This window comes from Actinoplanes sp. NPDC026670, from assembly GCF_040638175.1.
In the GTDB taxonomy this organism is placed as follows: domain Bacteria; phylum Actinomycetota; class Actinomycetes; order Mycobacteriales; family Micromonosporaceae; genus Actinoplanes.
This window is the reverse complement of the sequence record NZ_JBEZXU010000009.1, coordinates 174,703-231,866: the sequence shown is the minus strand read 5'-3', so window position 1 is coordinate 231,866 and position 57,164 is coordinate 174,703. Positions and strand designations below refer to the sequence as shown.

At 71.4% G+C, this 57,164-nt stretch carries 52 protein-coding genes and 1 pseudogene (1 of these 53 running past the window's edge); 34 read left to right on the top strand and 19 right to left on the bottom strand.

What is annotated here, in order from left to right; translation table 11 throughout:
- The 4 genes in view from AB0E94_RS12210 to AB0E94_RS12195 are tightly spaced (at most 30 nt apart) and all read left to right on the top strand, a layout consistent with a single transcriptional unit that may run on beyond the window.
- On the top strand, positions 1-249 hold the end of the coding sequence (locus tag AB0E94_RS12210) for a protease inhibitor I9 family protein (RefSeq protein WP_360325501.1). The gene continues 930 nt to the left of window position 1, outside the view; only the last 249 of its 1,179 coding nucleotides appear in the window; its start codon lies off the left edge, out of view; its stop codon occupies positions 247-249.
- A gap of 23 nt (positions 250-272) precedes the next feature.
- Entirely contained in the window at positions 273-695 is a 423-nt protein-coding gene (locus AB0E94_RS12205; RefSeq protein ID WP_360325500.1) for a GNAT family N-acetyltransferase, read from the top strand.
- A gap of 15 nt (positions 696-710) precedes the next feature.
- Positions 711-1,517 (top strand): class I SAM-dependent methyltransferase, encoded by an 807-nt coding sequence (locus AB0E94_RS12200; RefSeq protein ID WP_360325498.1) that lies wholly within the window; start codon positions 711-713, stop codon positions 1,515-1,517.
- Positions 1,518-1,547: 30 nt separating this feature from the next.
- The gene (locus AB0E94_RS12195) at positions 1,548-2,291 is read left to right on the top strand and encodes an alpha/beta hydrolase family protein (protein WP_360325497.1); all 744 of its coding nucleotides are present in this window, start codon (positions 1,548-1,550) and stop codon (positions 2,289-2,291) included.
- A gap of 3 nt (positions 2,292-2,294) precedes the next feature.
- Here the strand turns inward: AB0E94_RS12195 and AB0E94_RS12190 are convergent, their stop codons facing one another.
- A complete protein-coding gene (locus tag AB0E94_RS12190) occupies positions 2,295-3,200 on the bottom strand; it encodes a PAC2 family protein (protein ID WP_360325496.1) in 906 nt (301 codons plus the stop codon).
- 220 nt (positions 3,201-3,420) lie between these two features.
- Here AB0E94_RS12190 and AB0E94_RS12185 point away from each other — a divergent pair, with 220 nt between their 5' ends.
- From AB0E94_RS12185 to AB0E94_RS12165, 5 genes are read left to right on the top strand one after another with little or no spacing between them, the layout of a single operon-like run.
- Positions 3,421-4,026 carry an EcsC family protein gene (locus AB0E94_RS12185; protein WP_360325513.1) on the top strand — a complete coding sequence of 202 codons (606 nt, stop codon included), beginning with the start codon at positions 3,421-3,423 and terminating at the stop codon, positions 4,024-4,026.
- 31 nt (positions 4,027-4,057) lie between these two features.
- Positions 4,058-4,660: a fibronectin type III domain-containing protein gene (locus tag AB0E94_RS12180; RefSeq protein WP_360325494.1), complete on the top strand. Its 603-nt coding sequence runs from the start codon at positions 4,058-4,060 to the stop codon at positions 4,658-4,660.
- 34 nt (positions 4,661-4,694) lie between these two features.
- The gene (locus AB0E94_RS12175; protein WP_360325492.1) at positions 4,695-6,269 is read left to right on the top strand and encodes a Na+/H+ antiporter; all 1,575 of its coding nucleotides are present in this window, start codon (positions 4,695-4,697) and stop codon (positions 6,267-6,269) included.
- Complete coding sequence (locus AB0E94_RS12170; protein WP_360325490.1) at positions 6,266-6,529, top strand: UBP-type zinc finger domain-containing protein; 264 nt, start codon at positions 6,266-6,268, stop codon at positions 6,527-6,529. The genes AB0E94_RS12175 and AB0E94_RS12170 overlap by 4 nt, the downstream gene beginning before the upstream one ends.
- Complete coding sequence (locus AB0E94_RS12165) at positions 6,526-7,536, top strand: ketopantoate reductase family protein (protein ID WP_360325488.1); 1,011 nt, start codon at positions 6,526-6,528, stop codon at positions 7,534-7,536. Before AB0E94_RS12170 ends, AB0E94_RS12165 begins: the two co-directional genes overlap by 4 nt.
- Positions 7,537-7,717: 181 nt before the next feature.
- Here the strand turns inward: AB0E94_RS12165 and AB0E94_RS12160 are convergent, their stop codons facing one another.
- Positions 7,718-9,004, bottom strand: coding sequence for a glycosyltransferase family 4 protein (locus tag AB0E94_RS12160; protein ID WP_360325487.1), 1,287 nt, complete (start codon positions 9,002-9,004; stop codon positions 7,718-7,720).
- A gap of 55 nt (positions 9,005-9,059) precedes the next feature.
- On the bottom strand, positions 9,060-10,931 hold the full coding sequence (locus tag AB0E94_RS12155) for an amylo-alpha-1,6-glucosidase (protein WP_360325485.1): 1,872 nt from the start codon (positions 10,929-10,931) through the stop codon (positions 9,060-9,062).
- A 211-nt stretch (positions 10,932-11,142) separates the two neighbouring features.
- Between AB0E94_RS12155 and glgX the strand changes: the two genes are divergently transcribed.
- The 8 genes from glgX (at position 11,143) to AB0E94_RS12115 (ending at position 23,313) form a co-directional block, all read left to right on the top strand.
- Complete coding sequence (gene glgX / locus AB0E94_RS12150) at positions 11,143-13,254, top strand: glycogen debranching protein GlgX (protein WP_360325484.1); 2,112 nt, start codon at positions 11,143-11,145, stop codon at positions 13,252-13,254.
- Positions 13,254-15,521: a malto-oligosyltrehalose synthase gene (treY, locus tag AB0E94_RS12145; RefSeq protein ID WP_360325482.1), complete on the top strand. Its 2,268-nt coding sequence runs from the start codon at positions 13,254-13,256 to the stop codon at positions 15,519-15,521. The genes glgX and treY overlap by 1 nt, the downstream gene beginning before the upstream one ends.
- Positions 15,518-17,248: a malto-oligosyltrehalose trehalohydrolase gene (treZ, locus tag AB0E94_RS12140; protein WP_360325480.1), complete on the top strand. Its 1,731-nt coding sequence runs from the start codon at positions 15,518-15,520 to the stop codon at positions 17,246-17,248. The genes treY and treZ overlap by 4 nt, the downstream gene beginning before the upstream one ends.
- A 27-nt stretch (positions 17,249-17,275) precedes the next feature.
- On the top strand, positions 17,276-17,650 hold the full coding sequence (gene yidD, locus AB0E94_RS12135; RefSeq protein WP_360325478.1) for a membrane protein insertion efficiency factor YidD: 375 nt from the start codon (positions 17,276-17,278) through the stop codon (positions 17,648-17,650).
- Positions 17,651-17,695: 45 nt separating this feature from the next.
- The gene (locus AB0E94_RS12130; RefSeq protein ID WP_360325476.1) at positions 17,696-18,904 is read left to right on the top strand and encodes a transporter substrate-binding domain-containing protein; all 1,209 of its coding nucleotides are present in this window, start codon (positions 17,696-17,698) and stop codon (positions 18,902-18,904) included.
- The gene (locus tag AB0E94_RS12125; protein WP_360325474.1) at positions 18,901-19,950 is read left to right on the top strand and encodes a hypothetical protein; all 1,050 of its coding nucleotides are present in this window, start codon (positions 18,901-18,903) and stop codon (positions 19,948-19,950) included. Before AB0E94_RS12130 ends, AB0E94_RS12125 begins: the two co-directional genes overlap by 4 nt.
- An 81-nt stretch (positions 19,951-20,031) precedes the next feature.
- Positions 20,032-20,754: a protein phosphatase 2C domain-containing protein gene (locus AB0E94_RS12120; RefSeq protein WP_360325472.1), complete on the top strand. Its 723-nt coding sequence runs from the start codon at positions 20,032-20,034 to the stop codon at positions 20,752-20,754.
- A 45-nt stretch (positions 20,755-20,799) separates the two neighbouring features.
- On the top strand, positions 20,800-23,313 hold the full coding sequence (locus tag AB0E94_RS12115; protein ID WP_360325471.1) for an EAL domain-containing protein: 2,514 nt from the start codon (positions 20,800-20,802) through the stop codon (positions 23,311-23,313).
- Between the two features lie 12 nt (positions 23,314-23,325).
- On the opposite strand, the gene hrpB is transcribed toward AB0E94_RS12115, so the two are convergent.
- Positions 23,326-25,833, bottom strand: a complete 2,508-nt coding sequence (gene hrpB / locus AB0E94_RS12110; RefSeq protein WP_360325469.1) for an ATP-dependent helicase HrpB — start codon at positions 25,831-25,833, stop codon at positions 23,326-23,328.
- 300 nt (positions 25,834-26,133) lie between these two features.
- Between hrpB and uraD the strand changes: the two genes are divergently transcribed.
- From uraD to AB0E94_RS12075, 7 genes are all read left to right on the top strand, one after another.
- Positions 26,134-26,640: a 2-oxo-4-hydroxy-4-carboxy-5-ureidoimidazoline decarboxylase gene (gene uraD / locus AB0E94_RS12105; RefSeq protein WP_360325468.1), complete on the top strand. Its 507-nt coding sequence runs from the start codon at positions 26,134-26,136 to the stop codon at positions 26,638-26,640.
- The gene (uraH, locus tag AB0E94_RS12100) at positions 26,630-26,989 is read left to right on the top strand and encodes a hydroxyisourate hydrolase (protein WP_360325467.1); all 360 of its coding nucleotides are present in this window, start codon (positions 26,630-26,632) and stop codon (positions 26,987-26,989) included. The genes uraD and uraH overlap by 11 nt, the downstream gene beginning before the upstream one ends.
- 5 nt (positions 26,990-26,994) lie before the next feature.
- Complete coding sequence (pucL, locus tag AB0E94_RS12095) at positions 26,995-27,855, top strand: factor-independent urate hydroxylase (protein ID WP_360325465.1); 861 nt, start codon at positions 26,995-26,997, stop codon at positions 27,853-27,855.
- Positions 27,852-29,195 carry an 8-oxoguanine deaminase gene (locus AB0E94_RS12090; protein ID WP_360325463.1) on the top strand — a complete coding sequence of 448 codons (1,344 nt, stop codon included), beginning with the start codon at positions 27,852-27,854 and terminating at the stop codon, positions 29,193-29,195. Before pucL ends, AB0E94_RS12090 begins: the two co-directional genes overlap by 4 nt.
- A 76-nt stretch (positions 29,196-29,271) precedes the next feature.
- Positions 29,272-30,819: a malate synthase A gene (aceB, locus tag AB0E94_RS12085; RefSeq protein ID WP_360325462.1), complete on the top strand. Its 1,548-nt coding sequence runs from the start codon at positions 29,272-29,274 to the stop codon at positions 30,817-30,819.
- Between the two features lie 64 nt (positions 30,820-30,883).
- Positions 30,884-32,020: an aldolase/citrate lyase family protein gene (locus AB0E94_RS12080; RefSeq protein WP_360325460.1), complete on the top strand. Its 1,137-nt coding sequence runs from the start codon at positions 30,884-30,886 to the stop codon at positions 32,018-32,020.
- Positions 32,021-32,266: 246 nt separating this feature from the next.
- Positions 32,267-32,716 (top strand): hypothetical protein, encoded by a 450-nt coding sequence (locus tag AB0E94_RS12075; protein ID WP_360325458.1) that lies wholly within the window; start codon positions 32,267-32,269, stop codon positions 32,714-32,716.
- Positions 32,717-32,729: 13 nt separating this feature from the next.
- Here AB0E94_RS12075 and AB0E94_RS12070 read toward each other — a convergent pair whose 3' ends face one another.
- On the bottom strand, positions 32,730-33,044 hold the full coding sequence (locus tag AB0E94_RS12070) for a hypothetical protein (protein ID WP_360325457.1): 315 nt from the start codon (positions 33,042-33,044) through the stop codon (positions 32,730-32,732).
- A gap of 242 nt (positions 33,045-33,286) precedes the next feature.
- Between AB0E94_RS12070 and AB0E94_RS12065 the strand changes: the two genes are divergently transcribed.
- Positions 33,287-33,439: a hypothetical protein gene (locus AB0E94_RS12065; RefSeq protein ID WP_360325455.1), complete on the top strand. Its 153-nt coding sequence runs from the start codon at positions 33,287-33,289 to the stop codon at positions 33,437-33,439.
- A 24-nt stretch (positions 33,440-33,463) separates the two neighbouring features.
- Here AB0E94_RS12065 and AB0E94_RS12060 read toward each other — a convergent pair whose 3' ends face one another.
- Positions 33,464-33,898: a glutaredoxin domain-containing protein gene (locus AB0E94_RS12060; RefSeq protein WP_360325453.1), complete on the bottom strand. Its 435-nt coding sequence runs from the start codon at positions 33,896-33,898 to the stop codon at positions 33,464-33,466.
- Positions 33,899-34,069: 171 nt separating this feature from the next.
- On the opposite strand from AB0E94_RS12060, the gene allB reads away from it, so the two are divergent.
- Genes allB through AB0E94_RS12045 form a run of 3 tightly spaced genes read left to right on the top strand, consistent with a single transcriptional unit; the run spans position 34,070 to position 37,475 of the window.
- Positions 34,070-35,380, top strand: a complete 1,311-nt coding sequence (gene allB, locus AB0E94_RS12055; protein WP_360325451.1) for an allantoinase AllB — start codon at positions 34,070-34,072, stop codon at positions 35,378-35,380.
- A complete protein-coding gene (gene alc / locus AB0E94_RS12050; protein WP_360325449.1) occupies positions 35,380-36,351 on the top strand; it encodes an allantoicase in 972 nt (323 codons plus the stop codon). Before allB ends, alc begins: the two co-directional genes overlap by 1 nt.
- Positions 36,348-37,475: an aminoglycoside phosphotransferase family protein gene (locus AB0E94_RS12045; protein ID WP_360325448.1), complete on the top strand. Its 1,128-nt coding sequence runs from the start codon at positions 36,348-36,350 to the stop codon at positions 37,473-37,475. Before alc ends, AB0E94_RS12045 begins: the two co-directional genes overlap by 4 nt.
- On the opposite strand, the gene AB0E94_RS12040 is transcribed toward AB0E94_RS12045, so the two are convergent.
- On the bottom strand, positions 37,461-38,282 hold the full coding sequence (locus AB0E94_RS12040; RefSeq protein ID WP_360325446.1) for a transglutaminase family protein: 822 nt from the start codon (positions 38,280-38,282) through the stop codon (positions 37,461-37,463). The genes AB0E94_RS12045 and AB0E94_RS12040 overlap by 15 nt on opposite strands.
- 42 nt (positions 38,283-38,324) lie before the next feature.
- On the opposite strand from AB0E94_RS12040, the gene AB0E94_RS12035 reads away from it, so the two are divergent.
- A complete protein-coding gene (locus AB0E94_RS12035; protein ID WP_360325445.1) occupies positions 38,325-39,416 on the top strand; it encodes a methyltransferase domain-containing protein in 1,092 nt (363 codons plus the stop codon).
- A gap of 1,175 nt (positions 39,417-40,591) precedes the next feature.
- Here AB0E94_RS12035 and AB0E94_RS12030 read toward each other — a convergent pair.
- Complete coding sequence (locus tag AB0E94_RS12030; RefSeq protein ID WP_360325443.1) at positions 40,592-41,233, bottom strand: response regulator transcription factor; 642 nt, start codon at positions 41,231-41,233, stop codon at positions 40,592-40,594.
- A 96-nt stretch (positions 41,234-41,329) separates the two neighbouring features.
- Positions 41,330-42,583, bottom strand: coding sequence for a sensor histidine kinase (locus AB0E94_RS12025; protein WP_360325441.1), 1,254 nt, complete (start codon positions 42,581-42,583; stop codon positions 41,330-41,332).
- Between the two features lie 84 nt (positions 42,584-42,667).
- Here AB0E94_RS12025 and AB0E94_RS12020 point away from each other — a divergent pair, with 84 nt between their 5' ends.
- Positions 42,668-43,363, top strand: coding sequence for a class I SAM-dependent methyltransferase (locus tag AB0E94_RS12020; RefSeq protein ID WP_360325439.1), 696 nt, complete (start codon positions 42,668-42,670; stop codon positions 43,361-43,363).
- Here the strand turns inward: AB0E94_RS12020 and AB0E94_RS12015 are convergent.
- Entirely contained in the window at positions 43,319-43,444 is a 126-nt protein-coding gene (locus AB0E94_RS12015; protein ID WP_360325438.1) for a hypothetical protein, read from the bottom strand. The genes AB0E94_RS12020 and AB0E94_RS12015 overlap by 45 nt on opposite strands.
- Positions 43,445-43,543: 99 nt before the next feature.
- Between AB0E94_RS12015 and AB0E94_RS12010 the strand changes: the two genes are divergently transcribed.
- Positions 43,544-45,127, top strand: a complete 1,584-nt coding sequence (locus tag AB0E94_RS12010; protein ID WP_360325437.1) for a phospholipase D-like domain-containing protein — start codon at positions 43,544-43,546, stop codon at positions 45,125-45,127.
- Between the two features lie 4 nt (positions 45,128-45,131).
- Here AB0E94_RS12010 and AB0E94_RS12005 read toward each other — a convergent pair whose 3' ends face one another.
- Genes AB0E94_RS12005 through AB0E94_RS11995 form a run of 3 tightly spaced genes read right to left on the bottom strand, consistent with a single transcriptional unit; the run spans position 45,132 to position 47,739 of the window.
- Positions 45,132-46,328 (bottom strand): aminopeptidase, encoded by a 1,197-nt coding sequence (locus tag AB0E94_RS12005; RefSeq protein WP_360325435.1) that lies wholly within the window; start codon positions 46,326-46,328, stop codon positions 45,132-45,134.
- Between the two features lie 14 nt (positions 46,329-46,342).
- The gene (locus tag AB0E94_RS12000) at positions 46,343-47,293 is read right to left on the bottom strand and encodes a pirin family protein (protein ID WP_360325434.1); all 951 of its coding nucleotides are present in this window, start codon (positions 47,291-47,293) and stop codon (positions 46,343-46,345) included.
- 5 nt (positions 47,294-47,298) lie between these two features.
- Positions 47,299-47,739, bottom strand: a complete 441-nt coding sequence (locus tag AB0E94_RS11995) for a MarR family transcriptional regulator (RefSeq protein WP_360325432.1) — start codon at positions 47,737-47,739, stop codon at positions 47,299-47,301.
- Positions 47,740-47,807: 68 nt separating this feature from the next.
- Between AB0E94_RS11995 and AB0E94_RS11990 the strand changes: the two genes are divergently transcribed.
- Entirely contained in the window at positions 47,808-48,266 is a 459-nt protein-coding gene (locus AB0E94_RS11990; RefSeq protein WP_360325511.1) for a GNAT family N-acetyltransferase, read from the top strand.
- Between the two features lie 121 nt (positions 48,267-48,387).
- Here the strand turns inward: AB0E94_RS11990 and AB0E94_RS11985 are convergent, their stop codons facing one another.
- From AB0E94_RS11985 to AB0E94_RS11960, 6 genes and pseudogenes are all read right to left on the bottom strand, one after another.
- Complete coding sequence (locus tag AB0E94_RS11985; protein WP_360325510.1) at positions 48,388-48,774, bottom strand: Clp protease N-terminal domain-containing protein; 387 nt, start codon at positions 48,772-48,774, stop codon at positions 48,388-48,390.
- 72 nt (positions 48,775-48,846) lie between these two features.
- Positions 48,847-49,005 (bottom strand): annotated as a pseudogene (locus tag AB0E94_RS11980) (Clp protease N-terminal domain-containing protein); the annotation flags it as partial.
- Position 49,006: 1 nt separating this feature from the next.
- Positions 49,007-49,243: a helix-turn-helix domain-containing protein gene (locus tag AB0E94_RS11975; protein WP_109589537.1), complete on the bottom strand. Its 237-nt coding sequence runs from the start codon at positions 49,241-49,243 to the stop codon at positions 49,007-49,009.
- Positions 49,244-49,880: 637 nt separating this feature from the next.
- Positions 49,881-50,636, bottom strand: coding sequence for a VOC family protein (locus AB0E94_RS11970; RefSeq protein WP_360325431.1), 756 nt, complete (start codon positions 50,634-50,636; stop codon positions 49,881-49,883).
- 105 nt (positions 50,637-50,741) lie between these two features.
- Positions 50,742-52,001: a cation:proton antiporter gene (locus AB0E94_RS11965; protein WP_360325429.1), complete on the bottom strand. Its 1,260-nt coding sequence runs from the start codon at positions 51,999-52,001 to the stop codon at positions 50,742-50,744.
- A complete protein-coding gene (locus tag AB0E94_RS11960) occupies positions 51,998-54,157 on the bottom strand; it encodes a SpoIIE family protein phosphatase (RefSeq protein ID WP_360325427.1) in 2,160 nt (719 codons plus the stop codon). Before AB0E94_RS11960 ends, AB0E94_RS11965 begins: the two co-directional genes overlap by 4 nt.
- A 329-nt stretch (positions 54,158-54,486) precedes the next feature.
- Between AB0E94_RS11960 and AB0E94_RS11955 the strand changes: the two genes are divergently transcribed.
- Complete coding sequence (locus tag AB0E94_RS11955; RefSeq protein WP_360325426.1) at positions 54,487-54,777, top strand: hypothetical protein; 291 nt, start codon at positions 54,487-54,489, stop codon at positions 54,775-54,777.
- A gap of 125 nt (positions 54,778-54,902) precedes the next feature.
- Complete coding sequence (locus AB0E94_RS11950; protein ID WP_360325425.1) at positions 54,903-56,969, top strand: hypothetical protein; 2,067 nt, start codon at positions 54,903-54,905, stop codon at positions 56,967-56,969.
- Positions 56,970-57,164 lie beyond the last annotated feature (195 nt).

Here is a 57,164-nt window from a genome sequence, read left to right as displayed (position 1 = left end):
GTCCGGGTACCGCGCGCCGAGCCCGCGCCGTACCACAACGCCGACCAGCCCGGCTCGGAGTATTCGCTGGTGCAGGTGCTCGACGTGTGCCCGCCGCGGGTCCTGGCCGACCGGCACGGCATCGAACCCGACTTCTTCACCGAGTGGGGCCTCTTCTCCGCCGTGCTCACCGAGGAGCAGATCGAGGCCGTGCGCAACGATCCCGACGTCGACTACATCGAGAAGGACATCTTCATCGAGCTTCACTGACCGCGGCACCTAGACTTCGCCGGATGATCGTGCGGATGGCCGGCCCGGCGGACGTGACGGCGCTCGCGGAGTTCCGCGAGATAGGTCAGAGCGACCTTCCGGCGTACGCCGAATGGGTCGCCACCCACCAGGAGACCCACCTGCCGTTCGTCGCCGAGGCCGGCGGGCGGGTGATCGGCTCGGCCTGGCTGCACGTCGCGGAGCGGGTGCCCGGCAACGGCGCGATGGACAGGTGGTACGGCGACGTCCAGTCGGTCATGGTCCGCGAGGAGCACCGCAACCAGGGCGTCGGCGCCGCGCTGATGGCCGCGATCCTGGCCGAGGCCGCCGCCCGGGGGTTGCTGCACGTGACGGTCCACTCCGGTCGGCGCGCGGTCGGCTTCTATCTGCGCAACGGGTTCGAACACCATCGGCAGCTGTTGCTGTGGGAACCAGACGCTGAATGACGGCATGCTGAAGGCATGAAGACGATCGATCTGGTACGCGAGACGCGCCGGCGACTGAACGAGGACGGCCCGGAGTGGACGCGGGGGCCGGAGCTGGACTTCGCCACCGTGACCCTGCCGGAACGCGACTGTGATCTGCTGCGTGACCTGCTGATCGCCGAACGCGCCGGCACGGTCGTCGAGGTGGGCCTCGCCTACGGCAGTTCAGCGCTGGCGATCGGCGAGGCGCTGGTCGCCGGTGAAGCGCCGGTTACCGGTGAGCCGCTGATTGCCGGTGAGACGTCGGTCGCCGGTGGGAGCGGGGACGTCTTCGTGACAGGTGGTGCGCCTCGACACCTCATCATCGACCCGTTTCAGGCGGAGGCGTACCAGAACGTGGGTTGGAATCTCCTGACCCGCGCGGGCCTGGACCGGATCGCCGAGCTGATCCCGCAGCCGTCGTCCGAGGCTCTGCCGAGGCTGCTGGCCGAAGGCCTGGTGGCCGATGCCGCGTTCGTCGACGGCAGCCACCGGTTCCACGAGGTCTTCGTCGATCTGTACTACCTTCGCAAGATCGTCAAGCCGGGCGGCCTGATCATCCTCGACGACGACTGGGCGCCCTCGATCCGGACCGCCGTCCGCTACTTCGAGCGCAACCTGGGCTGGACGGTGCTGCCCGGCGCGTTCGACGGCGGCACGAAGGTGGCCGCCGGCGCGGTGACCGGCGAGCAGATGGTGCGCGGCTCGGGAACCGTCGCCGGGAATCCGCGCTGCCGTGCCATCCGCCTGCCGGACGAGCGGTTCGAGCCGGCCTTCGACGACTTCCGGCAGTTCGTCGAGTGATCTCCGGCGGTCGCGGCGGAGAATGGGCCGATGGCACTGATCCGCTGTGATTTCTGGTCCGAGGCGCTGGAGATGGGCACCGCGATGACGGTGATCCTGCCGGGTGGGGACGCGGTGGATCCACCGCCTGTGGTGTATCTGCTGCACGGGCTGACCGACGACCACACCGCGTGGAGCCGGTACAGCTCGGTCGAGCGCTACGCCGAGGAACTGGGCGTGGCGGTGGTGATGCCGTCGGTGGACCGGAGTTTCTACGCCAACGAGGCGTACGGGATGAGGTTCTGGGACTTCCTGTCGGCCGAGCTGCCGGAGCGGGTCGGGCAGTTCTTCCGGGTGTCGGCGCACCGCGAGGACACCTTCGTGGCCGGGTTGTCGATGGGCGGCTACGGCGCGATGAAGTGGGCGCTGCTCGAACCGGAGCGGTTCGCCGCCGCGGCCACGCTGTCCGGGGCGCTCGATCTCGCATACATCCAGGAACACGATCGTCGCCCGCACATCCGGGCCCTGGTCGCCCGGGTCTTCGCCGACCGGATCGTCGCCGGCGGCGACGAGGACCTGATGCATCTGGTACGGGTATCGGCCCCGTCGTCGCTGCCGCGGCTGATGCTGCGCTGCGGCAACGACGACCACCTGGTGGCGCAGAACCGCCGGTTCGTGGCGGCGTGCGCGACCGCCGGCGTCGAGCTGGACGCCGGGTTCGAACCGGGCGAACACACCTGGGAGTTCTGGGACCGGCAGCTGCCGGGGGTGCTGGCCTGGCTGCTCAAGCGGTGACGCTCAGTTGTCGTCGCGGCTCTGCTCGGCCAGGAACCGTTCCAGCTCGGCGCCGAGCTCCTCGGCGGTGGGCAGCGGGGTGTCCGAGTCGGCGAGCAGGTTGCCCTGGCGGCCGCGCAGGAACGCGTCGTACTGCGCCTCCAGCGAGGTGACCAGCCGGCCGGCCTGCTCGTCGTCGGCGACCTGCTTGTCGACCTCGTCCCGGACCGCCTTGGCCGCGTCGCGCAGGCCACCCGTCGGCAGGGCCAGGCCGGTGCTCTCCGACACCGAGTCGAGCAGCACCTCGGCCGCCGCCGGGTAACCGGTCTGGGCCAGGTAGTGCGGGACGTGCGCCGCGTAACCCAGCGCGTCCCGCCCGGACTGGCCGAGCCGGAACTCGAGCAGGTTGCCGACGCTGGCCGGCACCTGGACCCGCTGCAGCCACGACTCGTGCTCGCCGAGCAGGCGTTTGTCGGTGGCGTGCGCGGTCACCCCGACCGGGCGGGTGTGCGGCACGGCCATCGGGATCGCGTTGAGGCCGACCGTGACGCTGACGCCGAGACGGTCGATCAGGCCGGTCACCGCGGCGATGAAACGCTCCCACTGGAGGTCCGGCTCGGGGCCGGCGAGCAGCAGGAACGGGGTGCCCAGCTGGTCCTTGACCAGGTGCAGGGCCAGGCTCGGCTCCTCGTAGCTCTCGAAATGGTCGGCCACGAAGATCATCGGAGGGCGCCGGGAACGGTAGTCGAGCAGCTGGTCCAGGTCGAACGTGGCGACGATCTCGGTCTCCAGGTGTTCCAGCAGATTTTCCCTGGCCAGCTGGATCGCGGTGCCCGCGTCGACGAAACCGGTGAGCGCCTGGATGAGCACCGGGCCGTCCAGAGCCGGCAGTTCGCCGGTCACCTCGTAGAGCCCGTGGGGGTCGAGCACGCTGTGAACCTCCGTGAGAGCGGCGCCCGCTGACGCGGGCCTGTTCCGGCGGTAACAGCCGGCCGCCGGCGTTCATTCCGGCACGCTCCCATCATTACGCACCCGAGCGCCCCGGCGGCGACGTGCACGCACCGCGCACAATGGGATGACCTGGAGGTGCTTTTTGAATCAACAGCAGTCCGCCGAGTCCCTCGCCCCGTCCAGCACGCTGTGGGCCCGCATGAAGGCCGACCCGCAGTATGCCCCCGAGCATCTCGCCCTCGACGCGGTGCGCCGGCTCGGCCCGGAAGCCGCCGCCTGGCATGCCCGGATCAGCCAGGAACGCCCAGACCTCGACGCCGACGGCCTCGCCAACCTCGCGATCAAGCACTTCACCACGCTGGCCCGGGTCTCCGGGGCGGTCTCCGGCGCCGCCGGTCTGCCCGGCGCGGTCCTGGACGTCGGCGTCCTCGCGTGGACCCAGGCCCGGCTCGTGCTGCACGTGGCCGCCGCGTACGGTGTCGACCCGACCGCTGCCGAGCGGGCCACCGACCTGCTCATCCTGCAGAAGGTGCACAAGGTGGCCGAGACCGCACGGACCGCGCTCGGCGTCGCGGCCGGGCGGGAACGCGCCAGCCGGATCTTCACCGGCGACTCCGGGCGCCCGCTGGCCGCGGTGCTGGTGAAACTCGGCGTGAAACTGGCCCAGATGGCCGGGGTGCGGGCCGCGAAACGCCTGTTCGCCAAGATGGTCCCGGGCGCCGGCATCATCCTCGGCACCTGGGTGAACTCGGCGGCCACCAAGGATCTGGCGAAACGTGCCCGGGAGCATTACCGCAACGCCTAAGGTTCCGCTGCTCCGACCCGAAGCACCTGACGTGCTGGGATATCGGAAGTCCGCCGTCGCCCTGACCGCCGTCGTGCTGCCGCTGCTGCTCCTGGGCTGCTCCTCGTCCTCGTCGTCGACCCGGCCGGGCGACGAGGAGACGGCCGCCGCCGGCCGCAACTGGATCGTGGTCGACGGCGGCACGCCCACACCGTCGCCCACCGACCCGGTCGGCAAGGCGTCACCGACCCCGTCGACGACCCTGCCGCCGCTGCCCACCATCAGCCCCTGGCCGAGCGGGACACCGAGCAGCACCTGCACGCCCATCCAGCGGATCAAGAAGATCGACGGGCTGGCAGTGACACCGGCCAGCACCAGCGCGGTGGTCACCTGGTATCACCCGGGCGGGGCGAACATCGTCGACTACCGGGTGACCGCGATCAACCAGAACCTGATCACCGGCGCGCAGAAGGAGGTCGGCTGGACCCGCAGCGCGCCGGCCACGTGCGGGGACGTCAGCGCCACGGTGACCGGGCTGGACCCGCAGACGCCGTACACCTTCGTCGTCGACGTGGTCCTGAAGCGGGACAACTTCAGCCTGGAGGGCGTCTACACCCAGACGATCGCCCGGTCGGGGGTAATCAGCACCACGTAGGGACTTGTCACAGGGACTCTCTAAGCTTCCCGGCATGGAGACGATCGTCGACACTGTCGTACTGGTGGCGATCGCCGTCGTCGGCGCGGCCCTCGCCCGCCGGCTGGGATTCGTCGCACCCCTGGTGCTGCTCGTCGCCGGGCTCGGGCTGTCCTTCGTGCCCGGGTTCCCGGAGGCGCACCTCGATCACGAGCTGGTGCTGATCGGGATCCTTCCGCCGCTGCTCTACGTGGCGGCGCTGCAGACCTCGGTGCCCGCGTTCCGCCTCGCGTTGCGACCCATCCTGCTGCTCGCGGTCGGGCTCGTGGTGCTCACCGCGATGGTGGTGGGCTTTCTCGTGCATCTGCTGCTCCCGGCCGTGCCGCTGGCCGCGTGCGTCGCGCTCGGCGCGATCGTCGCCCCGCCGGACGCCGTCTCCGCGACCGCCATCGCCCGCCGGGTCGGCCTGCCCCGCCGGGTGGTGACCATCCTCGAGGGCGAGAGCCTGCTCAACGACGCGACCGCGCTGGTCATGGTGCGGGTCGCGATCGGCGCGCTGGCCGGGGCGGCGGTCGGTTTCTGGGAGATCGCCGGCGACGTGGCGCTCACCGCCGGCGGCGGCCTGCTGATCGGCCTGGCGTTCGCGGTCGGGGTGGCCTGGCTGCACCGCAAGATCGAGGATCCGCTGCTCGACGACGCGGTGGCGCTGCTCACCCCGTTCGTCGTGGTGATCATCGCGGAGAAACTGCACACCTCCAGCGTGGTCGCCGTGGTGATCGCCGGCCTCTACCTCGGCCACCGCATCCCCTACCTGCTGTCGCCCACCTCCCGCCTCCAGATGGACGCGGTCTGGCGCCTGATCAACTTCCTGCTGGAGGGCGTCGTCTTCCTGCTGGTCGGCCTCCAGCTCCGGCAGGTGATCAGCACCATCGAGACCAGCGTCACCACCACCGTGCAGGTCACCGCCGTGGTGTTCGGCGCGCTGCTGCTGATCCGGTTCCTCTGGATGTATCCGGCGACCTACCTGGCCCGGCTCGTCCCACGGATCCGCAACCGCGAGCCACGACCACCCGTCACCGTGCCGACCGTGATCGCCTGGGCCGGCATGCGTGGCGTGGTGACGCTGGCGGCCGCGCAGACCCTGCCGCCACCCGGCGCCGACGGCGTGCCCGACTACCCCCGCGAGCTGCTGATCTTCGTGGCGTTCGCGGTGATCGTGCTCACCCTGATGGTGCAGGGCACCACCCTGCCGTGGCTGGCCCGCCGGCTCGGCGTCCGCGAGGACAACAGCGCCCAGGACGCGCTGGCCGAGGCCGGGGTGCAGCACGCGGCCGGGCGGGCCGCCCTCGAAGCGCTGGAGGAGCATGCCGACGGCGCGCCGCCCACCGTCGTCGACAGGCTGCGCGGGCTGGTCGAGAGCCGCGGCAACAACGCCTGGGAACGGCTCGGCAGTCAGGACCGGGAAACCCCGTCGGCTGCGTACGGCCGCCTGCGCCGCGAGATGATCAGAGCGGAACGGCACGTCTTCAAGATCGCCCGGAACGAAGGGCGGATCCCCGAGGAGGTGCTGGTCCGCGCCCAGCGTGAGCTAGACCTGGAAGAGTCCCAGCTGCAACGGAGTGACGATTGACCTGTCAGCATCTCAAGGAGACGACCGAGCCGACCCCGCTCACCGCCTACGCGGACGGGTGCCCGCAGTGCCTGGCCATCGGCAACCACAACTGGGTGCACCTGCGCCTGTGCCTGACGTGCGGTCTGGTGGCCTGCTGCGACTCGTCGCCGGGCCGGCACATGTCCGAGCACCACGCCACCGCCGGGCACCCGGTGATGCGTTCGTTCGAGCCCGGTGAGTCGTGGCGCTGGTGCTACGAGGACGAGCAGCTCGGATGAGGATCCTCGTGGTCGGCGCCGGCGCGACCGGCGGATACTTCGGCGGCCGCCTCGCCCAGGCCGGGCGGGACGTGACCTTCCTGGTCCGGCCCGCCCGGGCGGCCCGGCTCGCCGAGCGCGGCCTGCGGATCAAGAGCCCCGACGGCGAGACTCAGCTCCGGCCACGCACGATCACCGAGGCCGACGGGCACTACGACCTGGTGCTCGTCGCGGTCAAGAGCTACTCGCTGGAGACGGCCCTCACCGACCTGACTCCGGCGGTCGGCCCGCGAACCGTGGTGATCCCGCTGCTCAACGGCATCCGGCACATCGAGTCTCTGGTCCGCCGTTTCGGCGCGGACCGGGCCTGGGGCGGCGTCTGCATGATCCACGCGACGCTCGACGGGGACGGCGACGTGCACCAGATGAGCGCCCTGCACCGGTTGTCCTTCGGCCCGCTCACCGCCGCCCTGCCTTCCGCCGGCTCCGCCTCGCCTTCGGTCGACTCTGTGCCGCTTTCGGCCGCTTCCGTCCCGCTCTCGGTCGGTTCCGTGCCGCCTGCCGCCGGTGATGACGTTGATGAGCGTCTCTCCGATGTCGCCGAGACGCTGTCCGGCGCCGGTTTCGACGCGCGGGCCTCGGCCACGATCGTTCAGGAACTCTGGGACAAATGGGTCCTTCTGGCCACCCTCGGCGCGGCGACCACCCTGCTCCGTGGCTCGATCGGCGCGATCAACAAGGCGCCCGGCGGCAGCGAGTTCCTGCATGCGCTGGCCGCCGAGACGTCCGCGGTCGCCGCCGCGGCCGGCCACCCGATCCGCGGCAAGGCGGCGGCGATGCTCGAAGCCACCATCGTGACCACCGAGCCGACGACCTCATCGATGTACCGCGACCTCACCCAGGGCCTCCCGGTCGAAGCCGGCGCGATCCTCGGCGACATGGTCTCCGAGGCGACAAAACACGAGGTCAGCGTGCCGTTGCTGGCCGCGGCCCACACCGGGTTGGCGGTCTATTCGGCAAACCTCTGATCTTGTACGGCTACCCGAACCCATTCGTGCCGACCCGCGAGCCAGACGGGACACCGGGCCGAAGCGCGACCGCCGGGCTGGCGCGCGGGCCCACGAATCGCACCGCCGACATCCACGCACAGTGGTGGGCGGGGTGCGTGGTGAGTTGTGGCTGGGGGTTGGGCGGGTTGAGGCGGCGGGGTCAGGGGTGGCTGCTTTTGATCTTTGTGGTCTCGGGTTGGTCGGGTGGCGCTGTGGCGGCCTCGGGGAGCTGGGCCAGTAGGTGTTCGGCTTCGCGGGCCACCCGGTCGGCGTCGGTGGCCTGGGCCTGGGCGTAGACGGCGGCGGTCCGGTCGGCGATGGCGGGCCAGTTGAAGTCGGCGCGGACACGTTCCCGGGCTCGCAGGGCCAGGGAACGCGCGTAATCGCGGTCGCCCAGCACCCAACCGGTCGCCTCGGCCAGGGCGGACGGGTCGCCGGAGGGGAACTTCACGCCTGTCACGCCGTGTTCGATGATCTCCTCGAGGCCACCGGTGCCGGCCGCCGCCACCGGGGTTCCGGCCGCGGCCGCCTCCAGGGCGACCATCCCGAACGGCTCGTAGATGCTCGGCACCACGTAACAGTCCGAGGCCCCCATCAGGGCGGTCAGCTCGTGACCGCCGAGGAAGCCGGTGAAGCTCACCTCGGGCGTACCCATGGCGAGGTTTTCCAGCTCTGACCGGTAAGGCCCGTCGCCGGCGACGACCACGCGGAGGCCGGGGAAACGGGAACGCAGGGCGGGCACGGCGTCGATCAGGTGCTGCACGCCCTTCTCGTAGACCAGCCGGCCGGCGTAGCTGACCAGCGGGCCGTCTCCGGCGTAGCGGGCACGGGCGGCGGCGACCGCGCGGGGGCGGGCCCGCCAGCGCAGGGCGTCCACCCCGTTGTGGACCACGTCGACACGGTCGGCCGGCACCTCGAACAGGCGGCCGATCTCACGTTTCATGTAGGCCGAGCAGACGATCACCCGTACCGCCTCGGTGGCCAGCCATCGTTCGATGTCGTCGATCGTGCGGTTGTGGGGGTTCGGGAGGTAGCCCTGATGGCGGCCGGATTCGGTGGCGTGGATGGTGGCGACCAGCGGCACGTCGAGGTGTTCGCGCAGGGTGACCGCGGTGTGGGCGACCAGCCAGTCGTGGGCGTGCACCACGTCGAAACCGCCGGTGCGGGCTGCATGCAGGGCGGCTCGGGTGAGCGTGTGGTTGAAGGCGACCGCCCAGGCCAGCAGGTTGCCGCCGGTGACGTCGAAGTTCGGCGGATCGTCCGGGGCGCGGACCACCCGGACACCCTCGGTGTACTCCTCCAGCAGCGCGCCCGGGGCGTGCCGGGTGACGACGGTGACCTCATGGCCGGCCCGGACCAGGGTGGTGGCGAGCGCGTGCACGTGCCGGCCGAGCCCACCGACCAGCAGCGGCGGGTACTCCCACGACAGCATCAGGATCCGGCTCATGCCCCGGCCGCCGGGAAGAGGAGGGCGGCGGGCGCCGGGACGGGACGGGGGGCGGTCATGGCTGGTACCTCTGTTTGATTCGTAGGGCCTCGGCGACCGAGCGGGCGGAGAACGGGACGCCGGACGCACGGTGTGGGGCGTCACCGTCGGCGGTCTCGCCGAGCGACCCGAGACCGGCTTCGGCCAGGTGGGCGTCGAGGGCGTCGAGCAGGCCGTCGACCGGGCGGCCGGTGGCGGCGCACGCGTCGGCGTACGGGCCGATCAGCCACGTCCACACCGGGCCCTGGTGGTGGGCCATGTCCGGGTCGGCGGGTCGGCGGGGCTGGTAGCCGTACTCGCCGGGGGCCAGGGTTCGCGGGCCGAGCGGGGTGAGCAGGGACTCGCCGACGGCGCGGACGGCGTTCGACTGGCGGCCACGCATCGGGGCGTGCGGCAGCGACCAGGCGAGCAGTTGATGCGGGCGCAGCGACGGGTCGTCGTGATGCGCCCCGGCACCGAGCGGATAGGCCGCCGCAGGTCCTTCGACGACGTCGTACAGCCAGCCCTCGGGCGCCGGGAACCGGGCGGCGAACGACTCCTGCGCCCGGGCGTGCCGGGCCCGCGGCTCGCCGTCGTCGTGGCCGCCCTCGCCGAGCAGGTCGCACATGGCGGCCAGCGCGTTCACCCAGAGCGCGTTCAGGTCGACCGGCTTGCCGACCCGGGGGGTGTCCGGGCCGGGGGAGGCCAGCCGGACCAGGCCGTCGGCCGGGTCGATGCTGAGCGGCCCGGACCCGCCGAGATGATGGCGCAGCACCCGGCCGAGCGGCGCCGCCAGTTTGGCGGCCAGCGCGCTGTCACCGGTCCGGGTGACATGCCGGTCGACCGCGTGGACCAGCCACAACGGGCCGTCGAGGGAGTCGTGCCGCAGCCACGGCGCATCCGGGGTACGCAGTTCGCCGGCGGCCGCGCGGGTCCGGGCGATCAGCAGCTCACGGCCTTCGTCGACGCGGCCGGTGTCCAGGAACAGCCCCTCGTAGGCGGTCATCGTGTCGCCCAGCCAGCGGTCCTGTCCCGGGTATCCGGCGATCACGTCCGGCCCGTCCGGGGACCTGACGATGAACCTGTCGGCGGCCAGTACGAGCGTTTCCGCGTACCCCTCGGCCTTGGACAGGGTGACCAGCCGGTGAGCGCGCTCGCGCTCCGCCGCGATGACCGCAGGCGGTGGTGGCGGGGTTTCGCCGAGCGGGCCGGCCCAGGCCGAGATCTCGCATGCGCCGCCCGGACCGGCCTGCCGGAAGAAGGTCCCGGCGTGCCAGAGGTCCTCGACCGCGTCCTCCGATGGGCCGGTGCGCACCCCGAGGTGCCAGGATCCGGCGGGCTGCCAGCCGGGCCCGTGCAGCCGGTACGCGCGGTCGAGGATCACACCGCCGGCGACGGGTTCGACGACGAGGCCGGGCCCGTCGGCGCGGCGGCTGGTGTTCGCGGTCCGCCAGGTGCACATCGCGGCGACAGCGAGGCCGACCGGGCCGGGCGCGCTGAGCACCCGGTGCACGACGGCGACCGACGGGTGGCCGTGGCGCATGGCGAGTTCCCGTTCGATGACGACGTCGCCGATCCGCCACCGCCAGCGCGGCAGGCCCTGGTCCAGGGTGAACGTCTCCAGGTGCCGGTGGCCGGACGGCTCGACCGGCCCGGACGCCCAGGTGTGCGTGTACAGCGGGATCTTGGCGCCGGACGGCAGGGTGACGGTGAGGTCGAGCGAGGCGAGCGCGACGTGACCGGAGACGGTCAGCAGGGCGTGTTCGCGACGGGTGCGCAGGCCGCTCACCGTGCCGGAGGCGTATCCGCCGAGGCCGTCGGTGACCAGCCACTCGCGGCCGGTGCCCGCCTCTGCGGAGAGGGAGCCGCACACGTGCGGCCCGAACGTGAACTGATCATTCCGCGGCACGGTCCCTCAAATGCTCAACTCGATACGCGCGCCACAAACCCCCGGACGGGGAGATATCAGTGGCTAACCGGACAGTCGGGCCGACGTTAGCAGTGAAGTCCGCGAGAATGGCCGCAGACGCGGCCGCGCAGGGTTAGCCGGTCCCACGGACGGGCATAGCAGTTCCCCGCCGGCCCCGATGAGTCCGACGGCCGAGGGTAGGAGCACGGATATGCAGGTCTGGCCTGGTCATCGGTACCCGCTGGGTGCCACCTACGACGGGACGGGCACGAATTTCGCGATCTTCTCCGAGGTGGCCGAGGCGGTCGAGCTGTGCCTGTTCGACCCGTCCGGCAACGAGCGGAAGGTGCTGCTGCACGAACAGGACGCGTTCGTCTGGCACGCCTATCTGCCGGGGGTGGAGCCGGGGCAGCGGTACGGATACCGCGTCTACGGCCCGTACGAGCCACACCGGGGACTGCGGTGCAATCCGCACAAGCTGCTGCTCGACCCGTACGCGCGGGCGGTCGACTCGGACATCGACTGGCACCCGTCGCTGTACGCCTACGACTTCGAGAACCCGGATCAGATGTCCGAGCTGGACTCGGGGCCGTACATGCCCAAGGGCGTGGTGGTGAACCCGTACTTCGACTGGGGCAACGACCGCCGCCCGGACATCCCGTACCACCACTCGGTGATCTACGAGACGCACGTCAAGGGCCTGACCCAGCGGCACCCGGAGATCCCGCGGGACATGCGTGGCACCTACTCGGCGATCGGCCACCCGGCGATCATCGAGCACCTGAAGAGCCTCGGCGTGACCGCTGTCGAGCTGATGCCGGTGCACCAGTTCGTGCACGACAACCGGCTGCACGACCTGGGCCTGAACAACTACTGGGGCTACAACACGCTCGGCTTCTTCGCGCCGTACCACGGCTATTCGGCGATGGGCTCGCTCGGCCAGCAGACCCAGGAGTTCCGGGGCATGGTCAAGGCGCTGCACGCAGCCGGCATGGAGGTCATCCTCGACGTCGTCTACAACCACACGGCCGAGGGCAACCATCTGGGGCCGACGCTGTCGCTGAAGGGCATCGACAACCGGACCTACTACCGGCTGGTGGACGATCAGCCGCAGTTCTACATGGATTACACCGGCACGGGTAACAGCCTGAACGTGCGCAGCCCGCAGAGCCTCCAGCTGATCATGGACTCGCTGCGGTACTGGGTGACCGAGATGCACGTCGACGGTTTCCGGTTCGACCTGGCGTCCACGCTGGCCCGGGAGTTCTACGACGTGGACCGGCTGTCCACGTTCTTCGAGGTGGTGCAGCAGGACCCGATCGTCGGCCAGGTGAAGCTGATCGCCGAGCCGTGGGACGTCGGGCCGGGCGGCTACCAGGTCGGCAACTTCCCGCCGAACTGGACCGAGTGGAACGGCAAGTACCGGGACACGGTCCGGGACTTCTGGCGCGGCGAGCCGGCGACGCTGGCCGAGTTCGCGTCCCGGATCACCGGGTCGGCCGACCTGTACCAGGACGACGGCCGCAAGCCCTTCCACTCGATCAACTTCGTGACGGCGCACGACGGGTTCACGCTCAACGACCTGGTGTCGTACAACGACAAGCACAACGACGCCAACGGCGAGGAGAACCGGGACGGCGAAAGCCACAACCGGTCCTGGAACTGCGGCATCGAGGGGCCCGCCACCGACCCGGGGGTGCTCGCGCTGCGGGCCCGGCAGCGGCGCAACTTCCTGGCCACGCTGATGCTCAGCCAGGGCGTGCCGATGATCTCGCACGGTGACGAGCTGGGCCGCACCCAGCAGGGCAACAACAACGCCTACTGCCAGGACAACGAGCTGGCCTGGATCGACTGGGAGAACGCCGACGAGCGGCTGCTGCAGTTCGCCCGCAAGCTGACCGCGTTCCGGCACCGGCACCAGGTGTTCCAGCGCCGCCGGTTCTTCACCGGGCTGCCGGTGACCGCGCGTGGTGGCGGTGACCCGCTGCCGGACCTGGAGTGGTTCACCCCGGACGGCCGGCAGATGGCCGGTGACGACTGGGGCAACGACTTCGGCCGGGCGGTCGCGCTCTTCGTCAACGGCGAGGGCATCCGGGAGCGCGGCCAGTACGGCCAGCGCCACGTGGACAGCTCGTTCCTGCTGTTCTTCAACGCGCACGACGCGCCACTCGAGTTCACCACGCCTCCCGCCGAGTATGGGGAGAAGTGGGAGAAGGTAATCGAAACCGCCGAACCGACCCCGGATCGCCCGTCCGTCGTGGAGGCCGGACACAAGATCTGGGTGCCGGACCGGTCCCTCATCGTGCTCGACAGGACGGTCTGATGAGCCCCAGCAGCACCTACCGAGTCCAGGTCCGCCCGGATTTCCCGCTCACCAGCGCCGCCGAGACAGCCGACTACCTGGCTGATCTAGGGGTGAGTCACCTCTACTCGGCACCGCTGCTCACCGCCGCGCCGGATTCGCAGCACGGTTACGACGTGGTGGACCATTCGCAGGTCAGCCCGGCGCTGGGTGGGCCGGAGGGGCTGGCCGCGCTCGCCGGAGCGCTCAAGGCCGCCAACCTCGGGCTGGTCGTGGACATCGTGCCCAACCACGCCGGGGTCGGGGTCGCGCACACCAACCCGACCTGGTGGGACGTCCTGAAAAAGGGTCAGGAGTCGGACTTCTCCGGCTACTACGACATCGACTGGTCGCGGGGGAAGATCCTCCTGCCGGTCCTGGCCAACAAAACGGATGCTCTCGACGACCTGCGGATCGAGGACGGCGAGCTCCGCTACTTCGACAAGCGTTACCCGATCGCCGACGGCACCGGCGACGGCACGCCCCGCGAGGTGCACGACCGCCAGCACTACGAGCTGGCCGACTGGACCCGCGGCGACCGGGAGATCAACTACCGGCGGTTCTTCGCCATCACCGACCTGGCCGGGCTGCGCGTCGAGGACCCGGACGTCTTCGCCGCCACCCACGCCGAGATCCTGCGCTGGTACAACGAGGGCCTGGCCCAGGGCATCCGGGTCGATCACCCGGACGGCCTGCGCAACCCCGCCGAGTACTTCAACCGGCTCCGCGACGCCGCCCCGGACGCCTGGATCGTGGTCGAGAAGATCCTCGAACCGGGCGAGCGGCTGCCCGCCTGGCCGGTCGCCGGCACCACCGGGTACGACGCGATGGCCGAGGTCAACGGCGTCTTCGTGGACCCGGCCACGGAGGCCTTCTTCGACACCCTCGACCACCACCTGACCGGCGCCACGGTCTCCTGGCAGGACCTGGTGCACGACGCCAAACTGCACGTGGCCACGAACGTGCTGGCCGCCGAGCTGGCCCGGCTCGCGTCGCTCGTACCCGAGATCGAGGCCGCGCCCAAGGCCCTCGCCGAACTCGCTGCGTGTTTCCCGGTGTATCGCTCCTACCTGCCGGCCGGCAGCCGTGACCTGGCGACCGCCCGGTCCGAGGCGGGCCGCCGCCGCCCGCAGATGATCGGCGTGCTCGACCAGCTGACCGCCCGGCTGCGCAATCCGGCCGACGAGCTGGCCATCCGGTTCCAGCAGTTCACCGGCGCGGTGATGGCCAAGGGCGTGGAGGACAACGCGTTCTACCGGTGGACCCGGTTCGTGGCCCGCAACGAGGTCGGCAACGACCCGGCGAAGTTCGGCGTCACCATCGACGAGTTCCACCACTACGCCGAGCAGCGGCACGCCGACTGGCCGGACACCATGACGTCGCTGGCCACCCACGACACCAAACGCGGCGAGGACGTCCGCGCGCGGCTCGCGGTCCTCTCCGAGGTGCCCGGCGACTGGACCGAGGTGGTGCGCCGATGGGTCCGGTTCGCTCCGCTCCCGGACCCGGCGCTGGCCCATCTCCTCTGGCAGGTCACGGTCGGCGCGTGGCCGATCTCCCGGGAGCGACTTCAGGCGTACGCCGTGAAAGCCGCCCGGGAAGCCGGAACCGGAACGAACTGGCTCAGCCCCGACGAGGGTTTCGAGACCATCCTGCGGCAGATGGTCGACCGGATCTTCGACGATCCGGCGCTGCACCGGGAGGTCGCCGACTTCGCCACGTCGATCGCCCCGCCCGGCTGGTCGAACTCGCTCGGCCAGAAGCTGGCGCAGCTCACCATGCCCGGCGTCCCGGACGTCTACCAGGGCACCGAACTGTGGGACCACTCGCTCGTCGACCCGGACAACAGGCGCCCGGTCGACTTCGCCGCCCGCCGGGAGCTGCTCGGCCGGATCGACGACGGCTGGCTGCCACCGGTCGACGAGACGGGCGCGGCGAAACTGCTGATCACCAGCCGGATCCTGCGGCTGCGCCGGCAGCGGCCCGAGCTGTTCACCGGTTACCGCCCGGTCTTCGCCGACGGGCGGGTCCCGGAGCACGTGCTGGCCTTCGACCGGGGCGGTGTGGTGGCGGTCGCCACCCGGCTCCCGGTCGGATTGTCACGGCACGGCGGCTGGGGGGACACCACGCTGTCACTGGACGGACATAGTTGGACGGAAGTGTTCACGAACACCGGCTACGGTGGCAATCGCCTCGCCGTGGCCGAGTTGCTGCACACCTATCCCGTCGCTCTTCTGGTGAAAGAATGACTCTCTTCTCGGTGTGGGCGCCGGAAAAGCCCGTTCGTCTTCGCGTCGCCGGGGAGGACCGCGAGATGGAATCCGGCGAGGACGGCTGGTGGCACCTCGACGTGCCAGGCGCCGGGCCCGGCAGCGACTACGCCTTCCTGCTGCCGGGTGCCGACAATCCGCTGCCCGATCCGCGGTCGGCGTGGCAGCCGGCCGGAGTGCACGGCCCGAGCCGGGTCTACGACCACTCGGCCTTCGCCTGGACCGACCACGGCTGGACCGGCCGGCAGCTGCCCGGCTCGGTCCTCTACGAGATGCACGTCGGCACGTTCACCCCGCAGGGCACCTTCGACGCCGCGATCGAACGGCTCGACCACCTCGTCGACCTCGGTGTCGACCTGGTCGAGCTGCTGCCGGTCAACGCGTTCAACGGCACCTGCAACTGGGGGTACGACGGGGTCTGCTGGTTCGCGCCGCACGAGGCGTACGGCGGGCCGGACGGCCTCAAACGGTTCGTCGACGCGGCCCACGCCAAGGGCCTCGGCGTGGTGCTCGACGTGGTCTACAACCACTTCGGGCCGTCCGGGGCGTACGCGCCGATGTTCGCCCCGTACCTCAGCAACAAGAGCAACGCCTGGGGCGACTCGATCAACCTGGACGGACCCGGCTCGGACGGGGTGCGCCGCTACATCGTCGACAGTGTGCTGATGTGGCTGCGTGACTACCACGTCGACGGGCTGCGGCTGGACGCCGTGCACGCGCTGCACGACGAGGGCGCCGTCCACCTGCTCGAACAGATGGCCGTCGAGGTGGAGACGCTCTCCACCGAGGTGCGCCGCCCGTTGTCGCTGATCGCCGAGAGCGACCTCAACGACGCAAAACTGATCACCCCCAGAGAGGCCGGGGGGTACGGGCTGCACGCCCAGTGGGACGACGACGTCCACCACGCCCTGCACACCCTGCTCACCGGGGAACGCCAGGGCTACTACGGCGACTTCGGGTCGCTGGACTGCCTGCGTACCGTCCTGGAGGGCGCGTTCTTCCACGCCGGCACCTGGTCGTCGTTCCGTGGCCGCCGGCACGGCCGCCCGGTCGACCGGCAGCGCACCCCGGGCCACCGGTTTGTCGCGTTCCTGCAGAACCACGACCAGATCGGCAACCGGGCGGTCGGCGACCGGCTCACCGCCACCCTCTCGCCGGGCCTGCTCAAAGTGGCCGCCACCCTGCTGCTGACCTCGCCGTTCACGCCGATGCTGTTCATGGGCGAGGAGTGGGCGGCCAGCAGCCCCTGGCAGTACTTCACCTCGCATCCCGAGCCCGACCTGGCCGCCGCCGTGCAGAAGGGGCGCCGCCGCGAGTTCGCCAGCCACGGCTGGGCCGAGAGCGACGTGCCCGACCCGCAGGACCCGGCCACCTTCGAGCGTTCCAAGCTCGACTGGTCCGAGCTGGGCAAACCCGGTCACGCCGAGATCCTCGACCTGTACCGCAGGCTGATCGCGCTGCGCCGGAGCACACCCGGGCTCACCGACCCGTGGCTGCACCAGGTCGAGGTGTGGCACGGCGACCAGCACGTGGTCGTCCGGCGCGGGCCCAGCGTGGTCGCCGCCAACCTGGCCGCCGTCCCGCAGACGGTCAGCGTACGGGCGCTGCCCCGGTCGGTGCTGCTGGCCACCGCGCCCGGTGTCGTCGTCGAACGGGACCGGCTGGTGCTGCCGCCGGAGAGCGCGGCGGTCGTCTCGGTCCGCTGAGGTGCACGCTTCCGCCATCATGTGATCGTGACTGTGGGGAAATCACGCAAGAAGAGAAAAGACAAGGCGCATCACTGGTCCGACGCGTGCACACCGAACTGCGACTGTGACATTCCCGGGTGCGACTGTTTCTCGCTGAGCATGATGTTGCGGTTGTTCGCGGCGCTCAGCCGTACCCCAGGAGGCTCCCGTGCCGAACGGGCGGTGACCGGTGCGATCCGCGGCTACCGGAAGGTCTCGCCGAGGTTGCCCACCCGGTGCCGATACCAGCCCACATGCAGCGCGTATGCGCTGCTCGCGATCGAGCGGCACGGCCTCCGGGCCGGGCTGCGGCTGACCGCCGCGCGTCTCGCCCGATGCCGTCCGGGTGTCCCGTTCGGTACCGGGGATCCCGTTCCCTGAGGATGTCGGGCACGATGACTCGTCTGGGGACGAAGGGACGGGTCGATGGCTGACACCGACAACGGCGGCGCGCCGGAGCCACCGCCACGGCAACCGCCGGACGAGGGCTGGCTTCTGCGGACGCTGCAACAGCTTCCGCCGAAGCAACTGGCCGCGCTGCGCCGGTTCGTGACCGCCGCCGCCCCGCCGGAACCGCCGCCACCCGTCCCGGTCGAGGAGATGACGGTCGAGGAGGTCGCCTCCCAGGAGATCGCCACGCAGGCGGCGATGGAGCAGGCCCGGGCCGAGGCGGAGCACGCCGCGATCACCCGGCGCGACAACCAGTTCAAGGTGTGGCGGCTGGCCGGGCTCGGGGTGCTCGTGGTCCTGACCCTGCTGGTCGCCCTGGGCCGGCTGCTGGTCGGCGGGCCGCAGTCGGTCGCCGAGCTGCGCGCCGAATCAGGTGTCGACACCTGGACGACGCTCGCCATCGGCGTCAAGGACGACCAGTACGGAACCGCCTACTACGACGGGAAGACCTGGTCCGGGTTCGACATCGACATCGCGTACATGATCGCCGAGGATCTCGGTTTCCGTCGCGACGACGTGCGCTTCTACGGTCTGGAGAGCGAGGACCGGGCCCGGATGCAGGCCACCGACCCGGCCGACGGCAAACGCGTGCCGGTGCAGCTGGTGATCGCCAGTTACAGCATCACCGAGGAACGCAAGAGGGCCGGCGTGCACTTCTCCGAGCCCTACCTCTACACCGAGCAGTCGGTGATCACCCTCACCGGCCATCCGTCGGTGGTCGCGCTCGCAGACCTCGAAGGCCAGCGCGTCTGCACGCTCTCCACGTCGACGAGTGAGAGCGCGCTGACCAAGGCTATGGCGATCGTGACCCAGAAGAACCGGGTCAAGGAGTGCTTCGACGCACTGAACGCCGGCCAGGTCGAGGCGATCAGCACCGACGCCGCCATCCTGGCCGGCTGGAAGCACCGGTTCCCCGACAAGTACGAGCACTGGGACCTGGGCCTGGAGTCCAACGAGCGGTGGGGCGTCAACGTGGGGGAGAACCCGGCCCTGGAGAAACTGGTCAACCTCACGCTCTACCGCTCGTACACCGACCCGGAGGACGACAGGTGGGAGAAGGCTTTCGAGCAGAACCTCCAGCTCCAGATCGACCCGGTCAAGGACACGCCGGTCGCGGTCGGCCAGCAGCCCCCGGCGCAACGGCCGGAGATCGGCTGGCTGCCGTGGGAGGATCCGCTGGGATGAGCCCCGACATCAGAACCGGCCGGGTCGTCAAGAGACGCGCCCCGGCCCGCCCCGGCTACCGGGCCGAGCTGAACTGGCTGCTCGCCGTGCTGCCCGGCTTTCCGCTGCTGCTGCTCGTGCTGCGGCTGTGGTACCTGAGCCGGCAGGACCTGCCCACGATGCTGCTGCTGGTGCAGTACATCAACCCGCTCGGCATGATCGGGGCGCTGTTCATCACGCTCAGCTGGACGGTGCCCGCGGCCATCCTGCTGGTCCGGGTGCTCGGCGGCATCTCGCTGGTCAGCTCACCGCGGCAGACCGCGACGTCGTTCCTGGCGGTGGCCGCGTTCCGGATGCCCGGCTGGGTCGTCGTGATCGCCGTCGTGATCGCCGCCTTCACCTGGCAGCTGCGCATGCTGCCACTGCTGATGATGCTGGTCGTGGCGATCCTCGGGCTGACCGCGGTGCAGGGGGAGCACGGTGAGCCGTGGCTGATGCGGTGGCTCACCCTGGGCGTGCCGGTGCTCGTCGCGATCATCGTGTGGATCTTCGTCTGGCCGGGAGTGGTCGCCGCCCTCCGCGCCGGTGAGTACGGGACGGCCGTACTCCTGTTCGCTCCTCCGCTCTTCGGCCCGGTCCTGACCGGGCCCGTTCCGGAACGCTGGGCCCGGATCGCCACCCACTGGCCCGCCGTGGCGGTCGCCTTCGCCATGCCGTTCATGGTCGGCGTCGTCTTCCTGCGGGCCCCGGTCCTGCCGGACAGCGCCATCGAGGTGGAGACCGGGGACGAGCCGATGAAGGTGGTCCGCGGCCAGCTCATCGCCGTCGACGACACCTCCACCACGATGCTGGAGGCCACCGGCCAGGTCACCTTCATCCCCAACGGCGAGGTCCGGTCGAAGACGCTCTGCCCGCAGGCCTCGGACGACCCGGGCAGCGGCGTCACGGTCCGCGGCTGGCCGATCGAGGCCCCGGCACTGGAATGGATCGCGCCGACACGGCCGGTTACCGAAATCGATCCCCGATGCCTCGGCCGGCCCCTGAATCGGGGTTCAGGCGGTGGATGAGTGTAATTTCAGCAACGACATGTGCGACATGCCGCCCACCACGTGCAGACAGGCTGGCGTCGACCTGGCAGGCTGCACGCCATGACCTTGCACCTCCGGTGGGCGGCCGTCACCGACCAAGGACACGTCCGGAGCAACAACGAGGACGGTCACTTCGCCGGTGACTCGCTTCTCGTCGTCGCGGACGGCATGGGCGGCATGGCCGCCGGCGATCTGGCCAGCCGGATCGCCATCGAAGCCATGGTCTCGCTCGACACGCCGATCACCACCGAGCACCAGATGGACGCGCTGCACCGGGCGCTCGAACTCGCCAACGGGCGGATCGCCGAGCAGGTGGCCCTCGACCCCACGCTGGCGGGCATGGGGACCACCCTGACGGCGGTGCTCTTCAACGGCGAGCGGGCGGCCATGGCCCACGTCGGCGACTCCCGGGCCTACCTGCTCCGCGACGGCCGGCTCAACCAGCTCACCAAGGACGACACGTACGTCCAGATGCTCGTCGACCAGGGCCTGATCAAGCCGGAGGAAGCGGCCGCCCACCCACGCCGGGCCGTCGTCACCCGGGTGCTCCAGGGCGAGCCGGTCACCCCGGCCTACGTCATCGTCGAGCCCCAACTGGGTGACCGCTGGCTGCTGTGCAGCGACGGGCTGACCGGCGTCGTGCCCGACCCGGTCCTCGAGGAGGAGCTGCGCACCATCGCGGATCCGAAGTCCTGCGCGGAGAGGCTCATCGATCTCGCCCTGCGCGGCGGCGGGCCCGACAACATCACGGTGATCGTCGCCGACGTGACCGCGGGGGACTGAGCGGGTATTTTACTCCGGCCGCGACGTCTCGCGGCCCGGACTCTGGTGGTGATCACGACGGCGCGACTGCTCGGCACGCTGGCGTTCACCCTGGGTGTGGTCGCCTTCGGCGAACTCGTCCTCGGCACGCCCCGCCTCTACACCGACACTGCGCAACTGGTCGCCGGACTCGTCGCGGCCACCGTCTGCCTGGCCGTCGGCCGTGACCGGGCCGGCATCCCGCGCCGCTGGCGGCTGCTCTCCGCCGGTGGGCTCGTCGTCTGGTCCCTCAACCGGGTCTGGTGGGTCGTCCAGGATCTGGCCGGCGCCGACCAGCCCCCGCACGCGCTCACCTGGGCCGGGTTGTTCGTCCTGCCGGTCTGCATGCTGGTCGGGCTGCTCGGCGCTGTGCACACCAGGCCCCGGCCGGTGCCCACCTCGCCGCTGCGCGACCAGTTCGCGCTGGTCATCGACAGTCTGCTGATCACCGGATCGGTGCTGGCCCTCTTCTGGTCGGTGCTGCCCGGTTCGCCCGCCCTCCGCGGCCTCGATGTCGTCTACCTGGTCTACCTGATCGCCGACCTGGTCCTGTTCACCATGGTGGTGCTGCTGCTCACCACCCGGCCCGACTCCCCGGCCGGACGGCGTCCGCTGCGGCTGGTCGGATCGGCGCTGCTCGCCTTCGGCGTCGCCGACACCGTCCGGCTCCTCGGCGGCGGCCCGACCTGGCTGGAAGGGCTCGGGCATCTGCTCGGGCCGGCGTTCATCGCGATGGCGGCGCTCAGCCCCAACCGGGTGCCGGCGCCACAGCCCGACCCCGAAGTCCTGGAACGCGACTGGTTCCGGCTCCTGCTGCCGTACGGGCCGGTCGTCGTCACCGGGGTGGTGCTGGTCGTGCGTACCGTCGCCGAAGGCTCGCTCAGCCCGTTCGAGGCGTACCTCGGCTGGCTCGGCCTCGCCCTCGTCGTCACCCGCCAGATGATCACCATCGTCGACAACACGGTCCTCTTCGACCGGGTCGCCACCGCCCAGCGCCGCCTGCGCCACCAGGCCTACCACGACCCGCTGACCGGGCTCGCCAACCGGGCGCTCTTCCGGGAACGGCTCGTCCTCGCCATCGACGCCCACCAGAAACGCGGCACGCCGGTGGCCGTGCTCTTCGCCGATCTCGACGACTTCAAGCTGATCAACGACACGTTCGGGCACGCCATCGGCGACCGTGTCCTGCAGGCCATCGGGGAGCGGATGCGGGCCGGGGTCCGGGCCGGCGACCTGGTCGCCCGCCTCGGCGGCGACGAGTTCGCCATCGTCCTCGACCAGGGCGGCGTCGCGGTTCCCGCGCCGCGCCGCCGGTCGCCCTGGCGTCGCCGCGGGGACGGCATGCTGCGGCAGCGGCGCTACGTCCTCTCCGCCGCGGGGGTACGGGTCTCCGAGGCGGCCTTCGCCGGTGGCGCCGCGGTGTCGCCCTCGTGGGATGCCTCGCCCGTGCCTGCTTCCGTGGACTCCCCGGCGCCCGGTTCCGGCTCCCCCCTCCCGGGCGACGCGGCCACTGACTTCGACGCCGCCTGGGAGGCCGAGGCCGAGACCATCGGTCAGCGGGTGCTGGCGACCCTCCGCGAGCCGTACCTCATCGACGGCCGCTCGGTCGGTGTCGGCGTCAGCATCGGCCTGGTCACCGCCGAGCCGGGCGACAAGCTCACCGCCGACCTGCTGCTGCGCCGCGCCGACGCCGCCATGTACGCGGTGAAACGCCGCGGCAAGGGCGAACTGATCCGCTACACCGGCCCCAAGGACTCCGGCCCGCACGCCGACCTGCCACAACTCCTCGCCGGCGCGCTGTCCGGCGGAAGCCCCGCAGCGGCCGGCTTCGACGTGCACTACCAGCCGATCGTGCGGCTCAGCGACGGCGCCACCGTCGCGGTCGAGGCCCTGGCCCGCTGGACCGACCCGGTGGCCGGCCCGGTCCACCCCGACGTGTTCGTCACGATGGCCGAGCGAACCGGCCTGGTCGCCGCGATCGACGACTTCGTGCTCGACCGGGCCTGCGCCGACGCCGCCCGGCTGGCCGAGCTCTACGGCCGCCCCATCGACGTGCACGTGAACGTCTCCGCCGGCCGTCTCGCCGGCCAGGGCGTGGAGGAGTCGGTCCGCGCCGCCCTCACCCGTCACCGTCTCGAACCGGCCCGGCTGATCATCGAGATCACCGAGACCCTGCGCATCCCCGATCTGCCCTGCGCCGCCTCCCTGGTCGAACGGCTCCGCGGCCTGGGCGTACGGGTCGCCCTCGACGACTTCGGCAGCGGGTACAACGCCCTCGCGCAGCTGCACGCCATCCCGGTCGACATCGTGAAGCTCGACTCCACCCTGACCGACGTCGACACATCCCCGGAACGAGCCGGCGCCCTGTGCCGCTCGGTGCTGGCCATCTGCGCCGAACTCGGCATCACCGTGGTGGCCGAGGGCCTGGAGACCGAGGAACGGGCCGGTGCGATGGCCGCGCTGGGCTGTCCGCAGGGCCAGGGCTACCTCTATGGCGCCCCGGCATCGCTCGCCCGTCTGCCGGGCCGGTCCGCGCCCTGAGCCTCGCCGGTTTCAGCGGGCCCGTGGGTTGGCACGCCGGGTCGGCTCGGCGGTGGTGGGGTCCTCCGGCCAGGGGTGCCGTGGATACCGGCCGCGCATCTCGGCGCGCACCTGCGGATAGCCCTGAACCCAGAACGAGCCCAGGTCGGCGGTGACCGCGACCGGCCGCCCCGCGGGGGAGAGCAGGTGCAGCAGCACCGGAACCCGCCCGTCGGCCAGACGTGGCGCCTCCTTCCAGCCGAACGCCTCCTGCACCTTCACCGCCAGCACCGGCGCCGCCGGATCGCGGTAGTCGATCCGGACCTGCGACCCGCTCGGCACCGGCAGCCGTTCCGGCGCCACGTCGTCCAGCCGGCCCGCCACCGACCAGGGCACCAGGCGTCGCAGACCACCGGCGACATCGGTTCGGGCCAGGTCCGCCCGCCGCCGGGCGGCGCCGAGATCGAGCCAGTCCTCCGGATTCGCCAGCAGCGCCTCGTCGGACATGTCCGGCCAGGGATCGCCGAGCGCCGCATGGGCGAAGGCGAGCCGTCGCCGCAGGTCCTCGGCGTTGCGGCTCCACGTCAGCAGGCCGAGCCCTTCCTGTCGCAGGCCGGTGACCAGCGCCGCCCGGAGCAGCGCCGGGTCGGGATCGGCGAGACGGGTGGAGGCCAGGATGATCGCTCCGAGCCGGCGGACCCGCCGGGCCACCACGTCACCGTCGATCCACCCGATCTCGGTGGCCTCGGACACCATCGGGGCGGCCACCTCCAGGGCGGTCTCCTCGTCCAGCGGCGCGGCGCTGCGGACCCGGGCCACCCGTGCCCCGGCCGGTCGGTCCGCGCCCGCCACGGCCAGCCACGACGTCCCGGTCAGCGGGCTGCCGGCGGGCAGCTCGGCTGCGGTGCCGCCGGCCATCAGGTAGGACCGGCCGCCCGGCTCCCGCACCCGGGCGACCCGCTCCGGGTAGGCCAGTCCCACGATCAGCCCGGCCGCGGCGTCGTCACTGAGCCGCGCCGCCTCGTCCGGTCGTGGGGTGGGAACGCGGCTCAGGGCACGGGTCAGGCGGCGGGTCTCGGCGCGCCGGGCGGGATCGTCACGGCCGGCCCGCAGAACCGTGACCACGTCACCGTTCGTGGTGCGGTCGTCGTCGAGGACGGCGACCAGCTCAGCGGCCCGGGCCGCGCCGAGGACGGCGGCGCCGTCGATCAGGGCGCGGCCCAGCCGGGGGTGCAGACCGGCGGCGGCCAGGGCCCGCCCGCGTGCGGTGACCCGGCCGCCGGTGTCGACCGCGCCCAGGTCGTGCAGGGTGGCGACGGCGGCTCGCAGCGCACCGGCGGGCGGCGGATCGGGCAGGGCCAGGCCGTCCCCGTCCGGGTGCCCCCACAGCGCCAGATCCAGCGCGAACCCGGTCAGGTCGGCGGCGGCGATCTCCGGCTCGGGCTGGGCGGGCAGCCGGTCGTGCAGCGCCGCCGGCCAGCAGCGGTAGACCCGGCCGGGCGCCTCACGGCCGGCCCGCCCGGCCCGCTGCTCCGCGGACGAACGCGAGACCCCGACCGTGGCCAGAGCGCCCAGGCCGCGGGCGTGGTCCATCCGGGGCACCCGGCTGAGCCCGGCGTCGACCACCGCCCGGACCCCCGGAACCGTCAGGCTGCTCTCGGCGACCGCCGTGGCCAGCACGACCCGGCGGCGCGGGCCGGCCCGCAGCGCCGCATCCTGCGCGGCGCCGGCCAACCGGCCGTGCAGGGACACGACGTCGGCGTCCAGACCGCCGAGCCGACCGGCGACGGTGGCGATCTCGCCGGCGCCGGGCAGGAACACCAGCACGTCACCGTCACCCTCGGCGAGGGCCCGCCGGGTCGTGGCGGCCACGTGGTCGAGCAGGCGCGGGTCGACGCGGAGCCCGTGCGGCGGCGTGATCGGGCCGGCCGGCGGCGCCCAGATCACCTCGACCGGATGGTTGCGGGCGTGGGCGACGACGATCGGGGCGGGCCGTCCCGGCTCACCGAGGACCGCGGCCAGCCGCTCGGCGTCGGCGGTCGCCGAGGTGGCCAGAACCCGCAGATCGGGCCGCAGCGCCGCGCGCACCTCGACTAGGAAGGCCAGGGCCAGGTCGGAGTCGAGGTGCCGCTCGTGACACTCGTCCAGGATCACCGTGGTGACGCCGGCCAGCTCCGGGTCGGCCTGCAACCGGCGGACCAGCAGACCTGTCGTGACGACCTCGACGACGGTGTCGCCGGAGACCTGACGCTCGCCCCGGACCGCGAAACCGACCCGCTGCCCGGCCTGCTCGCCGAGCAGCGTGGCCATCCGGCGGGCCGCGGCCCGGGTGGCGACCCGGCGCGGCTCGGCCACGATCACCCGGCCGCCCGGCCCGGCCAGCGCGAGCGGAACCAGCGTGGTCTTGCCGGTGCCGGGCGGGGCGACCAGGACGGCGGCGCCGGCGCCGTCCAGGGTGGCGGCCACCTCGGGCAGCACGGGACGGACCGGTAGATCGGGCAGGGACCCGGCGGGGATGAGCACGCGCCCAGTCTGGCCCATCCCGCCGGGGCCCTTCGCGGTTGTCCACACCAGCGTCCTGTGGATGACTGCGGCGTCTGGAAACAACAAGATCACCGGCAGATAACGGTGAGGTCGCGGCGGGTTCCCGGCGGTTGTCCACCGGACCGCGCCGGAAACGCCGGTATCCGCTGCTGAGAGCGTTGTCCACAGCCCTGGCCGGACGGCGAGATTTCCGGCCCGTTTTCGTGGCAGGGTGGCGCTTGTTAATTCTTCCGTCCCGTCCGTGCGTGTCACGGTTCCGGGCTGCTTGACTGATCGACATCGACGAGGGGGTGACCGATGGGTGCGCTGGAGTCCTTCAATGCTCTGCCCGCGGAGCGTCTGGAGGCCGAGTTGCTCGCCTGCTGCGCGGCGCCCGCCTGGGGCTCGGCCGTCGCCGCCAAGCGGCCGTTCGCCGACCGTGCCGGGATTCTCGCTGCGGCCGACACCGCGAGCCGTGCGCTGAGCTGGCCGGAGGTGCTGGCGGGGCTGTCCGCGCACCCGCGGATCGGCGAGCGGGCCGCCGGTGACTCCAAGGAGGCCGCCTGGTCGCGGGCCGAGCAGTCGGCGGCCGCGCAGAGCGCCGACGACACGACGCGGGCCGAGCTGATCGCGGCCAACCGGGAGTATGAGGAGCGGTTCGGCCACGTCTTCCTGATCTTCGCGAGCGGCCGGTCACAGGCCGAGATCCTGGCTGCGGCCCGCGCGCGGCTCGGCAACGACGAGGCCGCCGAGCAGGCGATCGTGACGGATGAGCTGCGCAAGATCGCGCGGCTCCGGCTGGAGCGGGTGCTCGATGCCCTCTGACGGTGTGACCGCGGCCAACCACGCCCGCATCTCGACGCACATCCTGGACACGGTGACCGGCGACCCGGCGAAAGACGTCTACGTCCGGCTGGAACGCCGCGACTCGGACGGCTGGAGCACCGTCGCCGAGGGCCGCACCGACGACGACGGCCGCCTGCGCTACGAGGTGCCGCTGCACGCGTGGCAGGCCGGCGGTTATCGCCTGTTCTTCTACGTGGAGCCCTATCTGGGTGGGGACTGCTTCTTCCCGGAGATCACGGTCGCCTTCCACGTCCACGACCCGGATCGCCACTATCACGTGCCGTTGCTGCTCAGCCGGTACGGCTACACCACCTACCGAGGGAGCTGACACCGTTGGGGATCGTGCTCGGACCGAACCGCTACGGCAAGGCGGAGACCCGTCTGGTGCGGGTGCACCGTGACGGCGACTCGCACGGCCTGGTGGATTTCAACGTCAGCGTCGCGCTCTCCGGCGACCTGACCGCGACCCACCTGACCGGTGACAACTCGGGTGTTCTGCCGACCGACACGATGAAGAACACGGTGTACGCGTTCGCCAAGGAGCACGGTGTCGGCGAGCCGGAGACGTTCGCCCTGCTCCTGGCCCGGCACTTCGTGAACTCCCAGCCGCAGGTGCACGCCGCGAAGGTGTCGGTCGAGTCGTTCGTGTGGGAGCGGCTGGGCCCGCATTCGTTCCGTAAACGGGGCGACCACGTGCGTACCACCGTGGTGAATGTGACGTCCGAGACCGTGCAGGTGGTCTCCGGGGTGACCGGCCTGGTGCTGCTGAACTCGACTGATTCGGAGTTCCACGGTTTCGTGGAGGACGGCTACACGACGCTGAAACCGGCGACCGACCGGATCCTGGCGACGGCGGTGGACGCGCGCTGGCGGCACTCCGGCGACGACACCGACTGGGCGGCCTCGCACGCCGGGGCGATGGAGGCGCTGGTGACGGCGTTCGTCGGCACCTACAGCTACTCGCTCCAGCAGACGCTCTACGCGATGGGCACGCGGGTGATCGAGGACCGGCCGGAGATCGCAGAGGTGCGGCTGGCCCTGCCGAACAAGCATCACTACCTGGCCGACCTGTCGCCGTTCGGCCTGGACAACCCGGGTGAGGTGTTCATCGCCGGCGACCGGCCGTACGGGCTGATCGAGGGCAGCGTGGCCCGTGCCGGCGCGCCCGCCGCGACCGCGGAGTGGTGGCTGTGATCATCATCGAGAACGCGCACGTCGCGACGGTCGACGCGGCCGGCACCGAGTACACCGACGGCCACGTCGTGGTCGGCGACGACGGCCGGATCGTCGCGGTCGGTCCGGGCCGCTCGGAGCTGGCCGGGGAGCGGCGCGACGGCGCCGGCTGCCTGGTCACGCCGGGCCTGGTGAATACGCACCATCACCTCTACCAGTGGGCGACCCGTGGCCTGGCGCTGGATGAGACGCTGTTCGGCTGGCTCACCACGCTCTACCCGATCTGGGGCCGGCTGGACGCCGGGATCGTGGGCGCGGCGGCCGGGGCCGGGCTGGGCTGGCTGGCGTTGTCCGGCTGCACCACGAGCATGGACCACCACTACGTGTTCCCCCGGGACGGCGGTGACGTGCTGGCCGCCGAGATCGAGGCGGCGCGGGCGATCGGCGTGCGGTTCCACCCGACCCGTGGCTCGATGGACCTGAGCCGCAAGGACGGCGGCCTGCCACCGGATCACGTGGTCGAGGACACCGACGAGGCGCTCGCGGCCACCGAGGCGGCGATCGACCGCTGGCACGACCCGTCGCCGGAGTCGATGTTGCAGATCGCGGTCGCGCCGTGTTCGCCGTTCTCGGTGACCACCCGCCTGATGGAGGAGGCGGCGGTCCTGGCCCGGCGCAAGGGGGTGCGGCTGCACACCCACCTCGCCGAGACCGACGACGAGGAGGAGTTCTGCCTCAAACAGTTCGGTTGCACCCCGGTGGAGTACGCGGAGCGGGTCGGCTGGCTCGGCGACGACGTCTGGCTGGCCCACGGCGTGCACTTCAGCGACTCGGCGATCGAGAAACTGGGCGCCACCCGGACCGGCATCGCGCACTGCCCGAGCTCGAACGCGCGTCTCGGCGCCGGCTCGGCCCGGGTGCGTGAGCTGCTGGACCACGGCGTGCCGGTGGGTCTCGGGGTGGACGGCGCGGCCTCGCAGGAGGTGTCGCACCTGGGTGCCGAGCTGCGGCAGGCGCTCTACACGGCACGGCAGCGGAAGGGCCCGGGGTCGTTCAACGCGCGGGAGGCGCTGCGGCTGGGCACCATCGGCGGGGCGCAGTGCCTGGGCCGGCAGGACGACATCGGCTCGCTGGAGCCGGGCAAGCTGGCCGACCTGGTGATGTGGCGGCTGGACGGCCTGGGCCACGAGGGCATCGACGACAAGGTCGCGGCGCTGGTCTTCGGCCCACCGGCCCGGGTCGATCTGGCTCTGGTCGGCGGCCGCCCGATCGTCGACCGCGGCGAGCTGGTGAACGCGGACGCCGACACGCTGACCGCTGAGGCGCGGCGGGCTCACCGCAGGCTGATGGCGACCTCCTGACGGTCGCGGGGAAGGACCATGAATAATGCTCGATTACGGTACGGGGGAGTAACCACACTGAGAGGAATCGTCAACGATGACCGAGATCCTGTCCGACGAGGCCGTGGCGTTCGTCGCCGACCTGAACCGGCGATTCCGGCCTCGCCGTAACGAGCTCCTCCAGGCGCGTGCCACGCGTCGCGCGGAGATCGCGGCCGGAGCCACGCTGGGCTTCCTGGCCGAGACCGCGGACATCCGCGCCGCCGAGTGGTCGGCTCCGCCCGCGCCGGCCGACCTGCGGGACCGGCGGGTCGAGATCACCGGCCCGACCGAGCGGAAGATGACGATCAACGCGCTCAACTCGGGCGCGAAGGTGTGGCTGGCCGACCTCGAGGACGCGAACACCCCGCACTGGTCGAACGTCGTCGACGGCCAGCAGAACCTGTTCGACGCGATCCGGCGCACGATCACGCTGGAGACGGAGAAGAAGACGTACGAGCTGAACGGCGGGCCGTACCCGACGATCGTGATGCGCCCGCGCGGCTGGCACCTCGACGAGCGGCACCTGCCGGTGGACGGCGAGCCGGCTGTCGGCGCGCTCGTCGACTTCGGGCTCTACTTCTTCCACAACGCCAAGGAGCTGCTGGAACGGGGGAGCGGCCCGTACTTCTACCTGCCGAAGATGGAGTCCCACAAAGAGGCCGCCCTCTGGAACGACGTCTTCACCCACGCGCAGGAGGCCCTGGGCATCCCGGTCGGCACCATCCGGGCCACCGTGCTGATCGAGACCATCCCGGCCGCGTTCGAGATGGAGGAGATTCTCTACAGCCTCCGGCCGCACCTTTCCGGGCTCAACGCCGGCCGCTGGGACTACCTGTTCAGCATCATCAAGTACTTCCGCGACAACCCGAACATGATCCTGCCGGACCGGGCCGCCGTCACGATGACCGCGCCGTTCATGCGGGCCTACACCGAGCTGCTGGTCTCCACCTGCCACAAGCGGGGCGCGTTCGCGATGGGCGGCATGGCCGCGTTCATCCCGAGCCGGCGTGACCAGGAGGTCAACAAGGTCGCGCTGACCAAGGTCCGGGAGGACAAGGAGCGCGAGGCCGGCGACGGCTTCGACGGCTCCTGGGTGGCCCACCCCGACCTGGTGCCGGTCTGCAAGGAGATCTTCGACCGGGTGCTCGGCGACAAGCCGAACCAGCTCGACAAGAAGCGGCCCGAGGTCGCCGTCGACGCCACCGACCTGCTCGACGTGGCCGGTGGCGGCGGCGCCGTCACCCGGGCCGGACTGCACAACAACGTCAACGTGGCCTTGCAGTACCTGGAAGCGTGGCTGCGCGGCAACGGCGCGGTCGCGATCCACAACCTGATGGAGGACGCCGCCACCGCGGAGATCTCCCGGTCCCAGGTCTGGCAGTGGATCCACAACGGAGTGAAGCTCGAGGACGGCACGCCGATCACCGCCGAACTGGTCGGGCAGATCGAGGACGAGGAGCTCGCGAAGATCCGCGAGACCGTCGGTGACGAGGCCTGGACCACGGGCCGTTACGACGACGCCCGCAAGCTGTTCGAGCGGGTCGCCCTGGCCGACGACTTCGCCGACTTCCTGACCAGCGCCGCCTACGACTCCATCGACTGATCACACCGATGCGGCCGGGCCCGACCCGCCCGGCCGCATCCCCGGCAGCGAAGAAGGGCCGCCCGTGCGCCTGAACGAGGACGACTACCAGGAGATCGACGCGAGCCTCGCCGCGCACGACGCCTTCCTCACGGCCCGCTACCCGGGCGAACGTCCGGGCCGCCAGCCGGTCCACACGGTCTACGTTCCGGCCGACCGGCTCGACGACTTCCGTGACTGGGGCGGCATCGCACTGACCACGATGGACCGGCACGACTTCCCCGGGGACGACCCGGCGGTCCGCGCCAAACTGGCCGCCGAGCCGATCGAGGACCTGCGCGTCGACTTCGAGGACGGCTACGGCGTCCGCGACGACGACCAGGAGGACGCCGCCGTCCGCAAGGCCGCCGCGATCCTCGCCGGCGGCCCACGACCACCGTTCCTCGGCCTCCGGATCAAATCCCTGGAGGCGGCCACCCGGCGCCGGTCGCTGCGCACCCTCGACCTGTTCCTCGACAACTACCAGGACCTTTTCACCATCACCCTGCCCAAGGTCAGCGGTTCCGCCCAGGTCTCCACCATGGTCACCCTCTGCGAGAAACTCGAGCGGTGGTACGGGCTGAGCGCCGGCGTCCTCACCTTCGAGATCCAGGTCGAGCTGCCGTCGGCGGTGCTCGCCGCCGACGGGACCGCAGCCGTCGCGCGACTGATCACCGCGGCCGCCGGCCGGTGCACGGGGCTGCATTACGGCACCTACGACTACAGTGCCGCCGCCGGGGTGGCCGCCGCCTACCAGTCGATGGAACACCCGGTCGCCGACTACGCGAAGGCGGTGATGCAGGCCGCGGCTGCCCAGACCGGGGTGCGCCTGTCCGACGGGTCCACCAACGTGCTCCCGGTCGGTGACACCGCCGATGTGCAGGCCGCCTGGCAACTGCACCGGCGACTGGTCCGCCGCTCCTTGGAACGGGGCTTCTACCAGGGCTGGGATCTGCATCCGGCCCAGTTGCCGACCAGGTATGCGGCGACCTACGAGTTCTTCCGGGACGGCCGGGACACCGCCGTCACCCGCCTGCGGCGGTACCTGGACCGGCAGGACAGCGGCATCGCCGACGAGCCGGCCACCGCCCGCGCGCTCGCCGGATATCTGCTGCGCGGCCTGGACTGCGGCGCGTTGACCGACGCCGGGTTCCCACGGGAGCAGCTGACCACCCTGGCGTGAGCCGAGCCCGAGTCGAGCAGTGTGGGAGGAACGGCGATGGGCTACCACACCGGATTCACCGGGCAGGTGGCGATTGTTCCGCCGCTGAATCCGTACGAGGTGGAATATCTCGACCGGTTCGCCGAGACCCGGCACGAATCGCGCGATGTGGGCCCGTATGCGGTGGACGGGAACGGGCTGGCGGCCGGCGCGATGTACAGCGGGAACGAGCCCGGACCGGAACACCCCGGATTCTGGTGCAAATGGGTGCCGGCGGCCGGCGGCGACGCGCTGATCTGGAATGGCGAGGAGAAGTTCCACCACGCCGAGATCTGGCTCGCGTATCTGGTGGAGACCTTTCTGGCGCCGGGCGCCGAGATCCGCGGCGCGACGTCCGGGAAATGGTTCCGGCCGGCCGTGTTCGACCACTTCACCTGTGATCACGTGCTCAACGGGGTGATCGGTGCGGAAGGCGACGAAGAGGACGATCGATGGCGGATCGAGGTGCGCGACAACGTCGTTCACGTGATCCGGATGGTGTCCTGGCCGGATCATGCGGAAATCGATCCGCGCCACCCCGGCGAATGGAGGAGCGAACAGCGGGCGGAATTCGCTGCGCGGACCCGGCGGAATCACGTTTTCACGGTCAGCGGCGCCGGTGAGATCCACGATCTGGGACCAGCCGCGGAGAACGGTTTCGAGCCGATCGGCGAGTGAGCCGCCGGTCTTTTCAGACCATCGAGAAGATCGGGACGATCAGCAGCGCCGCCAGGGTCAGCCAGGTCGCGAACTGCTCGTTGCCGCGGTTGCCTTCGCGGACGGCCTTGACGAGCAGGCCCGCCATCAGGCCGGCCAGGCCGGCGCCGGCGAGGATCGAGGAGGTGCCCGGTTCGCCGAACCACTCCGGCGCGAGGCTGATCAGCGAGGCCGGGTCGATGATCGCCAGGGTGGCGAAGGCGAGGACGGCGACGGCCAGTATCGCGACGGCGGCGCCGCGCAGGACGATGTTCGGTCCGGTGTTCATCGCGGGCTGCTCGTTCGTCACGACGGTTGCCTTCCGTGATGGTCCGTGTCGGGTGAGTCAGACCTTATCGGTAATGGCAAATCTGCTGTGGATCGAACCTTTTCCGCTTGTCGGGAGTACTACGGGGTGGGACCGCGCGCAACGCGAGGGAGTGTCGTTCAGTGGGCAAGATGGTTACTAAGAGTGACGCAGAGCATGTCTGTGAACGGCCGTCGTGGGAGTGCCGGGCATGCGGCGATCCGTGGCCGTGCAAGCCGGCGCGGGTGTCGCTGTCGGACGGCGCCGACCGGGTCATGCTGACCATGTACATGTGGGGGCATCTGGACCGGGCCATGACCGAACTGCCACCGGGGCCACCGGCGGAACTCTTCGACAGGTTCCTGCGCTGGACCGACGGGCAACTGGTACAGGCCTGACGCCGGGGCCGGCCCGGCAGCGGGTCAGGCCTGCGGTGTGGCCGGGACGATCTGGTCACGCAGCCAGGACGGATCGGGGTTCACATGGCCCCGGCCGCCGATCACCACGGTCGGCACCGTCTCGTCGCCGCCGGTGATCTCCCGGACCGCGGCGGCCGCGGACGGGTCCTGCCAGATGTCGACCCAGCGGAGCCGGTCCGCGTCGGCGCCCAGGCGGGCCCGCAGCCGCAGGCAGAAGACGCAGCCCGGTCGCCAGTAGACGATCGGCCGCTCGTCCGCGCCGGTCGACGAAGCGGCAGGTGAGCGGGGGAAGGCGAGCGGCGACAACACGAAGGCGAGCACCAGGAACCCGGCCAGCAGCAGCGCGGCGGTGCCGGGCGCGCCGTCACCGAACCGGGCCGCGGCGATCAGCACACCGCAGAGGGCGGCCAGTGCCGCCACGCTCCATCGTCGCACCATGGAGCGGCACGGTACTCCGCTACCGCCGGTAACGGCATCCCCGACAGGCCTGATGAGCACGGGGTGGGACAACCCGGCGGCGTCAGTCCCGGGGCGGGTGGGACAAGCGGGTGTAACAAAGGCTCCGCTGACCAGGTGCCAGGTGAAACAAAGCGCCGATAGGGTCGCTCTATGGCTGATCTTGTAGTGCGTTCGCGGCGTGTGACGACACCTGACGGCGAGCGGGCCGCGGCGGTCGTGGTGGAGGACGGCAGAATCGCGGCGGTGGTGGACTATGACGCCGTCGTGACAGCCGGGGTGGATGTCGACCTCGGGGACACCGCGCTGCTCCCGGGCCTGGTGGACACGCATGTGCACGTCAACGAGCCGGGCCGGACCGAGTGGGAGGGGTTCGCCACGGCGACCCGGGCGGCCGCGGCCGGTGGCGTCACCACGATCATCGACATGCCACTGAACAGCCTGCCGCCGACCGTGAACACCGCGGCGCTGAAGATCAAACAGGCGGCCGCAGCCGGCCAGTGCCACGTCGACGTCGGCTTCTGGGGCGGCGCGATCCCCGGCAACGCCGCCGACCTGCCCGGACTGCACGCCGACGGGGTCTTCGGCTTCAAGTCGTTCCTCGCCGACTCCGGGGTGCCCGAGTTCCCGCCGGTCGACGCGGATCAACTGGCCGAGGCGATGAACGCGGTCGATGCGCTGTTCGTCATCCACGCGGAGGACCCGGATCATCTTCGCGAGGCGGCGAGCTCTCCCGCGTACGCCGAATTCTTGAACTCCCGCCCGCAGGACGCCGAGCATGCCGCGGTCGGCACCGCCATCGCGGTGGCCCGCGCCGCGGGCCGCCGCGCCCACATCCTGCATCTCTCCGCCGCTTCCGCGCTCCCGCTGATCGCCCGGGCCAGAGCCGAGGGAGTACGGGTGACCGCCGAGACCTGCCCGCACTACCTGACGCTGGACGCGGCCGAGATCCCGGACGGCGCCACCGAGTTCAAGTGCTGCCCGCCGATCCGTGACACGGCCAACGCCGACAAACTGTGGGAGGCGCTGGCCGACGGCCTGATCACCTGCGTGGTGAGCGACCACTCGCCGTGCACGCCCGACCTGAAACGGCAGGACACCGGTGACTTCGCGGCCGCGTGGGGCGGGATCGCGTCGGTGCAACTGGGTCTTCCGGTGATCTGGACCGCGGCCGCCGAGCGGGGGCATACCCTCGCGGACGTGGTGAAGTGGATGGCGCGCCGCCCCGCCGATCTGGTGGGATTGCGGAACAAGGGCCGCATCACCGTGGGCGCCGACGCGGATCTGGTGGCGTTCGAGCCGGACGAGACCTTCGTCGTCGACGCGCACGCACTGCATCACCGGAACCCCGTCACGCCGTACCACGGAAAGGTCTTGCGGGGTGTGGTCCGCACCACCTGGCTGCGCGGAAGCGTGGTGACCGGCGACAACGCCGGCGGAAAGTTCCTGGCAAGGGAGATCTGATGGATTTCAGCGCGCTGCCCGACCTCGCGTCCCGGGCGTTCGGCGGTGGCGTCGTGCACGCCAACGACGAGTTCTTCGCCGCCGCCGACCACCTGGTGCTGCCGGAGACACCGGGTCACGCGCCGAAGACGTTCGACCACAAGGGACAGGTCTACGACGGCTGGGAGTCGCGCCGCCGCCGGTCGCCGGGCCACGACTTCGCGATCATCAGGCTCGGCGCGCCCGGCATCGTGCACGGCGTCGACATCGACACCGCGTTCTTCACCGGCAACTTCCCGCCGCACGCCTCGGTCGAGGCCGTCGAGCTGCCCGGATATCCCGGCCCGGACGAGCTGGCCGGCGCGGACTGGGTGGAGATCCTGCCGAAGTCACCGCTGAAGGGCGACGGCCGCAACCTGTACCCGGTCGAGGACCGCCGCCGGTTCACGCATGTCCGGCTCAACATCTTCCCCGACGGCGGGGTGGCCCGGCTGCGGGTGCACGGCGAGGTGGTGCCCGACCCGGCGCTGCTGCCGAAGGTGTTCGACGTGGCCGCCGCCGAGTACGGCGCCACCGTCGTCGATTGCAGCAACATGTTCTACGGCAACCCGCAGCGGATGCTGATGCCCGGCCTGGCCCGCAACATGGGCGACGGCTGGGAGACGTCCCGGCGCCGCGACGACGGCAACGACTGGGTGCTGGTGCGGCTGGCCGCCCCGGCCGTGCTGCGCTTCGCCGACCTGGACACCAGCCACTTCAAGGGCAACGCGCCCGGCTGGGCCACGCTGACCGGGTTCGACCATGAGGGCTTCGCCCACGAGCTGCTGCCCCGGGTGGCGCTGCGGCCGGACACCCCGCACCGGTTCCCGCTGGTCAAGGTGCCCGAGGTGACCCAGGTCCGGCTGGACATCTTCCCCGACGGCGGGATGGCCCGCCTGCGACTGCTGGGGCGCGCCGACCGCGATCACCTGCGTGCGAGACTCGGCCGGTGAGCCGTACCGTCTCTCTCGTGCTCGTCGATCCGGCGGGTGCGCTTCTCGGGCAGCTGCCGCCGTTCACCGTCGAGGCGCCGTGGTGGCAGGAGATGTCCCAAGTGGTGGCCGGCGCCGGCATCGACGTCACCGTGCTGCGGCTGCTGCACGGCGACCAGGATCCGCCCGGCGGGCACGTCACCTACCTGGCGATGACCCCGGAACGGCCGGCCGGGCTGCTGCCGGCCGACGTGGACCTGTCGCCACATCCGCTGCGTGCGGCGTACGCCGAGCCGGCCGGCGCGGCGGCGTCACTGGCCTGGGCCGCGGGCGCCCTGGACCGGGTCGGGCTGTCCGGGCTGACCGCCCGGCAGCAGCGCACCTGGAACCTGTCGGCGATCTGGCGGTACCACGGCCCCGGCGGGGTGCCGGCGGCCTGGCTCAAGCAGGTGCCGCCGTTCTTCGCGCACGAGGCGGCGGTGCTCCGGCTGGTCGGCGACGTCGCACCGGATCTGGTGCCGCACGTGCTGGCCGCCGGTGACCACGGCCGGGCCCTGATCGCGCACGTTCCCGGCGCGGACCGCTACGACGCGCCGCCGTCGTTCCGGGCCGAGGTGCTGGCCGCGTGGCAGCCGGTGCAGTCCCATTTCGCGGGCCGGCTTCCTCAGCTGCGGGCCGCCGGAGTCCCCGACATCTCGCTGGCGGCGCTTCCCGAGGTGGCCCGGCCACACCTTTCCGGGATGCCGGGTCTGGCGGCGCTGCTCGATGATCTTCCGAGCCGGCTCGCCGCCGTTGACGCGTGCGGTCTCCCGGACACTCTCGTGCACGGTGACCTGCACATGGGCAACGTGATCCACGACGGGGAGTCGTTCACCATCGTAGACTGGGGAGACGCGGCGATCGGCAACCCGGCCTACGACGCGGTGCGGATGCCGGGCCAGCCGGAGGTGCTCGCCGAATGGGCGAAACGGTGGCCGGACCACGACGCGCTGCGAGCCGCCGAGCTCCTGCAACCGGTGGAACTGCTCCGCCAGGCGGTCGTGTACCACACGTTCATGGCGAAGATCGAACCGTCCGAATGGCCCTACCACGCCGACGACGTCCGCCGCTGCCTCCAGACTGCCGTCGAGCTAGCCGGGCAGTGACACCAGCCCCTGATGATCGTCCAAGGGCAGCCCGGACCCGGCGGCCGCTCCGGCGCCTTCTCCAGGGGCGGCGGCCGTCTCGGCTCCTTCTCCAGTGCGGGTGCCGGCGATTGCCAGGATCTCGGTGCTGGTCAGGGTGAGCGCCCCGGAGAGCGTCGTGGCGAACGCGGTGTCGGCCGCATCCCGGCCGGTCGCGATCCGGATCAGCGACTGCCGGGGCGCGAGCCGGGTCGCGTCCCACACCCGCCACCGGCCGTCGATCGCGGTCTCCACCACCAGATGGAAGTCCATCGGGGACAGTCCGGGCGCGTACACGGCGGCGACCCGGGCCGGGATGTTCCGGGCCCGGCACAGCGTGGCGGTCAGGTGGGCGAAATCGCGGCAGACCCCGGCGCCGGCGAGCAGGGTGTCCACCGCGTCGGTCGTCGGGCCGCTGCTCCCGCCCTGGTAGACGATGTGCTCGTGGACCCAGTCGGTGATCGCGCGGACCGTGCCGGCGGTGTCGTGGCCGTTGAAGCGGGTGGCGGCGAATCCGCCGAGCCGGTCCGACGGGCAGTACCGGCTGGGCCGCAACGCGACGATCCGCTCCTCGTCGGTTACCGCGGGCGGTGCCGAACCGGGTGGGACGGCCGCCGAATACCGCACCACGAGCACACCCTTGCCCGCGGTGATCAGCTGCCGGTCGCAGGCGACCCCGTTGACGAGGAGCGTCTGCGTGGAAGCGCCCGTCGCGGCGATCTGCAGGGCGATCTCGGCGGGCTCGGTGACGTCGAATTCCAGGGTGCAACCGACCTCGGAGATATCCACGGTTCTCACCGTATCGGCGGCGCGTTACGTACCGTGTCAGTCATGGATGACGTCCGCCGGCGCTACCTGGAGCTGATCCGCGGCGGTGACCTGTCGCCGGCGCTGGCCGAGGCGTTCGCGACGGTGCCACGCGAGATCTTCGTGGCCGACGGTTTCCACCGCCGGGACGGCCGGCGGATCGTGCCCGCCGACCCCGATTACCTGTCGACCGTCTACAGCGACGACGTGCTGGTCACCAAACTCGCAGGTGAGGTGCCGGTCAGTTCGTCCAGCCAGCCGTCGCTGATGGCCGCCATGATCGAGGCGCTGGACGTGCGGCCCGGGGTGCGGGTCCTGGAGATCGGTGCCGGCACCGGCTACAACGCGGCGCTCCTCGCTTCGCTCGGCGCCGTGGTGACCACGGTGGACGTTCAGGACGACGTCGCGGCCCGGGCCAGGTCCGCGTTGGCCAGGGCCGGCATCGCTGGGGTACGGGTGGAGGCCGCCGACGGCTACACCGGAGGCCCGTTCGAACGTTACGACCGCATCATCGTGACCGTCGGGGTCGCCGGGATCTCCCCGCACTGGCTGGACCGGCTCGAACCCGGCGGCCGCCTGATCGTCCCGGTCGCCCACGGCGGCATCCACCCGGTCCTCGACATCCGCACCGGCCCACTGACCGCGACGGTGGTCTGCTCCGCCGGATTCATGATCGCCGCCGGCCCGCTCAGCGCCAGGCATCCGCACAGCCACCCGCCTGTCGCATCCGGGCTGGAGGATCTGGACGAGGTGTCGCCGGCCCGCTGGAAACCACCGCTGGACGCCGACGCCTACCGCGGTCTGTGGTTCGCCGCCGCGGCCTGGCACCACCGGGTCAGCCACGCCTCGATCCCCGGGCGCGAACAGAGTTACCTCGCGGTGCTCGACGACACCGGCACGGCCGGCGCGGTGGTGCTGGCCGACGGCGCGATCCTCGCCTCGGGCCCGGAGTCGGAGCGGTGCGCAGCCGTCGGCACAGCGCTGTCGGATCGCTGGTGGTCGCTGAACCGTCCGCCGATGACAGCGTGGCGGATCGGTTTCACCCTGACCGGCGACCCGGCCACCCCGATCTGGTCCCCGGCCCGCTGGACCTTGACGCCACCCCCACCCCCTTGACTCCCACCCCACCCCACCACCGCACCCGTCCCACCACCGCACCTGCCCGACCAGCCGCACCCGCCCGGCCACCCGCACCCGCCCCACCACCTGCGTCCGCCCGCCACCGCACCCGCCCCACCACCCACCACCCGCCCCACCACCCACCACCCGCACCCGCCCGGCCACCCGCCCCAACCCCGTCAAGGCGCCCACCGCGACAACACTCGCCTTCGCCGCGATCTTGTTGAGTTGTGCGGGACGGGTGCGTCCGAAGTCCACAAGATCGAGGGTGGTCGGGCTGCCATGCTGCGATCTTGTGGAGTTGTGCACACTCTCAAGTTTCGCCACTTTGTGAAGCGACATTGCAGGTCAGGGCCGCAGCCGAAGTGAATCTTGCATTCGCCCTGGTCAGCGTCATCCCCGGCGAACTCCGCAAGATCATCGTGAGGTCCTATGGCCCTGGACGGGGCCGCCCAGGGGTGATGCCGGGAGCGGACTGCCGAGGGCGGGCCCGCTGGCCGCAGCGGTGGTCAGCGCACACGTTCGTCTGGGCGCAGCGGTGGTCAGCGCACATGTTCGCCGATCGTGTGCGCTTGCTTCGCTCTGACGGGGACGGGCGCACACGTTGTGCCGTCCGTGTGCGCCTGCCGTCGTCCCGGCGAGGATGAAATCGCACATTGCCGCATTGTGTGCGCTGGTCGTCGCACGCCGACGACCACTCCGCGCCGAGCGCCGGCGACCGCGGCTGGCGGAAGGTCCGGCGACCATGCCGGGCCGAGCGCCGGCGACCGTCGTCGTGGAAAGAAGACCGTGACGCGCACAAGGCCGGCGCGACCGACGCAAACGATCCCCAAGTGGCGAAACTCGAGTGCGGGACAGGTGTGCCTGAAGTTCACAGGTCTTCCGGGGCGCTTCGCGCCTGCCCGGGGTGGGGGAAAACGGCTGTGGACAGGCGTCATCGCGCCCTTACGCCCCCGCGAGATCGGGCGAGCCTCGCGTCATGGCCACAGTCACCTGCAGCTCCGCACGGGTCGGGCTTTGTTTTCTATCCAGATCGAGGAGGGGGTCGAGACCTGCCGGGGTGGCGCGTCGCTGTCGTCTCAGGGCGACACCATCGTCGGCAGGCCCGGTCGTGAGCACGCCTGACTGTGGGCACGCCTGGTTGAGAGCACGGCTGTGAGTGGGCTCGGTGGTCAGCGGGCTCGTAGGAAGGCGAGCACCGCGAGCACCCGCCGGTTCGTGTCGTCGGTCGGGGGCAGGCCCAGCTTGGACAGGATGTTGCCGACGTGCTTGCCGACCGCCGGCTCGCTGATGAACAGGCCCGCCGCGATCGCCGAGTTGGACCGGCCCTCGGCGATCAGCGCCAGCACCTCCCGCTCCCGGACGGAGAGCCCGGCCAGCGGGTCCTGCGGACGGCTGATCAGGCGGCGAACCACATCCGGGTCGACGACGGTGCCGCCCGCGACCACGGTGCGCAGCGCGCCCACGAACTCGGCGATGTCGGCCACCCGGTCCTTGAGCAGGTAGCCGACTCCGTCACCGGTCGCGATCAGGTCGGCCGCATACTCCTGCTGCACATACTGACTGAGCACGACGACCGGCAGACCGGGACGGGACGCCCGCAGCCGGACCGCGGCCCGGAGCCCCTCGTCCTGAAAGGACGGCGGCATCTTGATGTCGGTGATCACCAGCCCGGGATCGTGCTCGTCGACCGCGGCCGTCAGCTCGGCGGCGTCACCGACGGCGGCGACCACCTCGAACCCGAACCGGACCAGCACCCCGACCAGCCCTTCGCGCAGCAACACCCCGTCCTCGGCCAGGACCACCCGGGTCACAGCTCGACCCGCAGCAGTGTCGGCCCACCGGCCGGGATCACCCGGGTCACAGCTCGGCCCGCAGCAGCGTCGGCCCACCGGCCGGGATCACCCGGGTCACAGCTCGACCCGCAGCAGCGTCGGCCCACCGGCCGGGCTGGCCAGCAGCAGCTTGCCGCCGGCCGCGGCCACCCGGTCGGCGAGGCCGGTGAGCCCGGAACCGTGAACCGGATCGGCGCCGCCCCGACCGTCGTCGAGGACCTCCAGCACGATCACGTCACCGGCCCGGTCCAGGCGCACCTGCACCGAGGTGGCGTGCGCGTGCTTCGCGACGTTGGTCAGCGCCTCGGCCGCGACGAAGTAGGCGGTGGTCTCGACCCGCTCCGGCAGCCGGTCGACGATGTCGCCGGTGTCCACCGCCACCGGCACCGGCGAATTCGCCGCCAGCTCCCACAGCGCGGCCGGCAGCCCCAGGTCGGCGAGGGTCTGCGGGCGGATGCCGTGCACCAGGTCGCGCAGCACCACCATCAGCTCCTTGGCCTGCTCGTGGGCCCGGCCCAGCGGCTCGGCGGCCGGGGAGTCGCCCGGCAGGTCGAGCCGGGCCATGCCGAGCTGCAGGGTGAGGCTGGTGAGCCGGTGCTGGGCGCCGTCGTGCAGGTCGCGCTCGATCCGGCGGCGCTCGGCGTCGAACGCGTCGGCCAGCCGGGACCGGGACAGTGACACCTCGGTCAGCTGGTCACGCAGCACGTCGGTGGCGCCGAGCAGGCGCCGGGCCAGCGCGGTGTGCAGGGCGGCGGCCGCGCCGGCGAGATAGAGGACGGCCGGCAGCCCGGCGAGGCCCAGCAGCATGAACGGCGTCGCACCGGGCCCGCCGCGGATCACCAGGTCGCCGAGCTGCCACTCGGCCAGCCACGGGCTGAGCAGCAGGACCACCTCGAGCACGAGGACCAGGGCGGCGCCGAGCCACAGCAGGGGAGCGGCCAGGGCGAGCAGCACCGCATAGGCGACCGCCCGCCACGTCGACTCCTCCCGGCAGCGGGCCAGGAACCAGGCGACCGGGCCGGAGACCAGCGGCCGGTGCGGGGCAGGCAGCCGCAGCCGGCGGCGCTCCAGCGCGGCCAGCGGCAGGGCCACGGCCGGCCCGGCGACGGCGAACAGGAACGCGGACAGGAGCATCAGCACGACCACGGCCGGTTTCGGCTCGCGGCCCTCGGTGACCTCCTGCCCGGCGACCAGCCAGGGCAGCGCGAGGATCCAGAATCCGAACGCGACCGGCGCGGCGATCACCGCGGTCACCGCCAGCTGCAGCAGCGACCACCACGGCCAGGCCGTGCGCAGGTAGCGGCGGTCCTTCAGGGCATCGATCAGCACCGGTTCAAGGTAGCCAGCGGCGACCGGCCCGGCCCAGCCGTCCAGGGACACCTTCCGGGGTATGGCTGGGTATACCTTCGACCGATGAGAGCGGCCTACGACGAGATCGCGGACTGGTATGAGACCGAGTTCCTGCCGGGCAGTCTGCCCGGTGATCCGCTGGGGATCAGACGGGCCATCACCGAGCAGCTCGGCCGCGGGCCGGGGCGCTGTCTGGAGATCGGCTGCGGCACCGGGGTGCACGCGGCCCAGCTGCGTGATCTCGGCTGGAGCCCGGTCGGCGTCGACCTGTCGGCCGGGATGCTGCGGCACGCGTCGGGCAGGCTGCCGGCCGCCCGTGCCGACGCGACCCGGCTGCCGTTGCGTTCCGGGTCGGTCGACGCCGCGATCACCGTGATGGCGCACACCGACATGCCCGGCTACCCGGCCGTCCTGCGTGAGGTCAGCCGGGTTCTGCGGCCCGGTGGGCGGTTCGTGCACATCGGTGTGCATCCGGCGTTCTGTGGTGGTTTCGCCGACCGTAGTGATTCCGCGGCGGTGGTGATCCGTCCCGGTTATCTGGACGGGCACTGGACGAAGGCGTCGTGGACCGACCGTGGCGTCCGCGACAAGGTGGGCGCCAGTCACTGGCCCCTGCCCGCTCTGCTGACCGCGTTCCTGGAGGCGGGCCTGCGGTTCGAGGGTTTCGTCGAGGGCGGTTCCCCGGTCCCGACGATGTTCGCGATCCGCTCGCGATCAGGCCATCATCAGCATCGCGGCGGTGCCCAGGACGACGAGTAGCAGGACCGCGAGGAGCAGCCCTTTCTCGGCGGCGTCGGTGGCCTCGGCGACGGGGGTGGTGGTCAGTGGCTCACTGCTCATGGGTTCGGTCCTCCGGGGGGCTCGGGGGTTGCCGCTCCGGATGCGGGCGGCGGGCGAGAGGCTTACCGTGAGGGCGTCGTCGACCTCGAAGGGGCTGCAGTGCCGCCGCAGGAATGGCTTCTCTCCGCTGCCGAACGCGGCAACCCGGACACCTCCATACCCATATGGAACACTGGAAACACGGTCGAGCCACTTATTCACGGGCAAAGTTACTTCGATCGGCTGGTGACCGAGATCGGCCGGCTGACCGCCGGTGATCACCTCTTCTTCACCGACTGGCGCGGCGACCCGGACGAGCGCACCAGCGACGACGGGCCGACCGTGGCCGAGTTGTTCGCCGCGGCCGCCGCCCGCGGGGTGATCGTGAAGGGCCTGCTCTGGCGTTCACACCTCGACAAACTGGCGTACAGCGAGGAGGAGAACCGGAACCTCAGCGACGAGATCGAGGCGGCCGGCGGCGAGGTGCTGCTCGACCAGCGGGTCCGGCGCGGTGGCTCACACCATCAGAAACTCGTGGTGCTGCGCCATCCGGGCCGTCCGGAGCTGGACATCGCCTTCGCCGGTGGGATCGACCTGTGTCACAGCCGCCGCGACGACGCCCGGCACGACGGTGACCCGCAGGCGGTGCAGATGGCTTCGCCGTACGGCTCGAATCCGCCCTGGCACGATCTTCAGCTCGCGCTGCGGGGCCCGGTCGTCGGCACTCTCGACCAGTCGTTCCGTGAGCGGTGGTGCGACCGGGTGCCGCTCGACCAGAACGGCCCGGTCGCCACGATCACCGACCGGCTGCGGCACGAGGACATGAGCCCCGACCCGTTGCCGGAGCAGCCGCCGGACCCGCCGGAGTGCGGCCCGCACACCGTCCAGGTGCTGCGGACCTATCCGGCGATGCGGCCGCCCTACGGTTTCGCGAAGCTCGGCGAGCGCAGTGTGGCCCGCGGCTACACCAAGGCCATCAGACGGGCCCGCCGCCTGATCTACCTGGAGGATCAGTACCTCTGGTCGAAGGAGGTGGCCCAGCTCTTCGCCGAGGAGATGCGCGACGAACCGGAGCTGCACCTGATCGCCGTGGTGCCACGGCACCCGGATGTGGACGGCGGGTTCGCGCTGCCGCCGAACCTGGTCGGCCGGGAGCAGGCGATCGAGCTGTGCCGGCAGGTCGACCCCGGCCGGGTGCACGTCTTCGACCTGGAGAACCACGCCGGCACGCCGATCTACGTGCACGCGAAGGTCTGCGTGATCGACGACACCTGGTGCAGCGTCGGCAGCGACAACTTCAACCGTCGTTCGTGGACGCACGACAGCGAGCTGTCCTGCGCGGTCCTCGACGAGACCCGGGACGAGCGGGCGCCCCGTGACCCGGCCGGGATCGGCGACGGCGCCCGGACGTTCCCCCGTGACCTCCGGCTGGCCCTGATGCGCGAGCATCTGGACCGGGCCGACGGTGACGACGCCGACCTGCTCGACCCGGCCGATGCCGTCGAGGCGGTGACCGCCGCCGCGGACCGGCTGCGGGACTGGCGGGACGGCGGACGGGTCGGTCCCCGTCCGCCGGGCCGGCTCATCCCGCACGAGACCGAGCGCCTGCCGTGGCATCAGCGGTTGTGGGCACTTCCCGCGTACCGCCTCGTTTATGATCCGGACGGCCGGCCCTGGCGGGACCGCCGGCACTCCCGGTGGTGAATTCCTAGAGGACCCACTCGTCGTTACGGATGATCTCGATCGTGCCTTTCGGCCCGGTGCCGGTGACGGTGATGCCGTCGCCGCCGATCACCACGTCGGTGTGCACGGCCGAGGTGTTCAGGCCCAGTTCCTCGCGCTGGGCGACGGTCATCGAGGGGCCGCCCGGCACGGCGAACGGGAAGCTCGACCCCCAGGCCACGTGACAGCCGGCGTTCTCGTCGAAGAGTGTGTTGTGAAAGACGATCCCGGTACGGGCGATCCGGCTGTCCGAGTCCACCAGGGACACCTCACCGAGCGAGCGGGCGCCCGGATCGGTCTCCAGCTGGGCCCGGACGACGTCGGCGCCGGAGTCCGCGGAGACCGACACGATCCGCCCGCCGGAGAACTCCAGCCGCAGGCCGAGGATCAGGCTGCCGTTCAGCGCCAGCGGTTTCGTCACCCGGATCACCCCGTCCGCGGAGTGCCGGTCGGGGCTGGTGAAGACCTCCTCGGTGGGGATGTTCGGCATGTACGGCACCCCGGCCGGGTCGACCAGCCCGCCGCCCGTCCACCGGCATCCGGGGATCAGGCCGACGGTCAGGTCGGTGCCGTCCCCGACATAGCGCACCGAGGTCAGCTCCAGGGCGTCGAGCCGGGACCCGCGATCGGCGAGGGTCGCCGCCCGTTCCCGCCAGGCCAGCGCCGGGTCCGGGGTGTCCAGGCGCATCGCCGTCGACACCGCCTCCCACAGCCGCTCGGTGTCCGGCTCGCCGAACACCTGGTTGGCCCAGCCCGGGTTGGGCGCGCCGACGATGGTCCAGCGGAGCCGGCCCATCACGTGCTCGCGCATCGCCCGCACCTCCTCGGCCGGGAAGGCGGCGGCGCGCGCCGGGTCGGCGCCGTCGAGCAGGTGCGGGTCGGCGTCGCCGTGCAGGGCGATCGACGCGACGCCCTGCTCGGCCCACTCCCGGATGCGCTGGAGTGCCCAGCCGCGGCTCGCGGAGAGCGACTCCAGGCTGGCGTGATCCACGGCGGCGCGGCGCATCGGGCCGTCCGACCAGATCGGTTCGACCCAGGCCGCGCCGGCCGCATACGCGGCGGCGACGACGGCCCGGGCGATCTCCAGATGCGCGGTGTCCGTACGAAGAATGACTCCCTGCCCGGGCTGGACGTTGACACCGGCCCGGACCACGACGTCGGCGAATCGCTCGATGCGGTCCATGCCGCTCAGCGTAATCAGTCGGTGTGCGGTGCGCGCGCCGCCGGGATGACGCCGAGCCGGCCTTTCTGGTAGTCCTCGAAGGCCTGCTTGAGCTCGGCCCTCGTGTTCATCACGAACGGGCCGTAGTGGGCGATCGGCTCCCGGATCGGCTGTCCACCCATCACGAACAGGTCGAGCTCGGTTTTCGCCTCGACCCGGATCGCCTCGCCGGGCCCGTAGGTGGCGAGCTGCCCGAGCCGGACCGGCCGCATGTCGGTGCCCACCCAGCCCTCACCCGAGAGGGTGTAGACCAGCGCGTTGTAGTCGGTCTGCCAGGGCAGGTCGAGGCGTGCGCCGGGCTGGAGGGTGATGTGCGCCAGGTTGATCGGTGTGAACGTCGATCCGGGCCCACGGTGCCCGGCGATCTCACCGGCGATCACCCGGATCAGCCCGCCGCCGTCCGGTGTGGTGAGGAGCGCGGCCTTCGTACCCCTGATGTCCTGGTATTTGGGGTCGATCATCTTGGCCGCCCGCGGCAGGTTGACCCAGAGCTGGAGCCCGTGGAAGAGCCCGCCGCTGACCACCAGGTGCTCCGGCGGCGCCTCGATGTGCAGGATCCCGGAGCCGGCGGTCATCCACTGGGTGTCGCTGTTCGAGATCGAGCCGCCGCCACCGAGCGAATCCTGGTGGTCCATGATCCCGTCGATCATGTAGGTGACCGTCTCGAACCCACGGTGCGGGTGCCAGGGGGTCCCTTTCGGCTCGTTCGGCCCATAATCCACCGAACCCATCTGGTCCAGGTGGATGAAGGGGTCCAGCTCGGACATCGGCACCCCGGCGAAGGCCCGGCGGACCGGGAAGCCCTCACCCTCATACCCCTGCGGGGCCGTGGTCAGCCGCCGGACCGCGCGGAACTCGGTGGTGACCGGGTCGAGGCGCGGCAGGCGGGGCAGAACGAGGACGTCGTCGACGGTGATGGCGGGCATGGGTCTCACACCTTCCTGATCTTGGCGAAGACCCGGCCGATCACGGCCAGCTCCTCGTCGTCGAGATGATCGATGAAGCTCTCGCGGACGGTTTCCAGATGCGCCGGCGCGGCCTCGCGCAGCGCGGTCCGCCCCTCCTCGGTGAGGACCGCCTCCTGGCCGCGGCCGTCGTCGGGGCAGCTCTCCTTGCGCACCAGACCCCGCTTGATCATGGAGTTGATCTGGTACGTGATCCGGCTCGGCGACAGCACGAGCCGGCTGGCCAGCTCGCCCATCCGGATCCGCCGGCCCGGCGCGTCGGCCAGCGCGACGAGCACGTGGTAGTCGTTCATGCTCAGCCCGGTGGCGGCGCGCAGCTCGTCCTCGAGGCGGGTGTGCAGCGCCCAGGAGCTCTCGATGAAGGTGCGCCAGTGCGCCAGCTGCGTCGCGGTCAACGGTTCGGCCATGACACGAACCGTACTCCTTCAAATCTGAAACTTCAAATCTGAAATAAGGTTAGGGTGATCACGTGAAGATGCGCCGAGCCACCCCCGACGACGCCGACGAACTCGTCCGCCTCCGTGCGGTCCTGCTGCGGACCTTCCCGGGCCGTGCCTGGAACGACGACTGGCGCGAACCGGCCCGCGCCTCCCTGCTGCGCCGCCTGTCCGCACCCGAACCGGCCCTCGCGGGTTTCGTCGTCGAGAACCCGGACGGGCCCGGGCTCGCCGCCTGCGCGGTCGGTGTCGTCGACGAGCACCTCGGCAACCCGTACAGCCCGGACGGTCGCGTCGGCTACGTCTTCAACGTCGTCACCGACCCCGGCGCCCGGCGCCGCGGATATTCCCGCGCCTGCCTGGAGGCGCTCCTGCAATGGTTCCGCGACCAGGACGTCCGCGTCGCGGACCTGAAGGCATCGCCTGACGGCGAGCCGCTCTACACATCGCTGGGGTTCGCCCGCACGTCCGACCCCGCGATGCGCCTTCGACTTTGATTCGGTACGGCTACCCGCACCCGATCCTCAGGACAACGGCACGGCCACCGTGGCCACGCGCCGCCGCGCGCTCCGCGTGGTGACGTGCGGTCGGATTCGCGCCGCGGATCACCACGCTCGTTTACGCGGCCGGCGTGTTGAGCGACTGGGTGAGCCGCTCGCGGGCCACGTCGAAGTCGACACCGCGCTCGGCCAGGATGAGCATCGCCAGGCCCCGGCCCTCACGCAGGATGCCCAGCGCGATGTGCTCCGGCGCGATGAAGTTGTGCTTGAGCCGGATCGCCTCGCGCAGCGACAGCTCCAGGACCTTCTTGTTGCGCGCCGAGAACGGCCGGTGCCCGGCCGCGCTGAGGGAGAGCCGCCCGAAGAGGCCCTTCTTCTTCGGCGCCGGCCGGGGCAGCCGCAGCGTGCCGGCCCCGAAGTTCTCCTCGATCGCGGCACGCACCGCGTCCAGGTCGATGCCGATCGACTTGAGTGCCGCCGCGTCCTCGGCATCCCGGTCGGCGATCTCGGCGGTCTCGCTCCGGTCGCCGACGTGCCTGACGATCGCCTCCCGGACGTAGGTCTCGTCGACCTCGCCCGCGGCGCCCCGGAACGCCTCGCGAACCGCGCCGCTCTCCCCGGCGACCAGCGACAGCAGGGTGTGCTCGGTGCCGATCGTCTCGTGCCCGAGCAGCCGGGCCCGCTCCTGGGCGCCGATCACGACCTCGCGGGCGGCCTTGGTGAATCGCTCGAACATCTCAGTCCTCCCGTGGATCCGGCATCGGCAGCAGCCGGGCGTGCTTCTTGTGCACGCCCTGGCGGGTCACTTCGAGCGCGTCGGCGATCTCCTGCCAGGACCAGCCTCTGGCCCGGGCGTTCGCCACCTGTAGGCGCTCCAGTCCCTCCAGGAGACGGCGCAACGCCACCACTGCACGGAGCCCGACCCGGGGGTCGGTGCTGCCGGCTGCGGCGGCGAGATCGGTAGCTTCGGTCATGCCGTCAACTTACGTTGACACCACCACCCTGTCAATGAAGGTTGACGAGGAAGGTGCCCCACGTCCGAAATCCGATCGTGCGGACTTCCATGGAACAGGCGTGACCCTCGAGTTTCGCCATCTTGCGCAGCGACATTGCAGGTCAGCGCACACGTTTACCTGGGCGCAGCGGTGGTCAGCGCACACGTTCGCCGATTGTGTGCGCTTGCTTCGCTCTGACGGGGATGGGCGCACGCGTTGTGCCGTTCGTGTGCGCCTGTCTTCGTCCCGGCGAGGGTGAAGTCGCACGTTGCCGCATTGTGTGCGCTGGCCGTCGCGTGCTGGCGACCATGCCGGGCCGAACACTGGCGACCGCGTCCGGCCGAAGGACCGGCGGCCGCGTCCGGCGGAAGGCCCACCGGCCGCGTCCGGCGGAAGGCCCACCGGCCGCGTCCGGCGGAAGGCCCACCGGCAACACAGCCCGGGCGAAGAACCGGTGCGCCCTGCAGTGATGCCAGGCCGGCGCGACCGAAGCAAACGATCCCTAAATGACGAAACTCGAGTGTGCCCGAAATCAACAAGATGGCGGGCGGAGACCGGCCCGGAAACACGGAGAGGCCGACCCCGAGGGGTCGGCCTCTTTCCGAAAACGATCTGATCAGTCCCAGGCGGGCAGGGTGCCGAGAGACACGGTCAGCTCGACCGGGTGGTGCACCGGCGCGGCGACCGTGAACCGGGTGCCGAACGGGTCACGCAACTCGGCGAGAGCGGTCAGGCCCGCCTCCGACGGCTCCATGATGACCGCGCCGCCGAGGCGTTCGCACTGGTCGGCCGCGGCCTGGATGTCCTCGACCTGGAAGGCCGCACGCCACCAGGCGCCACGGTATCCGGGGGCGAGGCCGGCGATGGCGTCGTGGGCCTGGTTCAGCCACTCGCCGGAGCCGAACTGCTGGTTGAGCAGCCAGCCGAACGCCGAGCCGTAGAAGCGGGCCGCGCCGTCCGGGTCGTCGGTGATGAGTTCTGGCCACGACATCGTGCCGGGTTCGCCGCCCGCCTGCGCGCCGGCGAAGTCGTACGCCTGCCACAGGCCGATGATGGCGCCGTTCGGGTCGGCGACGATCGCGCGCCGTCCGCCGTGCGCCTCGGCCGGGTGGCTCAGGCAGTGGCCGCCGGACAGGGCGACCTGCTCGAGCGTCTCCTCGAGGTCGGGCGTGCTCAGGTGGGTGAGCCAGCCGTCGGGCCGGTCGAACTGACTGCGGGTGAGGCCGGCGACAGCGCGCCCCCCGAGCTTGAACCGATCACCCGCCGACTCCCAGCCAAACAACTCTCCGTAAAACTGCGCCGCGCGTGCGGGGTCCGCACTCGCCAGTTCCACCCAGCAAGGTGTCAAGGGTGCATAGCCTCTGATCCGCATGAGCCGCTCCATGGTGGACATCCCCAGTTACCTTCGTACTCTACGGCACTGATAACGCTTCGTCACCACCAGCCGGTTCATTGTCTGGTTTAGAGCAGTTTTAAACTACTCTTGGTAAGCAGGTGTGTGGTCAAGGTGACGCATCACCGGTGTCGCGGCTACGCCGTGCAGCACTACGGACACGACAACGACGAATGCCGCCGTCGCCCAGAGAAGTGGTTCGTTCGGAAAATCGGCATGTGTCACTGCATACGCTAGGTAATAGAACGTGCCCACGCCACGGATACCGAACGTGGCGATCACCCAGTGTTCCGAGGGGCGCCCGGGGGCACCTCGCAGGGCGGCGAAAGCGGCCAGCGGCCGGACCACGAAGATCAGCGCGAGGCCGGCGAGGGCGGCCGGGAGGGTCAGCGGCGCCAGGAGGCCGCCGACCACGGCGCCACCCAGGAGAAGCAGCAGCAGTACGGTCAACAGCCGCTCGATCTGCTCGGCGAAATCGTGCAGCACCTGGTGGTACTCATGGGACCGCTCGGCCGCCCGGATCGCCCGCGCCGCCACGAACACGGCCAGGAAACCGTAGCCCCCGGCGACCTCGACCAGCCCGTACGCCAGGAAGGTCGCCGCCAGCGCCTGGAATCCCTCGGAATGCCGGGCCAGCCGCAGTGAGTCCCGTTCGACCCGGAAGAACAGCCTGCCGAGCAGCTTGCCGATCACGATGCCGCCGACCAGCCCGACCACGCCCTTGTAGAGGACGTCGACGAGCACCCAGCCGCCGAGCCAGCCGGCCGGATCCAGGCCGTGCGCCGCGATCGCGATGGCCGCATAGACGAACGGGAACGCCAGCCCGTCGTTCAGCCCCGCCTCGGAGGTCAGCGCGAACCGTACCTCGTCCTCCGAATCCTCCTCGCCGGTCGGCTCGCCGACCTGCACGTCCGCCGCCAGCACCGGATCGGTCGGCGCCATCGCCGCGCCCAGCAGCAACGCCGACGCCGGCACCAGCCCGGCCCACCACCAGCCGAGCAGCGCCACCGCCGCGATCGTCACCGGCATCGCGATGATCAGCAGCCGGAGCGTCGACGCCCACCGCCGCCGCCCGAACGGCCTGTCGATCTTCAGTCCGGCGCCCATCAGCGCCACGATCACGCACACCTCGGTGAGGTGCTCGGTCACCTTCGGATGGGCCAGCGGATCGGCCGCCGGCAGGCCCAGCGGCAACCCGAAGAGCAGCAGACCCAGCCCGAGGAACGCCATCGGCATGGACAGTGGGCGGCGCTCCAGCACCCGGGGGAGGATCCCGGCAAGCAGGGCACCCAGCCCGAACAGGGCGAACAGCACATCGGACACCTGTATGCCCGGGAGAATCATGCCCGCGCTTTACCCGCCAAGAGCATCTCGAACCACACCGTCGAGCCACGCACCGTCGGGTCGGTGCCCCATGAATCGCTGAGCTCCTCGATCAGCCCCAGGCCCCGGCCCCGGCTGGCCAGCGTGTCGGCGTGCGCCCGGATCACACTGCCCCGGGTGCCGGTGTCGGCCACCGACACGAGCAGCCGCTCCGCGTTCAGGTCGATGTGCACCTGGGCCGGGGTGCCGGCGTGCAGCAGCGCGTTGGTGGTCAGCTCGCTGGTGCACAGGATCGCCGCGCCGATCACCGGCTCCGGCACGCTCCACTCGCGCAGCCGCATCGTCATCCACTGCCGCACCCGGCTCGGGCTGGTCGGCTCGGCGGCCACCTGCAACGTCGCCGACCGGCTCATCGCCAGCGCGTGCTCCACCGCCAGCACCGCCACGTCGTCGTCAGTGGTGCCGGGCACCGCGGCCGTCGCCAGCGAGCACATGTTGCGCGGGTCGCCGCTCGGTGACGCGGCCGCCGCCGCGACCAGCGCGTCCAGCCCGTCGTTGAGCGGCCGGTCGCGCCGCTCCACCACACCGTCGCTGAACATCAGGATCGTGTCGCCCGGCTCCAGCCGCAGCGAGCCGGTCTGCCAGCGCCCGCCCAGACCCAGCGGGGCGCCCGGCGGCACCTTGACCAGCTCGGCGGTGGCCGGCTCGCCGGACCGCCCGGCCCGGCGCAGCACCGGCGGCGGATGACCCGCGCTGGCCAGCGTGATCGAACCGTCGGAGGGGTCGAGCACCCCGTACACGACGGTCACGAAGATCTCCTCGTTGCGCGACTCCGCGCCCAGCGAGCCGACCAGCCGGTCCAGCCCGGCCAGCACGCTCGGCGGCGACGGATCGGTCAGCGCCATCGCCCGCAGCGCGGCCCGGACCTGCCCCATCACCGCGGCGGCCCGCACATCGTGCCCGGCCACGTCACCGAGGACCATCGCCAGCCGGCCGTCGAGCAGGTGGAACGCGTCATAGAAGTCGCCGCCGGCCGCGTTGCCGTCGACACCCACGTCGTAGCGCGCCGCGATCCGGAACGTGTCCAGCTCGGGCAGGTGCTCGGGAAGCATGCTGCGCTGGAGCAACTGGGCGGTGCCGTGCTGGGCCTCGAACCGCCGGGCCCGCTCGGCCGCCTGCGCGACCAGCTCGGCCGCCGCCGTCAGCAGCGCCCGCTCGGCCGGCAGCCAGGCGTGCGCCCGGCGGAACCCGACGGTCAGCGCGCCCCGCAGCGACGGCGTCCGCAACGGGAGGGCGGCCAGCGACCGGACCCGTCGCTCGTGCCGGTCCGCCGCGACCGCCGCGAGCGGCTCGCCGTCGGCGACGAAGGTGGCCCGGCCGGTCTCCGCCGCCGCCACCGCGGGCGCCGCCGGGTCGGCGCTGATCCGCCGCCAGACCGGTGGCAGCCGCTCGTCCACCTCGTCGAGCATTTCGCCGCGAATGCGGCGGACATAGCGGTAGGCCAGGCCGTCGTCCACGGCCAGGACACAATGATCAAGATCAAAGGATGCCATGGCGTACGTCAGGACGACTCGCGTGACATCGTCGATGGTCAGTGCGCCGGCCAGCCGAGCGGTCAGCTCACCGAGACTCTGCAACCGGTGGATCACGTGCGTGGTCTCGGCCGCCACCGTGAGCACCCCGGCCACCGCGCCCCGCGACGTGCGGATCACCGAGTGGCCCCGGGTGTAGAAGGCCGGCTCGGTGCGCCCCGGCGCGAACTGCACCTGGCTCTCCGGCTCCAGGATCGACCGGCCGGTCCGGTGCACCTGCTGGATCACGTCACCCAGGCCCGGCTGCTCCCACATCGCGCCGAACGCCGACGCGGCCGGGCGGCCCAGCGCCGCCGGATGCAGTGCGTCGAGGACCTCGGCGTAGGCGTCGTTGTAGACCACCACAAAATCGTCACCGACGGTGAGCAGCATCGGAATGGGGGAGGAGAGAGCGAGCTCGACCGCGGCGCGGACCGCCGGATCCCACCCGGTGATCGGGCCGAGCGAGGTCGCCGACCAGTCGAAAGCGTGCACCAGAGCGGAACAGCCCAGGCCGGTGTGCTGGGCACCGGCCGCCTGCACGGGCAGCGTGGTGATCAGCGAGGGGTGAAGACCACCCGTCCCGAAACCTCCCGACCCCACCATGCGGAAAGCCTATCCCGTGTGGTCCGTTTGTACGATGCCCCACCGGCCGTCCGTCCGGTTATTGACCGTTCTCCGGTACGGCTCCGAGATTACTGCTGAGGACGATTCACGCTTGCCCTCACCCTGCGTGAGCGGCGGATACGCGATGAGAACTTGGTCAGTGGAACGGTCGCCGACCTATAGTCGCCGCCGTGATCGAACCGCTGCACGGTGTGACACGTGACACCGCCGGATCCGGACAGCCGGCCGGCCAACCGCGTGCCACCTCCCGGAACACGCCCTGGACCTCGTCGTATGTCGCGCCGGGTCAGTCTCCCGGGACTTCGCCTGTGCCGTCGTATCACGCGGGGCCGCTGCCCACCCGGCAGGCCGTGCCACCGACCGGGCCCGACCTCCAGGACCAGCGTTATGCGGCGCTGGCAGCGTGGTCCGCGTCGGCCGAGACGATCACGATGGCCGCGGTCGAGGCGGGGCCCGGGTCCGCGTACCCAAGGATGATCGTGGAGAACCCGGAACCGGGAGCGCATCGCACCGCCGTGCCCACGCATCGCGTCGCGTTCCTGCTCGCCGTCGCCGCCGCCGTCGGCATCCTCGCCGTGCTGGTCGCCGCGTTGTCGTAGGGGTGGACCGCCGAGATGCGGGGTATGCCGCTTTGTGCAGGGGCGGGCCCGGATGTCGGAGGGGCGTGGTACTCCTGCGGTGAGGCGGTGGCCGACGTTCCGCCTCGCCGAGTCAGGGAGGACGGATGACCGGAGACGGGCTGACCCGAAGCCTGAACGACATGTGGCGGTCCGTGGTGCTCTATCTGCCGACCGTCCTGGTTTCGCTGCTGATCCTGATCGCCGGCTACCTGCTGGCCCGCCTCGCCCGGACGCTGACCGCCAAAGCGCTGCGGCGGGCCGGGTTCGACCGGGTCGTGCAGAGCGGGCCGGCCGGGCGACTACTGAGACCCGGCACGCCCAGCGTCACCGACGTCTGTGCGCGGCTCGTCTTCTTCGTGGTGCTCCTGTTCGCGCTGCAAGCGTCGTTCGGGGTGTGGGGGCCCAACCCGGCCAGCGACCTGATCACCGCCCTCATCTCCTGGCTGCCACAGGTGCTCGTCGCCATCGTCATCGTCGTCGTCACCGCGGCCATCGCCCGCGCCGCCCACGATCTCGTGCTCGCCGTCCTCGGCGGGCTGGCCTACGCACGTGTGCTGGCCAAAGCGGCGGCGGCGGTCATCGTCACGCTCGGCGTGATCGCCGGCCTCGACCAGATCGGCATCGCCACCTCGGTGACCCGGCCCCTCCTGATCACCATCCTCGCCACCGTCGCCGGCGTGATCATCGTGGGTGTCGGCGGCGGGTTGATCCGGCCCATGCAGCAGCGCTGGGAGGGATGGCTGGACCGCGCGGCGGCGGAGTCGGCGGTGATCCGTAACCAGGCCCGTGCCTACGCCGAGGAACGTTCCCGGCAGGCCGCGTCACCCCAGCCGGGCAGCCCCGAAGCCGCTCCGCGCTCAGATGCTCCGGCTCCAGGCCCTTCGGCCCCTACAGATCCGTCCCCAACCGGCCGCCCTGCTCCAACCGGCCTGGCCTCGACCGGCCCGGCTTCGACCGGCTCGGCCCTGACCGGTTCGGGCCCAGCGGGGTCTGTCGCAGCCGATTCCGGCCCGAATGGTCCTGGGTTGGTCGGGTCCGGGCCGGCTGGTTCCGGGTCTGACCTGCCGGGTCGGGATCCAGACGAGGACGTGGCTGGCCAGGATGCCGACAAGACGGAGTTCCTGCTGCCGCAATCCGGCCCTGCCATGGCGGACCGCGCGGCGGGGAACGCCGATGCCGGACGGATCGCGGGTGAGCCGGGCGAGGCCGGGTCACCGTCCGCGGCCGCTGGCAGGTCACCGTTCGTAGCCGGTGGCGGGTCACCGTCTGCGGTAGGCGCTTCGGATGGCGTCGGGTCGCCGTCTGCGCCGGGTGACGCCGGTCTGCCGTCGGCTGCGGGTGGGCGGCTTGCCGAGGATCGGCGTCGGGCGGCGGAAGCACGTCGTGCCGGCGAGGCTGATCTCGCGGCTGAGGTTCACCGGGCCGACGAGGAGCGGCTGGCGGACCAGGGCGGGGCGATCGTGGCCGGGGCGGCTGAGCCGGCGGAGCCGCTTGAATCCGCTGGATCGGAGAACCGGGCCGTCCCTTTTGATGACGGGACCGCATCGGATCAAACTGCGGTCACCGGTTCCGAGTATCCGGAGGAGGGCGCCGACTGGGCCTGGGAGACCCGCTGGGCTGAGGAGGAACGCCGGAACCGCGAAGCCGACAGCGACGAGACCCAGGTCATCGTCGCGCCGGTGGACGACCGGCCGCACATGATCCCGGGCTTCGACCGCTACGACGAACCGCCCGCCGACGCCGGTAACCCCACCGAGGACGACACGGTTTTCGTTCGCGCCGGAGCCTCCGAGACCACGCTCCTCACGCCTGGAGTGAGACCTTCACGCCCCACCCCGGAACCGGGATCCGGCAGCGAACCGACCGCCGATCTCACCGACGAGCCGACGACGTTCCTGTCGCCGGGTGGCGTGGCGGCTGCGTCCGCGGCGGAGGAGGAGCCGACCACCTTCCTGACGCCCGGCGGTGTGGGGGCTGCTTCGGCGGACGGGAACGAGTCGACGGTTTCGCAGGCCGGCTCGGACGAGCCGACGACCTCGATCATCACGCGCGGGGCGGACATCGGGGACGACCCAACCGTTCCCGATGTCGGGCGGGCGGACGACCCGGCCGTCGGTGGGGATGACGATCCGACTGTGGAGCGGCCCCGACCGGGGCGTTCCCAAGCGTGATCGGGCATGAGATCCTGCTGCGCTGCCGCCTCAGCTTGAGAAGGAAACCCCCGGACGGATGACATCTCCTCGGCCGCGACGCGTCGTCAAGTAACGCCTCCCCTTGGCTCGTAGCCCACGACTTCTCGGCCACGGCTCGTCGCTCAAGGCTCGTCGTTCAAGGCTCGTCGCTTACGGCTTGTCGCCCATGGCCCC

What these genes read in the sequence shown, in the direction of transcription:
- AB0E94_RS11970 (WP_360325431.1), bottom strand. Translation starts at nt 50,636, where the DNA reads ATGCGGATCAGAGGCTATGCACCCTTGACACCTTGCTGGGTGGAACTG.
- AB0E94_RS12125 (WP_360325474.1), top strand. Translation starts at nt 18,901, where the DNA reads ATGAGCCCCGACATCAGAACCGGCCGGGTCGTCAAGAGACGCGCCCCG.
- treZ (WP_360325480.1), top strand. Translation starts at nt 15,518, where the DNA reads ATGACTCTCTTCTCGGTGTGGGCGCCGGAAAAGCCCGTTCGTCTTCGC.
- AB0E94_RS11990 (WP_360325511.1), top strand. Translation starts at nt 47,808, where the DNA reads ATGCGCCGAGCCACCCCCGACGACGCCGACGAACTCGTCCGCCTCCGT.
- uraD (WP_360325468.1), top strand. Translation starts at nt 26,134, where the DNA reads ATGGGTGCGCTGGAGTCCTTCAATGCTCTGCCCGCGGAGCGTCTGGAG.
- AB0E94_RS12020 (WP_360325439.1), top strand. Translation starts at nt 42,668, where the DNA reads ATGAGAGCGGCCTACGACGAGATCGCGGACTGGTATGAGACCGAGTTC.
- AB0E94_RS11960 (WP_360325427.1), bottom strand. Translation starts at nt 54,157, where the DNA reads ATGGTGGGGTCGGGAGGTTTCGGGACGGGTGGTCTTCACCCCTCGCTG.
- AB0E94_RS11995 (WP_360325432.1), bottom strand. Translation starts at nt 47,739, where the DNA reads ATGGCCGAACCGTTGACCGCGACGCAGCTGGCGCACTGGCGCACCTTC.
- AB0E94_RS12120 (WP_360325472.1), top strand. Translation starts at nt 20,032, where the DNA reads ATGACCTTGCACCTCCGGTGGGCGGCCGTCACCGACCAAGGACACGTC.
- AB0E94_RS12165 (WP_360325488.1), top strand. Translation starts at nt 6,526, where the DNA reads ATGAGGATCCTCGTGGTCGGCGCCGGCGCGACCGGCGGATACTTCGGC.
- uraH (WP_360325467.1), top strand. Translation starts at nt 26,630, where the DNA reads ATGCCCTCTGACGGTGTGACCGCGGCCAACCACGCCCGCATCTCGACG.
- AB0E94_RS11965 (WP_360325429.1), bottom strand. Translation starts at nt 52,001, where the DNA reads ATGATTCTCCCGGGCATACAGGTGTCCGATGTGCTGTTCGCCCTGTTC.
- AB0E94_RS12060 (WP_360325453.1), bottom strand. Translation starts at nt 33,898, where the DNA reads ATGGTGCGACGATGGAGCGTGGCGGCACTGGCCGCCCTCTGCGGTGTG.
- aceB (WP_360325462.1), top strand. Translation starts at nt 29,272, where the DNA reads ATGACCGAGATCCTGTCCGACGAGGCCGTGGCGTTCGTCGCCGACCTG.
- AB0E94_RS12035 (WP_360325445.1), top strand. Translation starts at nt 38,325, where the DNA reads ATGGATGACGTCCGCCGGCGCTACCTGGAGCTGATCCGCGGCGGTGAC.
- AB0E94_RS12205 (WP_360325500.1), top strand. Translation starts at nt 273, where the DNA reads ATGATCGTGCGGATGGCCGGCCCGGCGGACGTGACGGCGCTCGCGGAG.
- AB0E94_RS12200 (WP_360325498.1), top strand. Translation starts at nt 711, where the DNA reads ATGAAGACGATCGATCTGGTACGCGAGACGCGCCGGCGACTGAACGAG.
- AB0E94_RS12185 (WP_360325513.1), top strand. Translation starts at nt 3,421, where the DNA reads ATGAAGGCCGACCCGCAGTATGCCCCCGAGCATCTCGCCCTCGACGCG.
- AB0E94_RS12130 (WP_360325476.1), top strand. Translation starts at nt 17,696, where the DNA reads ATGGCTGACACCGACAACGGCGGCGCGCCGGAGCCACCGCCACGGCAA.
- AB0E94_RS12195 (WP_360325497.1), top strand. Translation starts at nt 1,548, where the DNA reads ATGGCACTGATCCGCTGTGATTTCTGGTCCGAGGCGCTGGAGATGGGC.
- alc (WP_360325449.1), top strand. Translation starts at nt 35,380, where the DNA reads ATGGATTTCAGCGCGCTGCCCGACCTCGCGTCCCGGGCGTTCGGCGGT.
- treY (WP_360325482.1), top strand. Translation starts at nt 13,254, where the DNA reads ATGAGCCCCAGCAGCACCTACCGAGTCCAGGTCCGCCCGGATTTCCCG.
- AB0E94_RS12000 (WP_360325434.1), bottom strand. Translation starts at nt 47,293, where the DNA reads ATGCCCGCCATCACCGTCGACGACGTCCTCGTTCTGCCCCGCCTGCCG.
- AB0E94_RS11950 (WP_360325425.1), top strand. Translation starts at nt 54,903, where the DNA reads ATGACCGGAGACGGGCTGACCCGAAGCCTGAACGACATGTGGCGGTCC.
- AB0E94_RS12160 (WP_360325487.1), bottom strand. Translation starts at nt 9,004, where the DNA reads ATGAGCCGGATCCTGATGCTGTCGTGGGAGTACCCGCCGCTGCTGGTC.
- hrpB (WP_360325469.1), bottom strand. Translation starts at nt 25,833, where the DNA reads ATGGGCCAGACTGGGCGCGTGCTCATCCCCGCCGGGTCCCTGCCCGAT.
- AB0E94_RS11975 (WP_109589537.1), bottom strand. Translation starts at nt 49,243, where the DNA reads ATGACCGAAGCTACCGATCTCGCCGCCGCAGCCGGCAGCACCGACCCC.
- glgX (WP_360325484.1), top strand. Translation starts at nt 11,143, where the DNA reads ATGCAGGTCTGGCCTGGTCATCGGTACCCGCTGGGTGCCACCTACGAC.
- allB (WP_360325451.1), top strand. Translation starts at nt 34,070, where the DNA reads ATGGCTGATCTTGTAGTGCGTTCGCGGCGTGTGACGACACCTGACGGC.
- AB0E94_RS12015 (WP_360325438.1), bottom strand. Translation starts at nt 43,444, where the DNA reads ATGAGCAGTGAGCCACTGACCACCACCCCCGTCGCCGAGGCCACCGAC.
- AB0E94_RS12005 (WP_360325435.1), bottom strand. Translation starts at nt 46,328, where the DNA reads ATGGACCGCATCGAGCGATTCGCCGACGTCGTGGTCCGGGCCGGTGTC.
- AB0E94_RS12175 (WP_360325492.1), top strand. Translation starts at nt 4,695, where the DNA reads ATGGAGACGATCGTCGACACTGTCGTACTGGTGGCGATCGCCGTCGTC.